The organism is Paenibacillus plantarum (assembly GCF_013141695.1).
GTDB classification, from domain to species: domain Bacteria; phylum Bacillota; class Bacilli; order Paenibacillales; family NBRC-103111; genus Paenibacillus_E; species Paenibacillus_E plantarum.
This window is the reverse complement of record NZ_WHNY01000066.1, coordinates 57,672-115,342: the sequence shown is the minus strand read 5'-3', so window position 1 is coordinate 115,342 and position 57,671 is coordinate 57,672. Positions and strand designations below refer to the sequence as shown.

42 protein-coding genes (1 of these 42 only partly in view) are annotated in these 57,671 nt (G+C 46.9%); 9 read left to right on the top strand and 33 right to left on the bottom strand.

Annotation, left to right across the window (positions count from 1 at the left end):
• From GC096_RS23270 to GC096_RS23170, 21 genes are all read right to left on the bottom strand, one after another.
• Window positions 1-884, bottom strand: the 5' portion of a protein-coding gene (locus tag GC096_RS23270; protein ID WP_171633583.1) for a carbohydrate ABC transporter permease. The gene continues 7 nt to the left of window position 1, outside the view; the window shows 884 of its 891 coding nt (coding positions 1-884); the start codon lies at window positions 882-884; its stop codon lies off the left edge, out of view.
• A 109-nt stretch (window positions 885-993) separates the two neighbouring features.
• On the bottom strand, window positions 994-2,346 hold the full coding sequence (locus GC096_RS23265) for an extracellular solute-binding protein (RefSeq protein ID WP_216626238.1): 1,353 nt from the start codon (window positions 2,344-2,346) through the stop codon (window positions 994-996).
• 259 nt (window positions 2,347-2,605) lie between these two features.
• Window positions 2,606-4,906: a DUF4962 domain-containing protein gene (locus GC096_RS23260; protein WP_171633579.1), complete on the bottom strand. Its 2,301-nt coding sequence runs from the start codon at window positions 4,904-4,906 to the stop codon at window positions 2,606-2,608.
• A 136-nt stretch (window positions 4,907-5,042) separates the two neighbouring features.
• A complete protein-coding gene (locus tag GC096_RS23255) occupies window positions 5,043-7,109 on the bottom strand; it encodes a heparinase II/III domain-containing protein (RefSeq protein WP_171633578.1) in 2,067 nt (688 codons plus the stop codon).
• Window positions 7,106-7,873: an SDR family NAD(P)-dependent oxidoreductase gene (locus GC096_RS23250; RefSeq protein ID WP_171633576.1), complete on the bottom strand. Its 768-nt coding sequence runs from the start codon at window positions 7,871-7,873 to the stop codon at window positions 7,106-7,108. Before GC096_RS23250 ends, GC096_RS23255 begins: the two co-directional genes overlap by 4 nt.
• A 348-nt stretch (window positions 7,874-8,221) precedes the next feature.
• On the bottom strand, window positions 8,222-10,075 hold the full coding sequence (locus tag GC096_RS23245; RefSeq protein ID WP_171633574.1) for a cache domain-containing sensor histidine kinase: 1,854 nt from the start codon (window positions 10,073-10,075) through the stop codon (window positions 8,222-8,224).
• Window positions 10,075-11,112 carry a response regulator gene (locus tag GC096_RS23240; RefSeq protein ID WP_171633572.1) on the bottom strand — a complete coding sequence of 346 codons (1,038 nt, stop codon included), beginning with the start codon at window positions 11,110-11,112 and terminating at the stop codon, window positions 10,075-10,077. The genes GC096_RS23245 and GC096_RS23240 overlap by 1 nt, the downstream gene beginning before the upstream one ends.
• 88 nt (window positions 11,113-11,200) lie before the next feature.
• The gene (locus GC096_RS23235; RefSeq protein WP_171633571.1) at window positions 11,201-12,790 is read right to left on the bottom strand and encodes an extracellular solute-binding protein; all 1,590 of its coding nucleotides are present in this window, start codon (window positions 12,788-12,790) and stop codon (window positions 11,201-11,203) included.
• A gap of 169 nt (window positions 12,791-12,959) precedes the next feature.
• The gene (locus GC096_RS23230; protein ID WP_171633569.1) at window positions 12,960-13,841 is read right to left on the bottom strand and encodes a carbohydrate ABC transporter permease; all 882 of its coding nucleotides are present in this window, start codon (window positions 13,839-13,841) and stop codon (window positions 12,960-12,962) included.
• Window positions 13,842-13,859: 18 nt separating this feature from the next.
• On the bottom strand, window positions 13,860-14,792 hold the full coding sequence (locus tag GC096_RS23225; RefSeq protein WP_246302916.1) for an ABC transporter permease: 933 nt from the start codon (window positions 14,790-14,792) through the stop codon (window positions 13,860-13,862).
• Between the two features lie 207 nt (window positions 14,793-14,999).
• A complete protein-coding gene (locus tag GC096_RS23220; RefSeq protein WP_171633566.1) occupies window positions 15,000-16,232 on the bottom strand; it encodes a Ger(x)C family spore germination protein in 1,233 nt (410 codons plus the stop codon).
• On the bottom strand, window positions 16,216-17,316 hold the full coding sequence (locus GC096_RS23215) for a GerAB/ArcD/ProY family transporter (protein ID WP_171633564.1): 1,101 nt from the start codon (window positions 17,314-17,316) through the stop codon (window positions 16,216-16,218). Before GC096_RS23215 ends, GC096_RS23220 begins: the two co-directional genes overlap by 17 nt.
• Window positions 17,317-17,330: 14 nt before the next feature.
• Complete coding sequence (locus GC096_RS23210; protein ID WP_171633563.1) at window positions 17,331-18,884, bottom strand: spore germination protein; 1,554 nt, start codon at window positions 18,882-18,884, stop codon at window positions 17,331-17,333.
• A gap of 1 nt (window position 18,885) precedes the next feature.
• Window positions 18,886-19,098 carry a hypothetical protein gene (locus GC096_RS23205; RefSeq protein WP_171633561.1) on the bottom strand — a complete coding sequence of 71 codons (213 nt, stop codon included), beginning with the start codon at window positions 19,096-19,098 and terminating at the stop codon, window positions 18,886-18,888.
• 134 nt (window positions 19,099-19,232) lie between these two features.
• Window positions 19,233-22,343, bottom strand: a complete 3,111-nt coding sequence (locus tag GC096_RS23200; RefSeq protein WP_171633560.1) for an MMPL family transporter — start codon at window positions 22,341-22,343, stop codon at window positions 19,233-19,235.
• Between the two features lie 57 nt (window positions 22,344-22,400).
• Complete coding sequence (locus GC096_RS23195; protein WP_171633558.1) at window positions 22,401-23,024, bottom strand: TetR/AcrR family transcriptional regulator; 624 nt, start codon at window positions 23,022-23,024, stop codon at window positions 22,401-22,403.
• Window positions 23,025-23,151: 127 nt separating this feature from the next.
• Window positions 23,152-24,189, bottom strand: a complete 1,038-nt coding sequence (gene desA, locus GC096_RS23190; protein ID WP_171633557.1) for a Delta(5) desaturase DesA — start codon at window positions 24,187-24,189, stop codon at window positions 23,152-23,154.
• Between the two features lie 547 nt (window positions 24,190-24,736).
• On the bottom strand, window positions 24,737-25,348 hold the full coding sequence (locus GC096_RS23185) for a flavin reductase family protein (RefSeq protein WP_171633614.1): 612 nt from the start codon (window positions 25,346-25,348) through the stop codon (window positions 24,737-24,739).
• A 31-nt stretch (window positions 25,349-25,379) separates the two neighbouring features.
• Window positions 25,380-25,988, bottom strand: a complete 609-nt coding sequence (locus GC096_RS23180; protein ID WP_171633555.1) for an alpha/beta hydrolase — start codon at window positions 25,986-25,988, stop codon at window positions 25,380-25,382.
• Entirely contained in the window at window positions 25,985-26,944 is a 960-nt protein-coding gene (locus GC096_RS23175; RefSeq protein WP_171633554.1) for a ring-cleaving dioxygenase, read from the bottom strand. The genes GC096_RS23180 and GC096_RS23175 overlap by 4 nt, the downstream gene beginning before the upstream one ends.
• A gap of 109 nt (window positions 26,945-27,053) precedes the next feature.
• On the bottom strand, window positions 27,054-27,497 hold the full coding sequence (locus GC096_RS23170; RefSeq protein ID WP_171633552.1) for a MarR family winged helix-turn-helix transcriptional regulator: 444 nt from the start codon (window positions 27,495-27,497) through the stop codon (window positions 27,054-27,056).
• Between the two features lie 192 nt (window positions 27,498-27,689).
• On the opposite strand from GC096_RS23170, the gene GC096_RS23165 reads away from it, so the two are divergent.
• Entirely contained in the window at window positions 27,690-28,880 is a 1,191-nt protein-coding gene (locus GC096_RS23165; RefSeq protein WP_171633550.1) for an MFS transporter, read from the top strand.
• Between the two features lie 71 nt (window positions 28,881-28,951).
• On the opposite strand, the gene GC096_RS23160 is transcribed toward GC096_RS23165, so the two are convergent.
• From GC096_RS23160 to GC096_RS23150, 3 genes are read right to left on the bottom strand one after another with little or no spacing between them, the layout of a single operon-like run.
• Window positions 28,952-29,389 carry a cupin domain-containing protein gene (locus GC096_RS23160; protein WP_171633549.1) on the bottom strand — a complete coding sequence of 146 codons (438 nt, stop codon included), beginning with the start codon at window positions 29,387-29,389 and terminating at the stop codon, window positions 28,952-28,954.
• 11 nt (window positions 29,390-29,400) lie between these two features.
• Window positions 29,401-29,844: an SRPBCC family protein gene (locus tag GC096_RS23155; protein WP_171633547.1), complete on the bottom strand. Its 444-nt coding sequence runs from the start codon at window positions 29,842-29,844 to the stop codon at window positions 29,401-29,403.
• On the bottom strand, window positions 29,837-30,157 hold the full coding sequence (locus GC096_RS23150; RefSeq protein WP_171633545.1) for an ArsR/SmtB family transcription factor: 321 nt from the start codon (window positions 30,155-30,157) through the stop codon (window positions 29,837-29,839). The genes GC096_RS23155 and GC096_RS23150 overlap by 8 nt, the downstream gene beginning before the upstream one ends.
• Before the next feature lie 882 nt (window positions 30,158-31,039).
• Between GC096_RS23150 and GC096_RS23145 the strand changes: the two genes are divergently transcribed.
• From GC096_RS23145 to GC096_RS23135, 3 genes are all read left to right on the top strand, one after another.
• Window positions 31,040-36,055 (top strand): S-layer homology domain-containing protein, encoded by a 5,016-nt coding sequence (locus tag GC096_RS23145; RefSeq protein WP_171633544.1) that lies wholly within the window; start codon window positions 31,040-31,042, stop codon window positions 36,053-36,055.
• A gap of 177 nt (window positions 36,056-36,232) precedes the next feature.
• Window positions 36,233-37,381 carry a response regulator gene (locus tag GC096_RS23140; RefSeq protein WP_171633542.1) on the top strand — a complete coding sequence of 383 codons (1,149 nt, stop codon included), beginning with the start codon at window positions 36,233-36,235 and terminating at the stop codon, window positions 37,379-37,381.
• Window positions 37,382-37,438: 57 nt separating this feature from the next.
• The gene (locus GC096_RS23135; RefSeq protein WP_171633540.1) at window positions 37,439-40,585 is read left to right on the top strand and encodes a hybrid sensor histidine kinase/response regulator; all 3,147 of its coding nucleotides are present in this window, start codon (window positions 37,439-37,441) and stop codon (window positions 40,583-40,585) included.
• A gap of 63 nt (window positions 40,586-40,648) precedes the next feature.
• Here the strand turns inward: GC096_RS23135 and GC096_RS23130 are convergent, their stop codons facing one another.
• Both GC096_RS23130 and GC096_RS23125 read right to left on the bottom strand, forming a co-directional pair.
• The gene (locus tag GC096_RS23130; protein WP_171633612.1) at window positions 40,649-42,367 is read right to left on the bottom strand and encodes an ABC transporter ATP-binding protein; all 1,719 of its coding nucleotides are present in this window, start codon (window positions 42,365-42,367) and stop codon (window positions 40,649-40,651) included.
• Between the two features lie 45 nt (window positions 42,368-42,412).
• Entirely contained in the window at window positions 42,413-44,158 is a 1,746-nt protein-coding gene (locus tag GC096_RS23125; protein ID WP_171633539.1) for an ABC transporter ATP-binding protein, read from the bottom strand.
• Window positions 44,159-44,341: 183 nt separating this feature from the next.
• Between GC096_RS23125 and GC096_RS23120 the strand changes: the two genes are divergently transcribed.
• The 3 genes from GC096_RS23120 to GC096_RS23110 all read left to right on the top strand — a co-directional run bounded on the left by GC096_RS23120 (window position 44,342) and on the right by GC096_RS23110 (window position 48,346).
• Window positions 44,342-45,370, top strand: a complete 1,029-nt coding sequence (locus GC096_RS23120) for a copper amine oxidase N-terminal domain-containing protein (protein WP_171633537.1) — start codon at window positions 44,342-44,344, stop codon at window positions 45,368-45,370.
• A 457-nt stretch (window positions 45,371-45,827) separates the two neighbouring features.
• The gene (gene thrC, locus GC096_RS23115) at window positions 45,828-47,216 is read left to right on the top strand and encodes a threonine synthase (protein WP_171633535.1); all 1,389 of its coding nucleotides are present in this window, start codon (window positions 45,828-45,830) and stop codon (window positions 47,214-47,216) included.
• A 623-nt stretch (window positions 47,217-47,839) separates the two neighbouring features.
• The gene (locus GC096_RS23110) at window positions 47,840-48,346 is read left to right on the top strand and encodes a hypothetical protein (protein ID WP_171633610.1); all 507 of its coding nucleotides are present in this window, start codon (window positions 47,840-47,842) and stop codon (window positions 48,344-48,346) included.
• Between the two features lie 52 nt (window positions 48,347-48,398).
• Here the strand turns inward: GC096_RS23110 and GC096_RS23105 are convergent, their stop codons facing one another.
• From GC096_RS23105 to GC096_RS23075, 7 genes are all read right to left on the bottom strand, one after another.
• Window positions 48,399-49,058: a stalk domain-containing protein gene (locus GC096_RS23105; RefSeq protein WP_171633533.1), complete on the bottom strand. Its 660-nt coding sequence runs from the start codon at window positions 49,056-49,058 to the stop codon at window positions 48,399-48,401.
• A gap of 186 nt (window positions 49,059-49,244) precedes the next feature.
• Window positions 49,245-50,036, bottom strand: coding sequence for an ABC transporter permease (locus tag GC096_RS23100; protein WP_171633532.1), 792 nt, complete (start codon window positions 50,034-50,036; stop codon window positions 49,245-49,247).
• Between the two features lie 4 nt (window positions 50,037-50,040).
• A complete protein-coding gene (locus GC096_RS23095) occupies window positions 50,041-50,832 on the bottom strand; it encodes an ABC transporter permease (RefSeq protein ID WP_171633530.1) in 792 nt (263 codons plus the stop codon).
• The gene (locus tag GC096_RS23090) at window positions 50,829-51,860 is read right to left on the bottom strand and encodes an ABC transporter ATP-binding protein (RefSeq protein ID WP_171633529.1); all 1,032 of its coding nucleotides are present in this window, start codon (window positions 51,858-51,860) and stop codon (window positions 50,829-50,831) included. The genes GC096_RS23095 and GC096_RS23090 overlap by 4 nt, the downstream gene beginning before the upstream one ends.
• Window positions 51,861-52,047: 187 nt before the next feature.
• Window positions 52,048-53,130, bottom strand: coding sequence for a dual-specificity RNA methyltransferase RlmN (rlmN, locus tag GC096_RS23085; protein WP_171633527.1), 1,083 nt, complete (start codon window positions 53,128-53,130; stop codon window positions 52,048-52,050).
• A 181-nt stretch (window positions 53,131-53,311) separates the two neighbouring features.
• On the bottom strand, window positions 53,312-54,157 hold the full coding sequence (locus GC096_RS23080) for an ABC transporter ATP-binding protein (protein ID WP_171633526.1): 846 nt from the start codon (window positions 54,155-54,157) through the stop codon (window positions 53,312-53,314).
• Window positions 54,158-54,317: 160 nt separating this feature from the next.
• Complete coding sequence (locus GC096_RS23075) at window positions 54,318-56,102, bottom strand: methyl-accepting chemotaxis protein (protein ID WP_171633524.1); 1,785 nt, start codon at window positions 56,100-56,102, stop codon at window positions 54,318-54,320.
• A gap of 158 nt (window positions 56,103-56,260) precedes the next feature.
• Here GC096_RS23075 and GC096_RS23070 point away from each other — a divergent pair, with 158 nt between their 5' ends.
• Together GC096_RS23070 and GC096_RS23065 are read left to right on the top strand one after the other, a co-directional pair.
• Window positions 56,261-56,929 carry an HAD family hydrolase gene (locus GC096_RS23070; protein ID WP_216626237.1) on the top strand — a complete coding sequence of 223 codons (669 nt, stop codon included), beginning with the start codon at window positions 56,261-56,263 and terminating at the stop codon, window positions 56,927-56,929.
• A 98-nt stretch (window positions 56,930-57,027) separates the two neighbouring features.
• On the top strand, window positions 57,028-57,354 hold the full coding sequence (locus GC096_RS23065) for an antibiotic biosynthesis monooxygenase (protein ID WP_171633522.1): 327 nt from the start codon (window positions 57,028-57,030) through the stop codon (window positions 57,352-57,354).
• The last annotated feature ends 317 nt before the right edge of the window (window positions 57,355-57,671 follow it).

Below are 57,671 nucleotides of genomic sequence, written 5' to 3'. Positions count from 1 at the left end.
TATTTTTTCTCTAGTTTGTTGAATATCGAGTTAATAATGACGGTTGCCACGAGACATACCACTACCAAGAAGGCTGCAATCGCGCTTCCGTAACCATACTTCAGGGATAGGAAGGAATTGTTGTACATCAAGGTGGAGATGACATCTGTCGCATGTGCAGGTCCCCCGCCTGTCATGACCATAATCATGTCAAACGCTTGTAAGGAACCGATGAAAGCAAGGACGATCGATATTTTGAAAATCGGAATATTCATAGGGAAAGTGATATACCAGTCGGCTTTCAGGCCTTCTGCTCCATCCAGACGCGCAGCTTCATAGATATCAGCTGGAATGTTCTGAATACCAGTAAACTGGATTAATGTGTGATAACCCAAGTACTGCCATAGGGCTACAAAATATAGGGAGTACATAGCAATTTTCGGATCTGTTAACCATGATCTCGTCCAGCTATGTAAGTTTAGTAAATCTAGGACTTGATTGAGCATACCGCCCATTGATGCTGGATTGTAAATGGTTTTCCACAATTGTCCAATGATAACGACTGATAAAATTACCGGTAAAAAGTAAGCAGAAACAAGGAAATTCGGTTTTTTGATAAAACGATTTAGTAAAATGGCTACACCCAATGCAATCGGGATTTCACACATGGAAAACACAGCAAACATTAATGTGCGTTTGACAGATGGCCAGAATACAGGATCATGGAAAAGCATCGTACGGAAGTTCTCTAAACCAATGAACTTCGATGTGCCAATCCCATTCCATTCCAGCAATCCACTGTACATGGACACGAGAATAGGTACAAACACAAGACCAACATAAATGATCAAACAGGGCAGTACAAACATGGCAATCGTCCACTTGGAGACTCTTAACACATTCACTTGGCTCGCCTCCTTCATGGGGTTAGATATACCCATGGGGAACTTACCTTAGCACCTCAGAGGCGCTCCAGGTAAATTCCCTATTGGGCTACTACATCACTTTATTTATTTATTTCTTTTTGTTTGTGTCGTAAGCTGTTTGGTGCTCTTTCGCTACAGTTGCAGGATCAACTTTTTGTACGAAAAGGTTTTGAATACTTGTTAAGTGACCTTGTGCAGTTCCTGGGTTCATCGTGTTATCAAACGCTAGGTCGCCGCCTTTAACTTTCTTGAACAAGCCAAGAACGTCCATTGCCATATCGGAGTATCCAGCAGCTTTGAAGTCGCCGTCAACTTTTTGACCTACACCAACAGCGCCTTTAACTTTGAACGCTTCTTTCGGGTAGTTCAACATGAAGAAGTTCAAGAAATCTTTGGTTTCTTTCAAATGCTTGCTGTTTGCAGAGATAGCGAATGCGGATCCTGGAGCCAACATGAACTCATCAGGGTTACCTTTCCCTTTAACTGTAGGGAATTGGAACACGCCAACTTTACCGTTAACGGAAGAAGTTTCGATACCGCCAGTTGCCCAGCTACCCATGTAGTACATAGCCGCTTTACCTGTTTTGAACAAGTTCTCGCCTGCGTTGTAATCAAATGAAGTTGCGCCTTCTTGGAACGCGCCAGCTTGGATCAAGTCTTCGAAAGAGCTAACTGCATCCGTGAATGCTGGATCAGCGAATGTTTTCTTACCATCAACAACAGCTTGCAAGAATCCAGGGCCGCCGTTGGTGCGAAGCAATACGTTCATGAACAAGAAGGAACCCGTCCAGGAATCTTTTTCACCGATCGCCATTGGCTGAATGCCTTTGGATTTCAAGATTTTTACGTCCTCAACCATTTCTTCGAAGGTTTTTGGAACATCAGCAATACCAGCTTGTTTGAACAAGTCTTTGTTGTAGTAAATAACACCGATGTTGTTACCATCCGGCAACGCGTAAATGTTCTTGTTGAAGCTGTAGAAGTCAAGAATTCCACTTTGGAACGTATCTTTAAGTCCGTTTTGCTCAACCATGTCATTCAATGGTGCGAATAGGCCCGCATCTACGAAAGGTTGCATTTGTGCAGCTGGGTTAACGATTGTGATATCAGGCACTTCTTTGGAAGCTGCTTGAGTTTTCAATTTAAGTTTTTGTTGATCCGTGTTCAGGGAATCCAGCTCGATTTTGATGTTAGGGTTTTTCGCTTGGTAGTCAGCAACGATTTTTTTCAACATGCCGTTTTTCGGATCTGTCGGATCTGGATATATATTTTGGAAAGTGATCGTAATGTTTTCAGCTTTCGCTGTAGCAGCCGGAGCTGTTGATGCGCCTGCAGCCGGCGAAGCCGTGCTTTTGCTATCTCCGTTTGAACCACATGCTGTTAAACTGATGGCTAGCACGCTTGCCCCAATCACTTGTAGTGCTTTATACTTTTTCACCAATGTAAATCCCCCTCGTTCGTTTTGAGTGAATGTCTTTATGTCCTTATTATGCCGTGAAATTGGTACCCCTTACAATGTGTGAACTTTAGGTATGATGTTTGATTTCTATAGATTTATCTCTGCGCCTTAACTTTCCCCCTAGGGTATTTTTTTATGAGAAAGATTGCATTTTAGCGCTGAAAATCAGGGGATAAAGACAAAGAAAAAACGACCTCCTATAGCTTGCGCTGATAGACAGGTCGCTGATTCGCGAGATATTTTAGTAAGCCTTTGGAACTTCTACTCGGTGCGTGATGCCATCTTCCGTGAAGTAAATATGAACGTCGAAACCTTGGTCATCCATGAAATAAGAGACGTATTTCGGCTCGCCATGTTTGATCGGTACAAGCAATGTTGCGATACGGTGGCTACGGGAGGATGTCGTCGTTGCCTTCAAATGATAGTGCGGCGGCAAACCTTCGATCTCCGATTGATCGATGTCGCTGAAGCTCTGATGCTGGGACAATTGGAGTTCCCCAGAGGAACAGTAGACGAAACGGCCATCCATATCGGCCTTGCGTCCTTGGACTTTGAACGTTTGTCCGTTCAACTTCATCTCATACAGCGTCTGGAACAGCCAGTCTACAGATCCCGGTTGCCCAAGATCGATATGATCGACGACGACAACGTAAGTGCCGAAGAAATACAGTTCACGTACATACCGCTCTAGGTAGGGTACATATTCTTGGTAGGCCGCGGTTGCGTTAGCACGAGAATAACCGTAGCCTTTACGCTGCTCGGCAATTTCGACGAAACCATTAGCCGCCATATTCAGCACTTTGTTTTTTTCGGCGTATTGACCAAGACCGTCGATCAAAATATTGTTCGTTGAGCGCGTTTGTCTGCGCCAATTCATATGCATCGTGGAGCTGAACGCCACGTAGTAGCCGCTCTCAATGGCCAGCGGCTCGCCGTAGGCATGCAGCAAGAAGCCATTTTGATCGCCATGACTATGACTCACAGATCCATATTTACTGCTCTTCGTGAGAAGCATGATGTGACGCTCCGGATCAGCCATATTCGAATGGAAGGCGACCCAATCAATGTCACGGAACCATTTGACCGACTGAATATTCGCATCGGTAGGTGCGATCGCTTCAACCTGCGGATAGTCGTGACGATAAACCATTTCATCAAATCGGAAGTCCCACCAACCATAGTTGTAAAACTTCATCTCTGAATCTGTATCCGTCTCACGAACACGTTCGTAATACCATTGATACAAACCGTTTCCTGTCACACCTGCAAATTGGCGAATGTTGAAGCCCGTTTTCAAGCTGACGGGATCCCCCAATGTCGATTGATCGCCGAAACTAGCACGCAAGGTGTCTGGACTGAACGCATACAGCGGGAAATCACCTGTTTTTGCGAAAAATGGTCGCTTGTAAAAGTTAATGCCTGTATATTTCTTCAGCAGATTCATCGCTTCCGTAACAAAAGCCATTCCCGTCGTCCAATACATGGCGCCTTCGGCCCAGCCCCCATCGGGTCCGCCCCACGGCGAGTAGAGACATGCATAATATTCCAGGGTATAGTCTAACCATTCTTGAACCTCCGGCTCTTCCTGCAAAAGCACAATGCAGCAAGGCACAAGCACACTGGATAAAGAACGTACGGCGTGACTGTCGAACGGGACATGATGAATTTTGGAATGCTCGATAACATGTTGCGCGATTTGGCGTGTACGTTCGAGCAGAACGTGACGAATATGCTTTCGTTCATCCTCGGATAGCTGATCATAGAGCCAGTCATAGCCCCAGGCGATAGCGCCTGCCATTCGAAAGGAAGCCTCATCGTTATAGTCACGACTCGTCGTCCCTTTAACGTCCCAAGTACTGATGTGAAGCAGCCAGGTTTTGGCACGATCTAATAGCGTAGCATCGTTGAGCAACTGGCCTGCTACTGCCAAATGACGCACCGCATACAAGGCTTCTTGTGTATCCATATACATTTGCCGCCACAATTTGGCTACTCGCTTATTTCCTGGGTAATGAAGCGGCTCCGCAATCAGATCTCGTTCGATCCATGGTTTGACAGACTTCTCATAGAAAACATCCCATTCGCAATAGCTTGGATCCGTCGCTAAAGCGGTGCGGAAGGCTTCTACTTCGGAAGCTTGCAGCCATAATCGTGGATGCTGGGTCGAGACCTCTGCATACCGCTTAGCTCTACTTGGCAGCGGAGTTTCAGGCAAATCTGCTGGTACTTCGAAGCGGCGAATGCAGCTCCATGCCGTTTGTTCGCCATTTTCTTCGAGCAATGCATAGCGCCAGTAGTATGTGCCTGCGTTGAGTGCAGCATCAGGTGTGTATAAATTATATGGAATCGGTTGAACAGTCTGCGTTTCGGCAGGTTCGAAAGCCTCTGATTGTGCGATCTGCAGCACATAACGATCGTGCTCCAACTGTGCGGGAATCCACGTGAAGCGAGGTGGATTTTCCAGCAATACCGTCTTCTCATTCGGCTCGTATTGTACGGTTAACACACCGCTCTTCGGTTCGTAAAGTGGCGATAGTGACATGGATAGTTCCCCTCCAGGCTTGGTTCTGTAAGGCTTATGATATTACGGTGTGAGGTTGTAAAACGTTTTTGCGTTTCTGAATTTTTACCTTTCAGCGCGCCGAGCATATCTTTCGAACAAAAGCCCGAATGACAAATCACAAAATTTGTAATCCTTTATCTGTCATTTTAACACGGACAGCATCATTCGGAATATTAAGAGTTATGCTGATTTCATCATCCGCTATTTGTGAAAGCTGAACTGCACTACCTGCGCGATAGACATGAATGAAATCTGCTCTACGGTCATTACGGCGGTGCAACATTGCTGTTAATGAGCGACTAGGATCCACGGCATCGCCAGGTGTCTGAACAGCCACAATCTCATCACCAGGTTGAACGAGTGCGGAGTGATAGATGACAGCGTCTGAGTTCGTGAGGTTGTAAGAAGCTTGCAGTTCAGCCACGCCATTACCGGCAACCCCTTCAGAGGGTACAAATCCACTAGTAATCGGCAGTTGCTGCTCCTTGAGCGTCGTAACGTCCCCTACTTTCTCAGCGACAAGCAATGGATAACTAGCCTCTGGGTTAAGTGGTTGCTGCAAAGCTTCTACCGCTACAACAGGGTGCATCCACCACTCAATCGCTTGCGTTTGATCACCAGAAAGCTCAACTTGGAACCAGTCCAACATCCAATCCTCCGTAAGCAAAAGATGTCGATTCATCGTACAGCCTTCGTAGCCTTCCGTCGATTGCAGCCAAGCGCAAACCGAATTCGCTGTCGATTCATAGTGCTTCAGGCGCCCTTCATGCGGCGCTTGCGATTGACCTGCCAGCGAAACCGTGTTGTGGCTGGCTGTCTCTGCGAACCATGATCTGCGCATGGACGAGCCGTAAGGCACCATCCCCAGATCAGGTGTTAGGGTTTGATCTTGGTGCATCAACGTCAAATGCAGCTTGTCGTAGTGGCCATGGGAACCGCCGTGCTCGCCGAAATCGGCGAGGAACGACAGCGGATTCCCCGCGATGCGGCCGATGACGAAGCCAGCGTCCAGCCAGAGCCGCGAGCCGCGCGGCTCTGAAGCTGCGGCGCGGTCAGCGCCTCCGCCGTAGAGCAGCGCCTCCAGCTGCTCGTTCCCGGCAGCGCCTAGCTGCCGGTACGCTTCGCGCAGCACAGGCGCGAGGCCGGCGATGCCGTAGATCGCGAGCCCCTGCTCCGCGATCTCGGCGATTTCGCGGGCATAAGGGCCCCGCTCAAGCGGTCCGTCATGCAGGGCCGGCAAAGCGCCCTGGTCGTCGGCCAAGTCGGCCAACGCTTCGAGCATGCCGCGCATGGACTGCCCCTCTGCGCCAGTCGTGGCGTAGAGATCAATACCGAAGCGCTGCGCCATTTCGGCAGCGATAAGATAGGCACGAAGCACGAATACGTGGTAATACGTGCTTCCTTCGAATTCGAATTGATCGGCTTTCACGCCGATGGATAAATGATGAATGAAGCCGCCTTGGCCTTCAATAAGTGCTTCAAGCAACGCTTGCTCGCCTCGAGCCGCGTACACACAAGATAAGGACGCATTCAACCAAGCGGTGTAGTTGTTCTCCGCATTGTTCCGCTCATGGATCAGAATATGTCGATACTCTTCCATACTCTCCGCCAACAAACCTAAGAACACGTCGATCGCTACCTGTTCCTTCGCATCAAAGGTAATACCCTCATCGCGAAGAAGCAGATAAGCACGTATCAGTGTTGTAGACCAGATCGCCTCCGTCAATGCTTGGTGGAATGCACGTCCCTTTAGCATCCAGCTCTGTGCTTCCGGATGCACCGGGTAGTGGGGGAATTGCTCCGCGTACTCGACAAGCAAACGTTTGCTAATCTGTGCATAGGAAACGTCACCCAGCGCTGCATAAACAGCGGCCGATTGCAACGCCACTCGTGCCAAGGACTGGTGCTTAAACACGAGCCAAGCACCACGGTAGGCATCGCCTGTAATCACACACCCGTGTGGGCACAGAAATTCGGAAGCATCTACAAACCTTTCATCGAACATCAGTTCGGTGTGATGATGTGGACAAACATACTGGTGCCACCAACCACCAGGTTCTTTAGGAACGACCAGGCTGCCTGCTTGCTGCAGCCTGTCGATTTCTTCTTGGAGTTTGCGGGCGGTTTGACCCGCCCACGTCAATGTTTCTACTTTAGCGGCCAAAGGGATCGCGGTACTCATCGCATCATCATCCCGCCGTTGATTTCAATCGTTTCACCTGTTACATAAGCAGCTAAATTGGAAGCCAGGTAAAGAACTGCGCCAGCTACATCATCTGGCGTTCCTTCACGTTGCAGCGGAATGCCATTAATCGTTGCTTGGCGCGCAGCATCCGTTGTGAATGTCGCGTGGAACATCGTATTGCCGATGAAACCCGGTGAAACGTTGTTCACGGTGATGCCACTTGCGGCAACTTCTTTCGCCAAACCTTTAGAGAAAGTAAGCACTGCTGCTTTACTTGCCGCATACACACTTCCACCTGGTCCGCCACCATTATGTGCAGCTACAGAAGTCATATTGATGATTCGGCCGTAGCCTTTTTCTTTCATACCTGCAAGGACGCGTTTGGATACGAAAACCGTGCTTTTTAAGTTTACATCCATGATGCGATCGTACATCTCTTCGGACATATCGACATTCGGCACGCGCTGTACAAGGTGGCCTGCGTTATTGACAAGAATATCGATCGTTCCACCCAAGGATTGCTCAACTTCACTCACAAGTCTATCGATTTGTTCCACGTTTGTTACATCCGCTTGTACAAGAACGGCTTCCCCACCTAAAGCTTGAATTTCAGCCACAACTTCTTGTCCTTGTGCCACATTGTTCAAGCAATTCACGCCTACTTTCGCACCGTTGCTAGCCAATGCTAACGCAATCGCGCGTCCAATCCCTGCATTTGATCCTGTTACAAGTGCTATTTTCCCCGTTAAGTTGATGTTCATTGTGGTATCCTCCCATGGATGTAAATCTATATTTTTATTTGAATCGCTGCTTGTGCAGCGTAACTACCTGTAATTTTAATGGACATGAGCGACGCTATTTCTAATAAAACAGACAATTTCCTCGTGTAACGGACTCCAGCGACGCTATTAACTGTGTTGGAAGCAAAATTGTGCCTCAAACAAGGGAATAACGGCCACGTTGTCCGTTAGAACATGTGAATCCCGCTAAAAGGCCGATTAACGTCATCTATGTCCGTTAGCCGAGATTAGGCGGCGGGATACGGGCGCGAAGGGGCAGTCCGTGTGGCACAGACGGAGGGTTCGTTTTGCTCCCTGGCGCCGCTTCACTCACGCACGCAGCCGAGGCCGCGCCGTCTCCGGCATCGTCATCGTGATGCAGGTGCCGCGTCCCCACTCGCTGTCAACGGACAGCCCGTAGGCTTCCCCGAACACCATTTGAATCCGTCGATGGACGTTCATCAGACCGATGCCGCCACCCCGTTTCATCCCGGTGCTTGCTTCTTCCGGCTCCGCCAGACGATTCTCCTCTAGTTTCCTACGTAACTCAGCAAGTCTTTCCGGCATCATGCCCGTGCCATTGTCCTCGATGAAAACTTGGAACAAGCCGCCCTCTTTGCGAGCATCAATACGAATGGTATGCCGCTCTTCCACACCTTCTGGAAAAGCATGTTGGAAAATATTTTCAATCAACGGCTGCAACGTCAAGCGGACCATCTTTTCTAGCAGCAGGCTTGGCGGGATCGCTACATCAATCTCGAATTCCCGCTCCGTCCGATGCTGCAAAATAATCATATAGTTCCGCACATGATTCAACTCATTCGCAACCGTGATTTCCTCTAGATTGGTCTGAACGGAGTAGCGAAGCATGAAAGCCATAGCCTCAACCATTTCCGTAATTTCTCCTGAATCCTGAACAATGGCGTAACAGTTGATCGTTTCCAGTGTGTTGTATAAGAAGTGCGGATTAATTTGCAGCTGCAGGGACTGAAATTCGGCCCTCTGACGTTCCAGCTTGGTCTCGCCAAGCTCGAGTGCGTTTTTCTGCTGCTCCAGCTCGGCCTCATACACACGCTCGATCATATCCGATAGACGCGTTACCATCAGATTGTAGCTGTGAATGAGTCCACCCATCTCATCCGTTCTCCCCGCGTCCTCGATATACTGCCAGTTCCCTTTCTCCGTCTCCCGCATGCTGTCTTTGAGATCCCGAATCGGCCTAATAATGGAGCGACCAAAGCGAGAAGCAAGCACAAGTGCAGCAGCCAATGTAACCAGACCTACAATGATCGTCGTGGTTCGAATCGTGTTGGCAGGTCGGCGCAGCTCCTGCACTGGCATAGAGGCAACAAGGTTCCAATCGGAATATCCTGATTTCCTCGACACAAACATACGTTCTTCGCCATTATATTTGGACAAAAATGTTTGATTTCCACTTGTCAGCACTTGCGAAGCTAACTCATCCTGCGATTTGCGTTCACTCATCGTACGTGGATAAATGTAGTTGCCCGTGTCATCCACAATGAAGAAAAAACCTTCTTTCCCCAAGCTAACACGGTCCCACGTCTTCGCAAGTTCATCTAGCTTGATTTCAATGGCGACAACTCCGCGGTTGGCATCCCCATAGGATGGACCCCTCACTTTGCGAGCCATCGTTACAACGGACCCTTCATCAACAGGACGGATACTCATATTGAGCAGCGCAATTTTGCCATCACCAGGCGTTGATTTCATCAAGTAGTCGAACTTTTCACGTACAAGCACGGGATCGAAATTCAGCAGGTTCTGATTCTCGTAAATAACGGATCGACCGTGCTGACCCACGACGTAGCTCATGTTTAGCTGTTTATACAGGGTAATGACGGAAGTGACCGAAATTCGGGCGAATTCCTTGATTTTCTCCGAATACACATAGTATTCATAACCATCATCTGGCTTGATTTCCATGAATGCTCGCACATCCGAATTCGACGAAAAGGCATTGCTGAGTAGCTCATACGCCTGTAAATAGCTATCCGTTTGATAGTTCGCACTATCGATCATCTGCTCCATATATTGCTTAACTTGATCATCCAGCGCCCGTGAAGATTGCACATAGGACACAGCCCCAACGGACACCAACGATAGGACGATAACGATGAGAAAATACGCATAAATTTGACGCGAAAGCGACTTTCTCTTCATTATCGGATCCCCATACGCTGACGGTATTCCGAGGGTAGACAGCCTTCATACTTTTTGAATGTTTTGGTAAAATGCGGATGATCCGCATACCCGACCTCACCGGAAATATCGGTAATGCGCCAATGCGGCTGTTGCAGCAGCTTCTTCGCCTTCTCCATACGGCGGCGTGTCCGATACTGAACGAAGGTTTCTTGCGTATTTTGCTTAAACAATTGGCTAAAGTAGGAGGGATTCAATCCAATGAATTCAGCTACCTCTTCTAAGGAAACTTCCTCCGCCAAATGCTTCTCCATATACTGTTTCGCCTCTTCGACTGGGTCCTTCTGCTTGCCTTTGCGCTTATTCTTGAGCTCTTGCAACAACCCTCTCACAGAGGCCGTAAACCACAGCCACACATCTTCCTCGCTGAGCGAAGCAGAAATCTGGGGCTCTTCCTGAATCATATACACATCCCGAACGATAAGCCGCCCATGTACAAGCGTGTAAATCTCCTGCACAATATCACTCATGCGATTGAGCTTTAATTTATAAGTACCTAGCTCCGCCTTGATCTCCTCGAGATCTCGGTCAAGTTCCTCTTGCTGCAGCATCCATACCGCTTGCTCCAAACGGGTAGCCCAACTCTCCAGCTTCGTGACGGCGACGAAAGACTCAGAGCTCACCTTGCTTTTGTTCAGAATGAGCTTCTCTAGCACCTGCTGAAATCCCTTAATGTTGACTGGCTTCAACAAATATTCTTTGACCCCGTAAGACACACATTTCTGCGCGTACTCGAAATCCCCATAACCGGAGATCACGACCACTTGAATGTCAGCATCCATCTCGGCAATTTGTGCACATAGCTCCAGACCATCCATCTTCGGCATGCGTATATCTGTAAATAGAAAATCAGGACGTTCCTCTTGAATCCGCTGCATTGCGACAACACCATTCTCAGCCGTTCGCAAGCTTTCAATGGGCAGCCCCGATTGTTCCACAAGCTTCTGTAATCCTCTGCGTATCATCGGTTCGTCATCGACAATGAGTATGCGGTACATGAGAAACTCTCCTTTCAAAATGGGATGAAATGCACGCTCCCCACGTACCGTTGGGCACGTGAGGAGGCGGCATGCTCAGGAACTGAGCTTATTTACGCGGCATCGACACAGTCGTACCGGAATCTTTACTATTAAATTTCTCTGTTGCTTCCTTGATAACTTCGTTTCCACCTTTGGACTTCCACTCTTCCAAAACTTTCGGCCAGTCGGAAATTGGTTCTTTACCATAAACCATTTTCACCATGTGGGAAAGAATAACTGGAGGCGCTTGGTCGGAAAGCGGTGAAATATCAGGGTTTTTCATCAAAGATTCTAGACGAGGCTCGAAGTTGATACCATCGCGTCCTTCATTCTTCAACGTCGTGTCATACACGTTCATCAATTTCTTGCCATCTTCTGTCAAGCTAAGTGTACCCTTATTATAAGTTGTATCTTGGACAAGCCACAAGAAAGATTGACGGTAACGCTCTTCATCGACTGCAGCTGGATCAGTTGGTGCTTTGTAGTCGATTTTACCATTAGCTTCTGTATACGTGTCGCCTTGGATACCGAATGTAAAGAATTTCTCAGCTTCATCGGACATCATCCAGTCGAAGAACTTGATGATTTGCTCGGCATTTTTCACGTTCTTGTTGATGAAGTAAGCACGCGGCGCTGGTCCATACAAGTAGTGACCACCTTTACCGTCGGGTCCAGTTGGAGAACTGATAATTTCGATATCGCCCGTTGGCACTGTTGCTTTCAGTTGTGTTTCCCATTGCAGCATTTCATTGGCGTTCATGGACCACATACCTGCTTTACCTGCAAGAATCGTGTTTTTGAACACAGTCGCATTGATAGTTGCGAATTCTTTGTTGATCAAGCCTTCGTCAAACATCGTTTTGTACGTTTGCAGGGCTTTCATCATGTTCTCTGTATCAAAGAATTTCGGCAGGATTTGATCGCCAGACTTCTCGAACATCGACAGGTACGGATACACATCGTAAGCACCGAAGAAGGAATCGGCATATTTGAAGTTTTCACGGCCCATGTATGGGTTCTCGACACCCATTTCTTTGAACTTACGCAGAACAGCCATGTACTCATCAACCGTTTTCGGCACGCCTAAACCTGTTTTGTCTAACAAATCTTTACGGATAAAGATCGAACGACGGGATGGGTTGGACAAGTACTCCGGAATCGCATAGATTTTACCGTTGTACGTTACGTTATCCCAAGCGTCTTTCGGAACTTTTTTCAGCAAATTCTGACCATACTTCTTCAGCAGCTCATCTAGCGGTTGGAATACACCGGCTTTTACAGATCCCGCCATTTCCTTCCCGTTCACACCACCGCTGCCTTGAACGACGTCCGGGATATCATTAGTTGCAAACATTTGGATCATTTTTTGTTCATATTCTTTGTGTGGAACGAGCACGATATTCATATCGGAGTTTGTTAGTTCTTCGAGCTTTTTCACCCATTTGTCTTGATTAATATCAGGCGATTTCTCAACATGTCCGAAAGCAAGTGTACGCAAGGAGATCGAGAACTTCGTTTTCTCTGCTGGCTTTGTACTAGCAGTTGTAGTCGCACCTGCACTTGATGCCGGTTTATCCTCAGTCTTGGAAGAAGAACAAGCAGCCATCACACTGGCCATTAATACGACAGCCATCGTCGTGGGAATCCATTTTTTCATTTCTACCCCTCTTTTCATATCGACTAGGTAACTAACACTTTCATAACCCCATTGTAAAAGCGTTTACAATTTGCGACTATGGACTGTCTTTAGTTCGAATTGTCTTTTTTTTAGAATTGTGTAAAAAGAGTTAAATAGTAGGTTTTTTGTATAAATCTGTCGATACCAATTAGGATTTCACCGATCCAACCATCATACCTTTAACGAAATGACGTTGTAAGAACGGGTAAATAATAATGATCGGAAGCGTTGCGATAATGATCGTCGCCATTTTGATACCCTCTGGGTCCATGTGAGCAAGCCCGCTGAACTGGGAGGCGTTCGGATCAATCGTAATATCGTCGGACACGATTAACTGACGCAGTTTAACTTGCAGCGGCCAGAGCGTCGGTTTATTGAGGTAATAAATCGCACTTTGATACGTGTTCCAGTGGCTTACCGCGTAGAAGATACCTAGTGATGCCATAACTGGCTTCGATAGCGGCAACACGATTCGCCAAATCATACCCATTTCCGAGGTGCCGTCAATTCGACCTGAATCAATGATTTCACTCGGGATTTGTAGGAAGAATGAACGCATAATAAAGAAGTTAAAGGCACTGATTGCACCTGGAATCAATAAAGCCCAAAGCGAGTTCGTCAAATGTAAATTCTTCATCAAAATAAAGTTAGGAATCAGTGGTGCTGTAAACACCATTGTGATCAAAACCATGACCACAATCGCTTTGCGACCCATATACTCAGGACGTGAAACGGGATAAGCCAAGGAGGCCGTGGCAATCAAATTAATTAGTGTACCTACGATCGTAATATACACGGTTACCCCAAAGGAACGCCAGATGGCATGATCACTGAACACATACTGATAGTTAATTGTCGTAAAATGAACCGGCAGGAAGAGAACATCCCCCTTCACGATCGCTTCTGATGAACTGAAGGATTGAGCCAGTACGTTTAAGAACGGCAGAAGCATCACGAGAGAAATTGCCGTTAGAAATATCACATTAAAGCCGTTAAACACTTGCCAGCCGGCTGTCGGCTTGCGATTCATAAAGCGTTCACCTCCGTCTTAGTACAAGCTTTCACCCGTTGTTTTTTTACTTAATACATTACCCGTCACAATGAAGATTACTCCGACTAATGCTTTGAAAAGCCCGATTGCTGTCGTATAACTGTATTGCTGACCGAGTAAGCCTGCGGTGTAAATATACGTATCTAATATTTCTCCATTTTCCTTATTAAGCGGATTCAAGAATACATAAACGCGCTCGAAGCCGAAGTCTAAGAATTTACCAATGTGTAAAAGGAACAAGATCATAATTGTCGGCAGCAAGGATGGAAGTGTAATGGAAATCGTCTGTCTCCAGCGATTAGCACCATCTACCTCAGAGGCCTCATATAAATCAGGGTTAATTCCTGCTAATGCAGCCAAATAAATAATCGTGCCATAACCGGAATCACGCCAAATCCCCGAACCAATCAATACGGTGCGAATCCAGGATTCTTCACCTAAGAAATAAATCGGTTCAAAACCTAGCCATGTAACAAAGTGATTCACAGCCCCTGTAGATGGTGAAAGAATACCAATCGCGATCCCGCTCACGATAACCCAGGACAAGAAGTGAGGCATATACACGACCGTTTGAAGCACACGCTTGTACAAGACAACGCGAAGCTCGTTCAGGAGCAAGGCGAGAATAATCGGTGCTGGAAAACCAAGGAGGAGATCATATACTCCAATGAGTACGGTGTTTTTTAAAATATTAAGAAAGTCATAGTGCGCGAACATTCGGGTAAAGTTATCTAAACCAACCCACTTACTGCCTGTGAAACCGTCAAAAATATTGTACTCCTGAAACGCAATGACAGAGCCCAACAAAGGTACATACTTGAAAATAATAAAATAAATAATGCCCGGCAGTGATATCAGATATAACGCCTTATACTTCCAAAACGCGCGCAGCAAGGACTTGCCTTTGCTCATCTGCTTACGTCCACTCATCTGCTTTACCGCTTGTGCGTTGACCGCCATCCTCTGGCCCCCCTCACTTATCTTCGTCGATGTTATAGGTCTATCGTAACCTGATACAGCGCTTTCAACTATGGAATGGCTTTTCACTCACTTGTGTTTTTTTTAGGTTTTGGGGCATGGGAAAAGAGGGATGAACATGCTAATCCGTGCATCATACATCCCTCTTTGTATGTCTATCTAAGAATGCTCAGCTTTCACCCAAGGCGAATAGAGCGTTCTTGACGTTCTGCGAAGCTTGGAGATGACCTGTACGTCCAGTTCGGCCTCTGGTAATATCTCCTTCTCCCATTGATCTTTAATTTGCTTCCATAGTTTAGGATTTCGATCTTCTAATCTGTTGCCGAAAGCAAAAATGTCTGATTTATAGTCAATGGCAACTTTGCGAAAAGCCATATGCACTTCGTTACGAATTGTATTGGACAATTGTTCTTCCAAATAAGAAATCGTTTTGGAATCTACCTTGAACTTACTGCTAGCTTTATCTCCAATATTAAATTCCACACTAATATGGAGTTGAATCACCGCTTTACCATCCGTGTAATAAACCTTGCTCTTACCTTTCTTTTCACCTGCAATTTCCAAGGATATTTGGCAATTCGACTCATTCGGGCAAGGGACGGTAACAATCGCTGTTTTCAGCTTTCCCGTGACCCACATAAAACCTCTCGACTCTGTTCCGTTCAAAGTCCCTACCAGCCTCCCATTGGAAAACACGCCTGTACCCGACGTATAAAATAAACTCGATTGTTTGGCCCCCCCTCCTTGATAGGGCTTCACACCGACCGTGTTTTTGACATAATCCGCTTGTTCAAGTAACTGAAGCATAGAGGTGTAAGGTTGTCCGCCTGTTGGTTCTGCCAGCTTGCGAGCAAATTCAGTAAAATGCACCTTGACGGATTTGCCATCTAAGTCCGTATTTTTAATACTATCTTTCAAGTAATTAGAGGATATGGCTGTAATGTCTGGCGTTGACTCTAACATATCGAGCGCACGTCCTTTTACCAGGGCTATGTAAGCCGTGCCCCGCAGCTCGGGGTCCGATGAGAAAAAGTCCAAGTAATGTCGAACATTTGTTCTTGCCGCTTTTTCTCCAATTAATAACACCTGCAGATGGGACCAATACAGCTTTCTTCCCACGATTTGCAGATAACTTCGCGCTGCTTCGAATGTTGTATCTCCGACTACACTCAATGTTTTCTTTTGCTCTCCCTTTAAGCCGCTCGTTGGTTTCATAGCTTCCAATACAGGCGTTAGAACAGTAAGAACGATTTGTCCCTTATCGTTAAGATCGATGCCCGCGGCAAGGACATATTCGATTTTATCGGCTTCCTGTCTGTTCCAACACCCTGTGGTTAAGATGAGAATCCCGCTCAGCAACAGTAATTTGACGCTTCTACGCAGGTTTCTCATTCGCGGTTCTCCTTGCTTTCCTCTTACCTGCTAACCATAGAATCGTGAGAAGAACGAACGCATACAGCCAGAACGTAACCCCTTTGGCTATTTCGAAGCTAACGATGCTAGCGTTAATGTTGTCAGGGATCATAGATAAGTAAAAGATAATTATAGAAATTGGAATCATTAGATTACCAATGTCAATCGTACCGAACCAGTCCCGAGAACCAACGCAGCAAGCGTAAAACAACAACGAACCTTTGGTAATATTTACAAATATCCACACGGCCAAGAAGGGACTCTCCAAATGCTCAATAAATTCAAATAGGGCAATATCTTTTACTAATTCAATGACAGGAAAAATAAGTCTTTGTGTAAATGCACTGCCATAGGTTCCCATCGTAATCAGGAAAGTTACCTCAAACAAGCACAAGACGATGAACATAGACCACAGTAACGCAGGCAATACTTGGGTTTTTTCCTTGATTTGTGGATAGATATATAGGAGCACGATCATTTCAGAGAACGTACTGCAAATGCCCAATGAACCTTTCCATACCTCCATCAATGAAGCACTAAACAGAGGCTCTATGCGTTCAAGATCCACATTTTCCATCGAAAGGGCAAACATCGTAACGAACAATACAACGATCACGGGAGCAATGATCTCGCCCCAGCGAGCAATTGACAGCATCCCGCCTTGCGCCAAATAATAACGTAGAACGAGCAGCATAATGATAACCAGCTCCAAGGGAGTTTCAGGGAGAACCAGTGAAACGATAATTTCCGCAAGGATCCGTATAATAATTGCAGCAAAAAACAATAACGGCAGCAGGAAGAGAAGTGCGTAAACACGTCCGAAGACAGGTCCAAATAGGCTTAAGCAATACGCAATAATGCTCATCTCTTGCATAGCTGAACCAATTTGTGTAATTAACCAGAAAGTTGGAATGACCATAAGACTGCCTAGGAGGATCGACAGCCATCCACTATGTCCCGAAGCATGCGCTAACGTGCGCGGAAGTGTAAAAAAAATCGTACCAAAAGATATAAAGCATACTAGAATCATCATTTGCTTGGTCGTTAGATGTGCAGATTTCAACGATATGCCTCCACTCACTTACGGTTTTTGCCTCTTAAGCCAAGAAAAGATGGGCGGTATTTTAAAGAAAACGCTGGCTTTTTGAGCACGATGGAATCATCCACATCTTGTAAGGATTGGGGGGTCAGAGCAGCCAGATAGTTGACGCCGAAGGAGCGTAGATGAATCATGTGGATGAGAATCATGCTGGTTCCAAACACGATACCAAAAATGCCCAAAACGGCAGCGAGCATCATAATAGGAAAGCGCAGCAGCCGAATGGTTAAAGAGGCATTGTAATTCGGTATGGCGAAAGCACCAATGGCCGTAAAAGAAACGATTATCGTCAGTACAGGGCCGACGATATTCGCCTGAACCGCCGCTTGTCCAATGACAAGTGCGCCAACGATACCGACCGTTTGGCCCATTGTGCCAGGGAGGCGAAGACTCGCTTCCCGCAGCAGCTCCAAGCTGATTTCCATAATCAACGCTTCTGAAAAAGCTGGAAATGGAATCCCGCTGCGATTGCTTGCAATAGCAAGCATGAGCTCCGTCGGGAGCATTTCCTGATGAAACGTCGTAATTGCAATATAGATGGAGGGCAGCGTAAGCGCCATAAGCATCGCCAAGAATCGCACCCAGCGCAGCATCGTTGCTGCCCAAAAATTCGTGTAATAATCCTCGGTAGCCAGTAGAAATTCAGTAAAAGTGATCGGCATCGTTAGTGCAAATGGCGTGCCATCAACGAGCACGACAACTTTACCCTCCAAGATCGCTGCAGATGCCTTATCCACTCTTTCCGTCGAGTTGAGCTGCGGAAATGGCGAGTACGGAGAATCTTTTAGATAATCCTCAAGCTGGCCGCTATCCAGAATACCCTCGGTTTCAATTTTGGCGAGCCTTCGTTTGACCTCATTCACGATGTTTGGATTCGCTACGTCCTGTAAATATGCGATAGCACCATCGGTCAATGTTCGCGTACCAATTTGAATAGGAAAGAGCACTAATTGCGGATCTTTAATCTTTCTTCTTATTAAAGCTGTATTGGTTCGAAGCACCTCATTAAAGGCATCCTGAGGGCCTCGAATAATCGGCTCGCTAGTCGGATTGGAAACGAACCGATGCTCCCAGCCCTCGGAGGTAATGAGTAAGGTTTCAGCAACCCCGTCAAGCAAAACAAGCGTGCTTGAGTATAACAGTCCTTTGATACTTTCTTTTAGCGTGCTTACTCGCTTTATACCGCTTGCTGTTATGACAAATTTTTCGATATGTGTTAATGTGACCTGCACGTTATGATCCATTTGCATCAGAGGGAGAATGACGCATTGGTGTACAATATCTTTTTCTGCAAGTCCATCAATATATAGAACAGCGGCTCGAATTTTCAAGCCATCCTCGTTCTGCAATAGAAGTTCACGAACAATGAGATCGGAAGGATTCTGCGTAGCGTCTTTAATCAAGCTCAAGTTGCTCTCTAAACTGCCGCTCAATTGTTCTGACGATTGCTCTTGTAATTCGACGGCTGCTGTTAACAGATCGGGCGATGCGCTCGATGCTGATTTCTTAAGAAGCTTTCCCAATAGAGACACACTATCCGCCCACCTTTTCAACAATACTGTTCATCGTGTTTTGTAACATGTTCGTTAGGACATAGGTTGTTTCCGTTGCATGAAGAACAGCCAGAGTTAGGCCGATCATCGCCAGGGAAACATAGGCAACAACGATTCTGCTATCGTTTTGGCGAGTACCTCTTCGGGGATAACCAATGATAAACAGAAAAAGAGAAACAAGTAACGATAGCATAAGTATCACCTAATCTTATTTTGACATTAGGTTCTGCATTTACTTGAATTTTTATCCATTCTTATCTACACAGCAAAGAGGCTCCCCTCCAGGTGCAATCACCCTGGAAGGAAGCCCTATACAAATCTCTGTACCTACGCCGTGCGACTCTCCGTCGACACTTTGTGCGCGCTGACGCCGCGCTTTGCCCGTAGTGCTTCTGGCATAGCCAGCAGCGCAGGCAGCAGCATCGGCAGCAAGACGAAGCAGAGCACGATGAGGCCGACGATCACGGCCACCGCTAGCTCGATCAACAGAACGAGGCCGGATGGTACGAGCGTGGCGAAGGTTCCGCCAAGGATGACCATCGCCGAAATGACTACGCCGCCGATGTGCTTAGCGGCTTGCACGATCGCTTTCGAAGGCGATAGATCGCCAAGCTCTTTGTAACGCATCATCAGGAAGATGCTGTAGTCGACGCCGACAGCAATAATAATGATGAAGGAGAAGAACGGTACGAAAGAGGAAACCCCATCGGCACCAATGATTTTATCCGTGACGACATTCGTCGCCGTCATCGCCACATAGTAAGATATCACTAAGCTCAATATGATATAAACGGCTGGCCAGAAGGCCCGAATAACGAACAGCAAGACAATGAACACACCGATAATGACGATAATCGCGGTGCTATTGAACGACTTCAGCTGCGCCTTGTTCGTGTCATACGTCGTCGAGCTCGGTCCTGCCGCGCCGACCTTCGCATTCTCCAGCACGGTGCCTTTCACGCTCGCAGCGAGCTCCGCATTAATGCCTTCAATCGTATCCATTGCCGCCGATGAATACGGATCATCCTTCAGGATGACGATCATCTTCGTCATCTTCCGATCCTTGGACATGAAGCTGTCCAAGGACTTCCCGAAATCTGCGCTCGACAGCGCTTCTTTCGGCATGAAGAACGTTTTGGAGCCGTTCAGCTGCGTCAGGAACTGGCTCGTCTTGCCAAGCCCCTCGGACACGTCACCGAGTCCGTTGCCGCTCTGCCCAAGGCCGTCCTTCAACTGGCCCATGCCGCTGCCAAGACCTGACAAGCCTTCGCTCAGCTTCTGCTGACCGTCTTTGACGCTGCCTAGCGCAGCGTTCAGCTTCGTCATGTTCGCAGCGATCTCGCGGCTGCCCGCGCTGCCTTGCTTCAGCCCGTTGGCGAGCTCAGCCGCTCCGCTCTCCAGCTGCGTAAGTCCCGCCGCTAGCTGCGCCTGCGCGCCGTTCACTTGCGCCAAGCCTTGCGTCGCCTCGGCGAAAGCACTGTTCAGCTTGGCTGCGTTCTTGCCAAGCTCGCTTAGTCCGCCGCTCAACTGCGTTAGACCGGAGGCAAGACCTTCGCCCGTTTGTTTCAGCTTGATGTAATCTTCATCGGTGTTCAATTGGTTGTACTTGCTGCCAAGTCCGCCAATCAGACCATTCATCCCGACAAGTCCTTGCTGAATCCCCGTAAGCTGCCCCTCAATTTGGCCGTAGCCTTCCGTTATAGCGTTATATCCTTGCCCCAGCTGTGTTAGCCCGTCAGTGATCTTAACGCTATTGACACTCACTTGGTTCATGCCATCTTTCAATGCAGCAATTCCCGTACTTAACTCTCCTGCACCGCCAGCACCTTGCGCGATACCGCTAGCTACTTGATCCAGAGCAGTTGTCAGTTTGCTATAGCCATCCTGCACCTGACCTGTGCCATCTACAAGCTGGCTAACGCTTGATGTATCAGGCACTTCCAGCTTACTTTGCATTATAGTAAGTCCATCTCGAATTTGATTTACACCTTTTTGCGAAGCTGTAATCCCATCGGCAACCGTCTTCGTTTGAGTAGAAATATAGAAGTCATCTATCGGCTTCGATTGCGGCTGTGTCACGCTGGATACCATATCGACACCTGGAATGGTTTTCAGCTTCTCCGTCACTTTATCAATTGCGGCTAAACCATCATTCGTGTTTAACGGTTTGTCATTCTCAATAACGACCATAGTTGGGAGTGCCTGACCTCGGCTGAAATGATCCGCAACAAGGCTGAAACCTTTGGTGGATTGGTGATCATTCCCAAGCTCCTTCAATTGGTCAAAAGACAATTTCTGATGATTCGCAAGAGCAAGCGGAATTGTAATAATTAGAATGATTACTGTCGTAATAATCGGTCTTTTCACCGCAATTTTCGTCAAGCCTGCCCAGAATTTACTCTCCTTATGCCCTCCCATGCCTTTGGAAGGCCAGAAGAGCTTATTCCCTAGCATTTTCATGAAAAACGGTGTCACCGTTACGATTTGGAGTAGGAGAATCGCCGTACCAATCGCAACTACGTTACCTGATTGATAAATACCGAAATCCGATAACGTTAAGGCAGCAAACGCAATAAACACGGTCAAAATACTGTAAAAAATCGTTTTACCCGCCGTGCGGTAGGTCACAATAATTGCTTCATCCACGGATAACCCATGGGATAATTCCTCTTTGAATCGATTAAATAAGAGAATGTTATAATCGGTCCCGATCCCGAAGAGAATCAAGATTAATAGCATTTGCGTAACACTCGTCACCGGGAAATTAAACTTATCGATGAGCTGTGCGGCAATCCCCATCGACACTAGGTACGAAATACCGACCGCCAGCAAGGATACTACCGGAATAATAACGGAACGGAACATAATCACTAGTACAGCTAGGATGAAAATGACCGTTAGCGCGGCACTTTTTTCAACACCGGACTCGGAAGCTTTAATATAATCATCCTGAATGAAATCCTCCCCAGAGAGGTAATACTCCACCTTCATGTCTTTCAGAACATCTTCAAACTCCAGCTTAATGTCCTCGACGTGACGCCCTCTTTTATCCAAAGAAAAGCTCGCCATCAAGGTCGTGCCATCCTCAGAAATCAGCGATGACTTCGCCTCCGGCGTGGTAAACGGATCAATCAACTGACTGAAACCGAGCTGGTCTTGATGGCTTTTCAAATTCGTAATGCCAGCCTCGATCGCCTTCATGTCTGCATCTGACAGTTTGTTCGGGTTATGAAAGACCACAATGTCACTCGTGCCTTCAACCCCATTGATTTTGTTCAGAATCGCTGAAGCAACCTTGGATGGAGCGTCACTACGCAGCGGATCCTGCCCTCTTAATCCAAGAATCGCATTCACATTGGGTTGGAATACCGTCAGCAACACCGTCGCCACCAACCACGCGGCTAGAATCGCCCAACGCCATTTAATAATTGATTTCATCTCTCTCTTCTCCTCCACTCACTAGTAAACAAGCGTTCATTATTGAGATAAAAAATTTTATGCCTGTGCTAGCTTTATTTTTTCTGAAATACCTGTGCAATACAGGTACAACAGTTCATCAACGAGCATTTTAATCGTATCGCCATCCTCATGGTCGCGCAAAATCAAACAAATACCTTCAATCATTGTCGTCGCAATCATGTGCGCAGAGAGCTGATCCTTCTGAGGTAGCGATCCTGATGTTGCCATTTCCGCCGTGAATACCTCTGAAATAATCTGATGTACTAGTAGTATCATCTCTTGTTTCGCCGAAGCAAATCGAGAGCCTTCACTTAGATTCAGCAGAATCGTCAGCTCCGTGCTGGACTCTTTGAAAAGCAACATTAGGGAAGCATCAATTCGGCGTAAGATTAACAAATGATCAGACAATGCCGTACAAAGGGTGTCATCCACTTCTTGCTTACAAACGCGCAAAACCTCAGCTAATTGCTCTTGTATGGGCTGAATCAGTTCATCGAACAGATCATCCTTGCTCTTGAAGTACCGATAGATGTTGCCAGGTGTTATGCCTGCGGCTTCTGCAATTTGCCGAATGGAGGCTTTCAAATATCCATGCTTCTTGAACTCGGCCAAAGCCGCTTGGCGGATACTTTTTTTGACTTCATCTTTTAAAATTTGCATTAATAAACACCCGTTCACTTTTTGACGTCATAGTTGGATTATACAGTGCCCAATTGGGCATTTCAACGCTATTTTACTAAAAAAAAGCGCCCAACCCGCAGATGATCACAGGTCAGACACAAGTTTCTTATTCCACATCTACGGCTTTTATTATTCGCGGCTTTACTTTTACACGGAACTGCTTCAAATCCTTGAACTGAATAAACTTCTTGGATTCTTCATTCCAAATACGGAATTTCAAAGACTCCAGACTCGTCTTCAGTGTGATCGTTTGCACATTGCGAAGTGCTGCGTTCTTATTGTGTACCTTTTGCAAATGATAGTTCGGCACGCGCGGGCTTAAATGATGAATGTGGTGATAGCCAATATTGCCTGTAATCCAGTGTAGAACTCGAGGCAAATTGTAAAACGAACTGCCATGCATCGCTGCTTTCACATAATCCCATTCTGCATCATTCTCGTAGTAGGTTTCTTCATAGTTGTGCTGAACGTAGAACAGCCAAATGCCGGCCATACCTGAGAAGAAGAACATCGGTCCTTGAATCAGCAGGAACGACTCCCAGCCGATACCCCAACAAAGCAAAGCAATACTGCCAACAATACCTATATTCGTGATATACGTATTGATTCTTTCTTTCATGCCTGCCTTCCGGCGGTTAAACCGGTAATCAATCAAGAAGATGAAGATCGGTCCAATGATAAACATCACAAACGGACTGCGATATAGGCGATAGGTCATTCGTTTAAGCCATGTTGCTTCCATATATTCATCCACGGTTAGCGTCCAGATGTCACCAACGCCTCTTTTATCCAAGTTTCCACTAGATGCATGGTGAACAGAGTGTGTATGACGCCACTGATGGTACGGTACGAAGGTTAATATTCCTGTTAGTGTGCCAACAATTTCATTGGCAAGTTTGTTTTTGAAAAAGGATTTGTGACAGCAATCATGAAAAATGATAAATATGCGGATCAAAAAACCTGCAGCAATTAGATCAATCACGAAAGTTAGCCAAATTGAAACGGAAAGACTTAGAAAAGCAAAATACCAAAGCACGAAAAAGGGTCCCACTGTATTGATGATTTGCCACACACTATGCTTCATATGTGGTCTTTCGAAAGGCGCGATATCTTTCCGCCACCCACCCTTATCCTCATGCTTCATCCTGTTAGAACTCCCTCTCTCCGCGTCGTGTCGGATCTCGTAAGTTTATGTGCCTTGAAGTAGTACGTTACGAATCGAAATAAGTTCCCGTTATAGGATAAGAAATATTACATAGCTAACTCATCATACGTGGGTAAACCCTTTTTGTAAAATGCAATATAAGTAAGTCGTCCAAGAAAACCGCCTCCGCCGTCCCTCATGGACGGCGCGTTTATGGAAGAAGTACGTCCCTTTTGGCATACGGTAGCCACGTTGGCGATCCTCTCTCGTGCAGGGATGCGGGCTGCCGTGGACCCAAACACTAGAGTAACTGCATTTTGTACAGCTAATTTCACGTCTAATTCGTGTTTCCGTGATTTAACTGGAAATTATCCATGTAATTTCAAGATTTCAAGAGAATAGGAATGAATTTCGATGATATAACGACATAAATTCCATCTAATCGTGGAATTTGGAGGAATTCGTGAGAATTAACTGTATGTTTTCCATTTATAAAAAGAGACGAATCGCCTCTCGTTCTGCGTTAGAACGAAGCGATTCGCCTCTATTACACCGGTCGATCGATCTCAAAAAGCTCGCCAAGCTTCGCATAAGAATTGCCTGCTAACCGACTTACAGGCTTCAGCTTCTTCGGATCAATACGTCCGTTGTCAACTAAGCTCTCATCGATGTGAAAATAGACGACACGTCCGATTAATAAATCTGCCGCTGGTGCGTCCGATATTCCGCCTAGCGGAATCACCTGCTCGAGGACGCATTCCATGCGGATGCTGGCTTCGGCGATGCCCGGAACGTCGATGTGGCTGCTCGGAACGGGCGTTAGTCCCGCCAGCGTCACTTCGCTCTCCTCAGGCGGCAGCGCAGCGGCGCTCTGGTTGATCTGGTCGATATAGGATTCGTCTGAGATATGTACAACGAAGGCTCCTGTATCGACCGCATTGCGGGAGGTGTCCTTCCGGACACCCTGCTTCCGCTGTACGGAAACGGCAACCATCGGCGGGTCCGCCGTCACGATGGTGAAATAGCTGAATGGCGCGGCGTTCAGCACGCCTTCAGTCGATAACGTCGAGACGAAAGCGATCGGCCTCGGGATAATGCTGCCGATGAGCAGCTTGTAGTTCTCTCGCTCGCTTTGTGCGGATGGATCAATGCCTAGCATGGTCATGGTGACAAGCTCCTCTCTTCCTCTATTAGAGTGAGATCCCTTTGAGCCACTCTGCTGCGGCAAAAACCTCAGAGCGCGTCAATTGGTGGCCTGAATTCTCCCAATGCACATGAACATCCGATCCAGCATCGCTCAGCAGACGTTCTAGCTCCTCCGACTCCTCGGGTGAGCAGATCGGGTCGTTCTTGCCAGCCCCGATGAATACAGGGGTGTCTGAGAGATCAGGCAGCTGGATGCCGCGCCGCGGCACCATCGGATGATGCAGAATGGCTGCGCGAAGCGCATTCGGATAGTGGAACAGCAAGCTGCCCGCGATGTTCGCGCCGTTGGAATAGCCGATCGCAACGACGTTGCTGCGATCGAAGCCGTGCTCGACTGCTGCCGTGTCGAGGAAATCGTACACTTCCTTCGTACGGAAGATCAGATCTTCCTCGTCGAAGATGCCCTCAGCCAGCCGGCGGAAGAAACGCGGCATGCCGTTCTCTAGGACGTTCCCCCGTACGCTAAGTACGGAGGAGGTTGGTGAAATCGCCTGCGCCAATGGCAGCAGGTCTTGCTCGGTCCCGCCCGTTCCGTGAAACAGAACGAGCACGGGCGCTGTCAGATCAGATCCTTGCTGATAGATATGTTTCATTGCTCATCACCTTCCAATACCCGCACTTCGATTGGCGGCAGATTTCGCACGATTTGATCGCGGCTTGCTTCAAACCATTCTGGCAGCATTAATTTCTCGCCAAGTGCTTCTGGCGCTTCATCTCTTGCAAACCCTGGCGGATCTGTCGCAATCTCAAACAGGATGCCGCCTTCCTCACGGAAGTAAATTGCGTTGAAGTATTGACGATCCACGATTGGTGTAGGGTGGTAGCCATTGCTCGCTACGTGACTTCTCCATAGCGCATGCTCGGCGTCATCTTTCGCACGCCATGCGATATGATGAACAGTTCCCGCACCGCCAGCACCGTAGTCCATCGGCGTTACGTTGATATCGACGATATTACCCAAGTCGCCGAAGGAAGCGAAGCGTGCATAGGCGCCTTCTTGCCCTACTTTTTTCAAACCCATGACATTTACAAGGAGATCTGACGTTTTGTCAGGTGCCGTGCTGTAGAGGACAGCGCCGCCGAAGCCTTTGATCGCTTTGTCCACGGGAACGCCACCAAATGCCCACTGACTTGGCGCACCTTGTTCGCGCTCAACAATCTCTAGTCTCAGACCGTCTGGGTCTTTGAATTGTACATAGGTTTCGCCGAATCGCGCATTTTTCTCATAGGCAACATCGAATTGTGTGAGGCGCGCTTCCCAGAAAGATAGGCTGCCTGTTGGCACGGCATAAGTCGTGATGCCGACTTGACCACCGCCGACCCGTCCTTTGCGAGATCCCGCGTAAGGGAAGAACGTAATGATCGTTCCCGGGCTGCCCGCTTCATTACCGAAATAGAGATGGTAGACTTCCGGTGCATCGAAATTGATCGTTTTTTTGATCATGCGAAGCCCCAGAATACCTGCATAGAAATCAACAGTTGCCTGTGCATGTTGAACGAAAGCGGTGATATGGTGGATACCTGCGGTTTGTTGTTGTGTTGTTGTCATAATAGCCAACTCCTTCATATTTAAGAATCTTTATTTTAAGATAGTTTACATAAGATATTGTCATTTATGTTAGGGATCCGTTTGTGCGAGCTGATTATCAACTCGATCACTATTTGAATCCTTCTTGCGCATACCTGCCAAGTTTCTTCAACAGTTGACTTGCCAGCTTCTTCTCTTCATCCGTCAAACCTGCTACTGCGCTCTCGATCACTTCCGCATGCTTTGGAAAAACATCCTCAATAAATTGTTTCCCTTTTTCCGTAATTTCAGCAAAAATCAATCTGCGATCTTCCGTCGATGTATTGCGGATAACGAATTCCTTTTTGACCAGCTTATCAACGACATAGGTAATATTCCCGCTACTCATCAATACTTTACTGCCAATTTGTTGAATCGCCTGCGATCCCTTGTGGTAAAGCAGTTCTAGTACACCAAACTCTGTGCGGTTCAGTCCATGCTTGCGAATATCTCGATCACCGTGGGCGTTCACCCACTCACTCGCTCTGGAAAGGGCGATGTAAAGATCTAAAGATTGGTTTCTCGCTTCGCTCATGTTGCTTCACCTCGTTTCATTTGTTTGCTTCATTTATCTTAATTTAAAGATACTTTATTTAAAGATAAATGTCAACAGGCATATTTGAAAATATTACTTATAGCAAAAAAAATGCAAAGAATGTCATACCTTGTCGCTTGTCCTCGTGGTATGATTAGACCTTTAAGATAGAAAGGTGGGTTCAATGCAATCATGAACACTTCACATGCTTTACAAGGGACAGCGAGCGAGAAAGAACGGTTTCCTATCTCCCTTTTCTCCCTAACGGTTGGCGCCTTCGCGATTGGTATGACCGAATTCGTTATTATGGGGATTCTGCCCAATGTGGCGGATGACTTGAACGTTAGCATTTCGCAAGCGGGACAATTGATTACGGGCTACGCACTTGGCGTGGCATTCGGTGCTCCGATTCTCGCTATGTTGACTCATAAGCTGCCGCAAAAACGCCTTCTTCTCGTGCTGATGCTCATCTTCATTTTAGGCAATGGCCTAGCTGCGCTAGCTCCGTCCTATGGGGTCGTGATGGTAGCGCGACTGATCACTGCTTTGGCTCACGGGACCTTCTTCGGTGTCGGCTCTGTGATCGCGGCGAATTTGGTCCGGCCCGAAAAAAGGGCCAGTGCCATATCCGTGATGATGGCGGGTCTAACCATCGCAAATATTCTTGGCGTGCCGCTTGGCACCTACATCGGTCAGCATCTCGGCTGGCGGGCATCCTTCGGCTCCGTTGTCATTATGGGCATCATCTCGTTCATCGGTATCCTGATCTTCATTCCAAAGATTACACAGAAAACGAATAGCAGCCTTGTTAAGCAGGTCCGCGCTCTTTTGCAGCCGCGATTACTGCTCGTCTTTCTGATAGGAGCCTTAGGTTGCAGCAGCTTATTCGCAGTATTCACTTACATCGCGCCTATTCTGATCAACATCACAGGGTTTAAAGAGAGCAGTGTGACGTGGATTCTCATCTTGTTCGGCTTTGGTGTAACGCTAGGCAACATTCTAGGTGGCAAAATGGCTGACTGGAAGCTCATGCCGTCTTTGATCGGCAACTTTGCCGCGTTAGCGCTCATTCTCGCTGTATTCGCATATACGGATCAATTCCCGGTTGCTGCGATTATCACCATATTCATATGGGGAGTTGCCGCTTTCGGGATTTTGCCTGGGCTGCAGATTCGCATCATGAATCTGGCCAAAGAAGCGCCAGAGCTGGCTGCCACCTCAACGCATTCTGCGTTGAATCTCGGCAACGCTGGCGGCGCCTTTCTAGGTGGCTGGGCGATTACGCACATCGGCCTGTCGTCGTTGCCTTGGATCGGCGCGGGATTGACCGCGGCGGGGTTTGTTTTGATGCTGTGGAGCTATCTGCGGGATCGTAAGGTTTAATAATGAACAAGCGGCAAGCTAGGACTAGATCATATAGTCTTAGCTTGCCGCTTGTTTTATATTTTAAACAACTAACGCTTGTTATCCCATTCGACGGGTTGGTCCAGAATAATGCCATCTGACTCCACCCATTGGGTAAGACTGTTCTCCTTGGCTTGAATGACAATAAAATGCAGGCCTTGTGTCGCCGATGTATTCCGCAACGCTCTCACACCATCAGGTGCAATGCGAACGGACGTGCCTTCGTGCACATCTATTTCATTTCCGTCCACTTGAACTTGGCCTTGCCCTTGAAGAAAGATGTAGAGCTCTTCATTCTGTTGGTGCTTGTGATAAAAGGGGACTTCCCCCTTCGGGGGTAAGTGATTAAGTGAAACTTCCATACTCGTCAGTTGTAGGGCGTCTTTTAGAAAGATTTTACCCTTCAACATGCCTTCCGTTACACTTGCAAATTCAGAAAATGCACCTGCGTTGCTAACCGAGTAATTCAGTTGATTTGTACTCATCATCTTGCCCTCCTTTAGAACGCTGGCAGCGTTTTGCCTGTTTCGAGCAGACTCTTCAAATTGCTAAGAATAACAGGCCAGCCGTTGTTAAATCCTTCGATTTTGCCCTCATCCTTACGAATATCCTGTTCTAACAGCTCCTCATGGCGAAGTGTTAGCTTGATCGTACCGTTCAATGGTGTTAATTCATACGTCACATTGGACATCCGATCGCCTTCCGCATCCTTGACACTCCACGTAATCGCGAGCAAGCTATAAGGCTCATAGACAAGAACTTCACCGTAATGTTCCGTCTTGTCTTTATTCATTAAGTGAAAGCTCGAACCGACTTGCCAATCTGAAATGATTTCACGACCAAAAAAATACTGCTTCGTAAACTCACTGCTCGTTAAGGCTGCCCATAGCTTCTCTGGCGTTGTTGCGATGTATGTCACATAAACAAAAGACTTCTTATTCATGATTCGAATCCTCCTCTAAGGCTAGCTTCAAATTGGTTAATGCCTCAATGCGACGTTGATCAAACTTACCGATCCAGCGATGGTAGATCTCCCCGATCGGTACCGGGTTCAGATAATGAAGTTTCTCGCGGCCATGCCACGTGACTGTAACCAGATTTGCCTCCTCCAGCAGCAAAAGGTGTTTCGTAACAGCTTGCCGGCTCATTGTCATTTGCTGACAGAGTTCTGATAAGGATAGTCCGTTATTCACGAACAAGATGTCGAGTAATTCTCTGCGTGTTCCGTCTGCAAGTGCTTTAAAAAGTTTGTCCATGCGCCCATTATATGCAACAATTTAGTTGCATGTCAATCAAAATATGTAAAATTTTTCTTCCCTTTCCACGCAATCGGCAGTTAGGCGTGAGCTTGAACAGCGGTTTTGGAGCAAGTTGCGCCGTGAGGTGAGTAGTTTGTGGAAGTAATAAACGCAGGCTTGTTGGGAATGGATTGTGATGTAGGGGGGATATGTGGTACTGGCAGTCGTGGTGTTTGGAGAGTTGTCTTGTTGGTGGGTTGGCATTCAATTGGTGGGTTATAGCTCTGTTGAGGGACACGTGTTTTAAACAAATTAGCATTAAGCTGTTTCACGCCTTCAGCACATCAGCTACTACTACTACTACTACACTTCTTCTTCTACTTTCAATTTCACTTCTACTTCCAGTCTCAATCTCAATCCAAGTCTACTACTACTACTACTACTACTACTACTATTACTTCACCTCCACCCCTCTCCCCCCTCTCCCACACGTTAACTGTAAAAAGTACATCTAATTTCGCCATTCTCCTCACTTCAGAGAACTTAACTGTATTTCCTGTAGTTAATTTGGCCAAATTGGGCCGTAGAGCCTGAAATCGGGGATTTTAACTGGAGGTTTTCCATCTAATTGTCCAAAATTAGAAAAAGCCGCGAAAATAGTTGGAGGTTTTCCAGTTAATCCGGACGGCCGCTCCTGTAACAAGGGTTAGTGGTTGGGTGGCAAGTGCTACCCACTAATACACAAGAAAGGCGCTCCCTCTCTTTCATTTTTGATGGACAGTAACTATTGATCCGTTTATGTATAGTATTTGTTCAATATCATCTGCTAATCTTTCAAAAGCTGTGTAACAACATAGAATGGCGCAATGAAACCAGCAAATTGAAGGAGGAGAATTTGTTTTGGAGAAACGACTTTTAAGAATGTGGATGGGTAAGAGATTGTTCCCTCTTGCATTGGCGCTACTCGTTGCATTAAGCACGGTACCCCCCGCATTTGCAAGCAGCACAACTACAGCCGGTGGGACTTATTTCACTGACTCCGATAACTGGAACGGGAATCCGGCCGGGAACGGGCCAGCCGATGATGATTTGGATATTTTCACTCAAAATTTACGTATCGCGAATGGAGATGCCAAATATCCATTTGATTTTAAAATCACAGGTGTTGACAAGACACCGCAACAAAGCGCGTATTTACTGATACGTGGATATGATGTGGATGAATATGACAGCAACGATCCGACTAAAACAGGAGAATGGGACAGAGTGTATATGTCAGCCAATCCTGACGATGTCCAGTTTACATCCACTCCTTACACCAATTGGCCAACAAGCGGTGGGGGAGCGCAAGGTTGGTCGACTGCAAGCGCGAATTACAAGAAGGAATTTAAGCAGTCAGGCTATATCGGAGCGCTTTCGGGCAACGACAACAAGTGGAATACAACCGTATTGAAGCTTGATCCGGCCAAAATAGCGTCCGGGAACGATTACTATGTCGGGATTTCAATCCACAACAATTATAAGAACCTGACCTACTTTAATGCTGGTTGGGTCGCTACAATTGACTGGGGTCAAATTGTAGTCGACGGTGGCGTCCAGCAGAACGGTGAGATTACCAAGCTCAACATGAATGTTGAGAATGGGAAAGTTACGGTTGACACCGCATTTATGCCGAAAAATACAGGCAACTTCTCAATCGAAGCCAATGTAGTTCAGAAAAATGCCGATGGTTCGGAGAACAATCTGGCTACGGACAAAAAGTTGTTTGCCGGCGCCTCGGCAGGTACGGAGCAGGCATGGTCGAATTTGGTGTTGAGCGACAGCAGCATCGATCCCAGCAAGGAATACGAAGTCAATATTATTTTATTCGATGATCGAGGCAATGGGACAAGCTCGGAGAATTATACCAATCCCGGCAAGGTCGAACACATCTATTCCGTATCCTCATTCGATCCGAAGGTGAGTGACATTGCGAAGAAAGGGCTTCAATACGAGCCAACGGGATTTACCTCCGCGGATTTCAAGAATAAATTTAGTAAACTCAACGGCACTGCCATCGGAAATAACTTGCAACACATACAAATCAAGTCACTACCAGATGCAAGCAAAGGGAAGTTGGTGCTAACTGATAGCACTGGAACTATAACGAGTAATGTTTACGCGAATGACGTCGTTCTTACAAGTGATATCCCGAAATTAACGTTCATCCCAGCAAACGGCGGCTTTACAGGCGCTGCCTCCTTCTCATGGAATGGGTATGACATCGTAAAAGGGAAATATGCGTTGCTAGACGCTAATGTACTTTTGACGGCGAACGCAGCTCCGGTTGCTGCCGATTTCGAGAAGCTGATCAATGAAGGTGAGACGGTTCATTTTACAGCCACGGACTTTGCAAACCCGAAATATACCGATGCTAATCTTGACCCGTTAAACAACGTAAAAATCGTCACCCTTCCAACTCGCGGCACCTTAAAGTTAAACGGAGCTACGGTTGTTGCCGGACAGGTAATCCCTGCAGCTCAGCTCAGTCTGATAACATTTGTCCCAGAGCCCGATCAGACAGGTACAGTTACGCTTACATGGAATGGCTCTGATGGTCTTGAGTATGCGCAAACAGATAAAACGATTACCATTAAGATCAACTCTCCTCCAGTAGTCAGCGACATTATCAAACCAAGTCTTACCGGAGCAGTTGTTTCATTCACAGCTGAAGATTTTATAAATAAATATACTGATGTCAATTCAGATCCGATGCAGAAGATTAAAATTACGCTGCCCTCCGGTTTCGACCAAAAAGGCAAATTGTGGTTTATAGATTCCGTCACTGGCATCGTTTATTTGAACCAATCAGCTCCAGTAAAAGAGCTTGACATCTCCGAGCTGCCGAGCCTGAAATTTGCACCAGATATTAATCTGCCTAGCGGCAGCACAGTTGCATTCAAGTGGGATGGTTATGACGGCATTATGTATTCCGCCAGTCCAGCTAATGTCACTATCACTTATAACGGGAAACCAGTTGCCGATCCTCTATCGGTAAGCGCAGTAGAAGGCACGACTCCGATTACCATCGAATTATCAGGATCCGATGCAGAGACGGTCACAGGATTGGTATACAGCATTAAGACGCAACCGTCGAAAGGAACACTAACACCTGTTCCGGGCAGCGGAAACAAATGGACGTATACGCCTAATCCGGAATTCACCGGTGGAATGGATAGTTTCAACTACACCGTAACGGATGCAGACGGCCAAGAAAGCCTCTCAGCAACAGTTACGATCCAAATCAATAAAGTGTTGGATGGCTGGGTGGGCGTCAAAGACCAAGGAGATCCAACGATCGTTAAAGCATTGCTTGGCCAACCGTTGAAACTTTCCGCTGTAAGCTCACTTGACGCCGATCAAGTAACGGTGACAGTCAATGGAACAGCTGTTGCATTAACGCTCACAAACGCGGCAAGCGCTCACCTAGATGGGTACAAGCAATGGGCGAAAACGAACTACATTCTGCCGCTTGAAACGTCTCCAGGGACGTATCAAGTAACATTTGAGGCGGCCAAGGCAGATGTAAGATTGCCTAACGAACTCAAACTAGCTGACAACAGCTTTGAAGTCATTGGCGCCAACCTTAAGCTGACAGCAGAACCGGCCAAAATAATTGGTGACGGAAATTCCCTCTCCTATTTAACTGCTGTACTGAAGGACGACAACGGCAGTCCAATTGTTGGTGTAGAGGTTGTATTCTCTGTTCCAGCGGAACTGGGCAATGGATCATTCCCTGAATCCGACCGGGCTGTTACGAACGCACAAGGTAAGGCTGTTGTAAAATACCAATCTTCGAAAATTACAGGGGTCGATGAGAAACTCATCCCGGTAGTTGCCACAGTCCAAGACGCTGCCAAAGGATTGTATGCACAAGATCAACTCGTCGTTTCCTTCTTGCCTGCATCCATTTCTGGCATTATCACAAAGGGAGACGACAATACGCCTGTTCCTAACGCACAAGTGCGTATCACGCTGGACTTGAACAACGATGGCATTATCGATCCAGCCGTCGATTTCGTACAAACCGTCTTCACAGATGCTAACGGAAATTATTCAATTATTGTTCCAAAAGGCGACGTAGAATACGATTTGGAATTTACGCAGGATGTCTTGGTCGGCGGTGTTCCAACACCCGTATCCTATAAGCAAAAGGCGCACGTCGGGTCCGTTACTGGTGCCGGAGACGAAAACTTCACTTCCGAAAAGACAGTGACAGGCGTCGTTTTATTCAAGCAACCAGATGGCAAAACAACGTTGTTCAACAATGATATGATTGGTAAAACAAAGGTGTATGTAAAGGATTCCAACGGCAATTATATAATGGATGGCGGCATCAAGAAAGGATTTACATTACAGGATCAAGGCGTATTCCGTGCAGAAGGTTTAGCCGTTGGCGACTATACGCTGGAAATCAGCTATGAACTCGAACCTGGCCAAGAGATCATCATTAGCCGTGGCGATGTGAAAGTGAAAGCAAATGGCGAACTCAATATCACCGAAGAACTGGTTGATCCCTACGGAACCATTACGGACGCCATTTCAAATCAGGTAATTAGCGGTGCTCAGGTAACACTATATTATGCCGATACGACAAGAAATAAAAATCATCCAAGCAGAACACCTAACACGGGTGTCGTGTTGCCGGTAATTAACGGCTTTGATCCTAATAATAATGCAAGCCCGGGTCAAATTTCCGATTCTAGCGGATTTTACGCTTACATGGTATACCCGCAAGCTGATTATTATTTGGTGGTATCGAAGAACGGTTACGAAACTTATCGGAGTTCGACGATTCCAGTCGAGTTCGACATTGTTAAACACGATATCAAATTATATCCTGAACAAAGTTCAGGAGGAGGCTCAGCTCCATCTCCTTCGAACGTACTTCTGAACCTATCTGTTAACAAGAACTTGGTTGAGGAAGGTACTCAATCGAACATTACGGTGAATTTTAAAAATGATTCTTTGAATTGGCTGGATGCCGGCCACGTGAAAATCACACTTCCTGAAGGTGTCGTGCTTGTCGCTGCGGATGGCGGGGGCGTGGAAGGCCGAACGATCGTTTGGCCAGTGGAGAATCTATCTGCTGGACAAACGAAAAGCTTCGAAATTAGTGTGAAATGGCCACAAATAAACAAAGAGATTCAGAACTTTGAGATACCGTCCGTATTTTATTTCAATGCAAGTCCGAAGGATGAAAAAGCGCATTCAAACGTGAACGTGCAAGTATTCTCCAAACGATTTGGAGATTTGGATCATCAGCGATATATTCTCGGATATCCTGATGGCCAATTCAAGCCGGATCGTTCGCTCACTCGCGCCGAGCTGGCAGCTATTGTGGCTCGATTGACGGAAAACAATAACCTCACAGACGCATTAAGATATTCCGATGTAAAGCCGGATCATTGGGCTTCCAATTACATCAGAATCGTTACGAAACACAGCTATTTCAACGGCTTCGAAGACGGCACTTTCCGCCCCGAAGCTCCGGTCACTAGAGCGGAACTGGCAGCTGTCATGACTCGTTTCCTTAAGATCAGTCTCACTGCTCCGACAGACTTTCACTTCAACGATGTGAAGGGAAATTGGGCAGCGTCTGCAGTTGAACAATTATACCGCAGCAACTACATTTCCGGTTACCCTGACGGTTCGTATAAGCCGCAGAATAGCATAATCCGCTCCGAAGCGGTAACATTGATTAACCGTATGCTCTATCGCGGTCCGCTGAAAGGACTGAATCCGATATTCCCAGATATGCCAGAGAGTCACTGGGCATTCGGGGATGTGCAGGAGGCTACACAATCGCACTCGTCCGTACGTAATACAGATGGCAGCGAATCATGGATGAAAAATCTGAATGATGATGTAAAATAGTATTTTCCGATAATACCCGGATGCGGCGAAGTAATGCCCTGTTCGGGTATTTTTCGTGCTTGTCGATGGGTTGATATGCGCTGTATATGTTTTGTATAGATCGAGTTGTTACAATTTGGTCTTGACAATGCTACACTAAAATACGACATATTCTTCTGGTTATTTATGGAGGGAAACATGAGAGTTGTACTAGCTGATGATGAACGGTTGTCTTTAATCCATCTTAAGAGTCTTCTGGAAAAAGAGATTGGCGGAGTTGAAGTGATTGGTATGTATTCGGATCCCACACTGATCATCGACATGATAGGTCCGTTACATCCGGATGCCATATTCCTGGACATTAATATGCCTGAAATAAGCGGCTTCGAGATAGCAGAACAGCTTCAGGTATTGTTTCCCTCTATTGAGATCGTGTTTGTAACCGCCTATGATGATTACGCTGTTAACGCTTTTGAACTAAGTGTAATCGATTACATCTTGAAGCCCGTTCAACTGGCTCGACTAGAGAAGACGGTCAAACGTTTGCAAGTAAGAGTCGATCAAAAGGATAAACGGATTAAAACAACCGAACCGCTAATCGGTTGTTTTAATCATATATACCTTCAACTACCCAATAATGAACCTCAACCTTTGAAATGGCGCACTTCCAAGGCTCAAGAATTATTTGCTTATTTATTGCATCATCGGAACCGGATGATTGACCGTACCACCTTGATTGAGCTGCTCTGGGGCCATCTCGATCATGCGGCAAGAACCGCACAATTATATACGACGATTTATCAAATTCGACATACCTTGAAACAAAGCGGGATAACGGAAGTTATCATTAGCTCAGGTATTCTCGAAGCCGGTTACAGGCTTTCTATCGGCCCTAATCTTTTGGATATAGAAGAATGGGAAATTCAGTTGAAGCGGTTACCCCTGCTGACCGTGCAGACCATTCCTGAACATGTACTCGTGCTTGATTCGTATAAAGGCGACTATTTAAGCGATTATGGCTACTTATGGGCAGAAAGCGAACGAGAACGGTTGCGCTGTTTATGGTTGCATCATGCAGAAAACCTGGAAGCATTTTATACCGATTCAGGATTACTGCATGATGCCATCCACCTAAACCAACTTATCCATAAGATGATGCCCACGCACGATGGTAGCTACTTCAACTTAATGAAACATTATGATGCGCTCGGCAATCGCCCCGCAGTCGAAGAACAATATTGGCTTTTGAAAACAATGCTTGAGAACGAATTCGGTGTATCTACTGTTAATCCGTCTGTAGCAGATTGGTATAATCGTTGGAAAAACCCTACGCAACATGAACTTTAATGTAGAGGTGCTTAGATTAACTCAGAATCCACTCTCTTATCGAAGATTGAGGCCCTTATGAAATTCTGGAAAAACAAGTATAAACTTAGCCATATTATGTACCTGATGTTGTTCATCTGTCTTCTTAGTGCGATGCGCTTGTATTGGTATGAGCAGTTATCATCACCTTCACAGCCAACTGTGAAGCAAGGCGTTCTGAATTTGCGCGGCGTAGAGACCATTGAATCCAAAACTTTCCTCCTAGATGGGGAGTGGGAATTTTATCCGAATCAGTGGATTGGTGCGTCAAATACGACAGTTGTATCCAAGCCACAAATACTGCAATTGCCTGGTGACTGGATTCCCACACCTGAGGCTGATCGAAATGCGACCTACGAATACGGAACCTATCATGTACGAATCGTATTGGATCAGCCAATATCTGAGCCGGTTAATGTCTTGTTTCGGTCCATTCATTCCTTCGATGAAGTAGAAATCAATGGGGAGTTGCTTGCTAAGTCAGGTGTAATGGCCATGGTGAACGGGGCTCATGTGAATCAATCCGGTTCCTTCATCGTAACCTACGTGCAAGCAGGCGCCACAACATTGGATATATTCGTTCGGACTGCTAATTACGAGCCTTCTATGAAAGGCGGCATAGTTAAGCTTAAGCCCGTACAGTTTGGAAAACAGGATATCGTTGACCGAATCTACTCCTATTCAACTAGTTTTCAACTTCTTGTATTCGTTATTTTTCTGCTTCATGCCATGTATGCACTAATCCTTTATCTAATGAATGTACGAAAAATGGGATTCATTATATTTGCCTTAGTGATGATCACAGCAGCTCTTACGGTTGGGGTGAAACATGACGGCCTCTTGTTTGTATGGCTGCATGTGGATTTCGAATGGACTCTGAAACTTACAATCCTTGCCTACACATGGTTTTCCTTTTTTACACTATTGATGGGCAGAGAGCTCTTCGGCATTCAACGTAGAGGTATTGTGTTTATTAGTTACACATTCTTGCTTATTGCCTATACGCTGTTGGTCATTTTTGGCTCCCCCAAGATTACACTCTATTCCGTTCAGAGAGAGTATTACATGTTGCTTTACTACGTGCCATTGTTGTGGGCGACGTATTATTTCTTACGCATGGTTCTCCTTAATGGCGTAGGCGCTTTATTTCTACTATTTTCCGCCGTAAGTGTTTTGAACAATATCTTATGGGGAAATGTGTATTATACGGGAACGTCTCAATTCATGTTTTATCCGTTGGATTTGCTTGCCGCGATTACAAGTTTCTCTGCTTACTGGTTTAAGAGGTACTTCTATCATTCGAAGCAAAATGAGTTGCTAAACAGCCAATTGTCTGAGGCTACGAAGTTGAAAGATCGCTTTCTAGCTAATACTTCACATGAGCTCCGCACGCCGTTGCACGGCATTATGAATATCGCCGAAAGTGTGCTTAACCGAAAGAAGCCTATGCTAGATGAACAGAGCCAATACGATATGGAACTGCTTATCAGAATTAGTCGCCGTATGTCATTTCTAGTTAATGATTTGCTTGATGTCGTGAGATTGCAGGAAAAGCAGATTACGCTGTGCAAGACGAGTGTGCAATTACAGTCCCTGGCTCCTGGCGTAATGGATATGCTGCGGTTTCTGAACGATGGGGGCACGCAGACAGAAATGCACTTAAACATAAAGGCCGATTTACCCCACGTCTACGCAGATGAGGCACGATTGTTGCAGATCATAGTCAATTTACTGCATAATGCGCTTAAGAATACGCCAAAGGGCAGTATTGAACTGGCAGCCGTACAAGAGGGCAAGTATGTGCGGGTTTATGTAAAGGATACAGGCATAGGTATGGATGCGGCTACGTTAGAGCGAGTATTTACACGGTATGAGCAGGGAGCCTATGGAAGCGGCGGCATCGGGCTGGGTCTTAGCATTTGCAAGGAGCTTGTCGAATTGCACAACAGTGAATTGACTGTACAATCGAAACCTGACGAAGGAAGCGTGTTCAGCTTCAAGCTGCCGATTATTTCTGCAATAGATGAGAAGCTTCAATCGTTCACGCCGCTTATTTTCCCTGTGAATGATACAACATCTGTTATGTCCACCGAGGTACGAACAGCACAGGAAACAGCCGCCAGTTATGATGGCAAAGAAATGGAACATCTCTCAAGGATTCCGGGGAGCGGTGATCAGATCCGAATTCTGGCAGTTGATGATGATCCCATCAATTTAAAGGTACTTACTCGGATCTTGTATTCGGATGCCTATTTTATAGAAACGGCACATTCAGCACGGGATGCGCTAGATAAGCTGAATGATGAAGCGTGGGATCTGATCATTGCTGACGTCATGATGCCGGACATGTCAGGCTACGAATTGACACGGTTCATTCGCAAACGGTTTACACTGTACGAACTGCCTATTATTTTGTTGACAGCTCGGAGCGAACCGGAAGATATTTATGCAGGCTTCCTTGCCGGAGCAAATGATTACGTTACGAAACCTGTCGATGCATTGGAATTGAAATATCGTGCATGGTCGCTTTCAACTCTGAAGCAAGCGGTCAATGAACGATTAAGTATGGAAGCTGCTTATTTGCAAGCCCAAATCCATCCTCACTTTCTCTTTAATACACTGAATTCGATTGTAGCGCTAAGTGACATTGATTCGAAGAGAATGCGAACACTAGTAGAGGCATTCACTTCTTACCTGCGTATCAGTTTTGGCTTCTTAACCGCAGGTAAACTTGTACCGCTGTCACGGGAGCTTGAACTGGTAAAAAACTACTTATACATTGAGCAGCAGCGTTTTGAAGATCGCTTGCAGGTAATATGGGAAGTGAACGTAGATACTCAAATGCTGATTCCCCCGTTGACCATTCAACCGCTTGTTGAGAATGCCGTTCGACACGGCCTTTTAAAACGGGTGAATGGCGGTATTCTCCACATTCGAATCGAGAAGCAAACGGATGCTGCCGTTTTTTGTGTGATAGACAACGGGGTCGGCCTGACTGACAAGCAGCTTAGCGAGTTGCTCAATCCGGGAAATAAAACAAAAAACGGGATTGGATTGTTAAATACACATGCTCGATTGACACGCTATTATGGAAAAGGATTGCAAATTCAAAGCAAACTTGGTGAAGGGACCACGGTGTCTTTCGTGATTCCCGGGCGGAGCACTCATTCGACATCATATGATTAAATTCTACTAAATCTTTCTAAATTGAAAGGGGCTTCCTCATCAACCGAGGAAGCCCCTTTTCCTTTACCCTACAACTGCCGAAGAACCCTTCTGCAGTTGGTACATTTTCGCGTAGCGCCCGCCTAGCGCCATGAGCGTATCGTGATTGCCCCGCTCGGCGATCTCGCCGCGGTGCAGCACAAGAATTTGATCCGCATCGCGGATCGTGGACAACCGATGCGCGATGACGAGGGTCGTCCGCCCTTCACTCACAACCTTCAGCGCACGCTGGATGAGCCCTTCCGTCTCACTGTCGATGGAGGCTGTGGCCTCATCGAGGATCAGGATCGACGGATCGAACGCCAGCGCTCGCGCGAACGAGATCAACTGTCGCTGGCCGGAGGACAGCGTGCTGCCCCGCTCGACGACTTGCTCGTCGTAACCCTTCGGCAGCTGCTCAATAAAGCCAGCTGCGCCAACATCGTGCAGCGCAGCCTTCACTCTGTCGAGAGAGATATCCTCGTTGTACAAGCTGACGTTGAACTTGATGTCCCCCGCGAACAGGAACGGATCCTGCAGCACGATTCCCATATGCTTACGCAGGGCTTGCTTGGACATGTCCCTGATATCGCGGCCATCAATCGTGATCGCGCCCTCACCGGGCTCGTAGAAGCCGAGCAGCAGGTTGAGGATGGAGCTTTTGCCTGAGCCGGTGTGCCCGACCAGGGCGATCGTCTCCCCTTTTCGCGCCTCGAAAGAGATTCCCTTCAAGACGTTCTCCCCTTCTTTATAAGCGAAGGTGACATTATCGAACTTCACGATGCCCTCAGGGCGCTCTACGTGGTCTACCTTCTCAACGTCTTGACCTTCCATGTCAAGAATGGTGAACACCTTTTCCGCGGATACAAAAGCCCGCTGCGCATTCGTCAACTGATCGAAAATCCCGATAATCGGCTGAAAAACCCGACCTAAATAATCAATAAACGCATAGAACACCCCGAACGAAATGGCGGTCTCCAGCGATTTTCCGCCAAAATACCAAATGACCATCGCCGTCACCAAACTGCCGATCGTCCCGACCACGTTACGTGTGGAAAGACCGTAAATTTGAAATTGCTTCCGCTGGTTCACATAGCGATCCATGTTCAGCACTTCGAACTCTTCCAGCGTCACTTTCTCGCGACGAAAAGCCTGAATAATCGGCATCACGACGATCGATTCATTGATCATCGCGTTCATATCGCTAAGTCGAGCACGCATAATGGTGATGAAGATTTTCGAATATTTGAGATGCACATACATAATCACTACAAAAATCGGCGGCAGCACCAAGCAGAATAAGGCTAAATGCCAATCCAATAGGAACAGTGCAACGTAAATCCCGACCAATTGCAGCATGCTGACAACGAACGAGGCCATGAAGCTCATGAACAGATCCCGGACAGCTTCCGTATCATTGGCGATACGCGAAACAACCTGGCCTATCGGCGTGTTATCGAAATAACGCAGAGAAATACGCTGAATGTGGCCCATCAAATCCATCCGCATGTTTTTAATAATTTGCAAGGCGGTAGATTGAAGAATATAGGCTTGTGAATAATTACATAGACCTGCGGTTAACAGTAGAGCCATATACAGGCCTAACAGTTTGAGCACTGGCGCCATTTCTTGCGCACCTGTGGAGAGATAGGTATCAATAATCGTTTTCGTTATATAAGGCCCGCCCAGCTCGGCAGCTACTGAACAACTAAGAATGAGCAGCGCTCCGAGAATTCTGAACTTGTAGACGAGTGCGTAAGACATCAGTCGTCTGGCCGTAGTCGGTTTAGACAAAATAGTTGTCCTCCTTTACTCTTCTAGACTGGCTTCCATCTGTTGACGATCCCACTGTTCACGGTACCAGCCACCGAACTGCATAAGCTCCTCATGGGTGCCCTCTTCAATGACTCGGCCTTCATCCAGGACGAGAATCCAGTTCGCGTGGCTCACAGCAGAAAGTCGGTGTGTGGAAATGAGCGTCGTACGCCCCGCTCGTTCCTTGCGGATATGCTGGAGAATGCGACTTTCCGTACGAGCGTCAACCGCGGAGAGCGAGTCATCCAGCAGCAAAATCTCCGAATCAATCAACAGCGCTCGCGCAATCGCTAGACGCTGCTTCTGTCCGCCGGACAGCATCACGCCGTTCTCACCAACAATTGTTGATAAACCATCAGGCATTTGGGCAATATCTTGGGTAAAAGAAGCCATCTCTACGGCGTGCGCAATCTCCTCCGGTGATGCCGTATGCTTGCCTAACGCGACATTATCGCGTATGGATTTCGATAGCAGCAGATGCTCCTGAGGCACGTAGGCAACCCAACGTTTGATTTGATCGATGGCGATTTGCTCGATGGGTACACCCGAGATGCTTAGCTTGCCTGGATCAATGGGATATTGGCGCAGCAGTTGCTTGAGGAGCGTGCTTTTGCCGCTGCCGGTCCGGCCGACGATCCCAAGCGTCTGTCCCCGCTGCAACTCAAAGGAGACATGGACAAGGCTTGGATGATTCGCAGTCGGGTAGGTGAACGTCAGATCGTTCATCTCGATGCGTTCAGGCACAGCGACGTGGACAAGCTTCTCAGCATCGACAATATCAGCTTGCTGTGTCAGTGCTTTATCGAGACGATCTGCCGAGGCGCTCCCCCGCTGCAGAACGTTAATAAACTCGCCGAAGGAAATCATCGGCCAGATGAGCATACCGAGGTAAATATTGAAGGAAATCAGCTGTCCCAGCGTGATTTCGCCTTGGAATACGAGATATGACCCGTATCCGATACCGATCGAATAGCTGAGTCCAACGATCAACGAGGTCAGCGGTTGGAACAGCGCATTGAGCATCGAAACGCGGCGGTTTTTGTTCATCACATCCGATGTAACTTCATCGAAGGCTTTCAAATCGTGCGTTTCTTGCACATAAGAACGAATGACTCGGATACCAGAGATCGATTCCAGCGCATGATCATTCATCACACCGAAGGAGGCTTGTGCCGCCAGAAAGCGCGTGCGGACCTTTTTGCCTAACATATTAATCATTACAGCTAGAAAAGGCAGTGGAATTAACGCTGCAAGCATTAATTTGAACGAAATCAGCGACACCATCGTGATGATGACGACAGATGCTCCCACGATCGTAGAGACGAGCGTCATCACACCGTAACCGGACGTTTGACCAATGGCTAGAATGTCATTCGTCGCCAGCGCCATCAGCTGCCCCGTCGTGTTGCGTTGGAAAAACGGAGGAGACATTTTGGACAAATGCGTCAACAATCGCCCTCGAAGCAGCTTCTCCACCAAAGCGGAGTTACCGAATAAATTCGTGATCCACAAATAGGTCATGACATACAGAAGCAGCGAAAGCCCAATCAGCAAATAAACCGTATAATGAAGCCCGGAAGCTGTTAAACTTCCAGTACGAATATGGTCAATGATATTCCCGATCATTTTGGGCGGAATCGTCGCTAAGATATTCACACCGATTAAGAGCGAGACTGCGAGTACATAATACTTCCATCTCTCTTTGAAAAACCAGCGAAGCTTCATAACAAAAGACACCATTACCACCTCTTTACAATTTCTTGGCACACTCATTGATTCTATAGTTTCCACTCTATGAAGTCCACTCTGTATCTCGTCTAAAATGAAACTTTCAGCTCTTCTGCAACCTTATCACTTACACCCGCGTCAGAGAGAGCAGAACATTACCCATATTTTACATACAGGAAGGAAGTTACACACACGATGAAACCTATGATGAAAAAAACACTAGCCATTCTCTCCTTATCCAGCATGCTGACCACAGGAGCCGCTTATGCAGCTACCACGGATGCTGTTATTCCCGATATGCACGCGAAGCAAATTAAGCCTGTAAAGACGCAGCTTGATGTTTCTGTTCAAGTGAATGGAGAAGCAACCGAGAAGGGCTATGTGAAATCCGGCGCCGTAGAGCCTATGATTCCCTTACGTGCTGTGAGTGAAAGCCTTGGCTTTACATTAACGTGGAACCCCGAAACCTATTCCGTAGATCTCTCGAAGGGCAACCTGTTTACAACGGTTAAAACTGGCGAAGATCGCTATACGATTAATAAAATGTTGACAGAACTTGGCACCGCACCTGAATTGGTGGACAGCAAGTTGTATGTGCCTGCTTCGTTCATTACAAAAATTCTGCACGCCACTGCTGTGACAGAAGGCAATAACGTAGCCATCTCTACGAAAGCCGAGGCGAAAAAAGTGCAATCGACCGGCGTCATTACCTCCATTCGCACAACAGGCGATAACGCTCAGATTCAAATTCAAGACACGGGTACTGGCGGTATCGTTCTCAATGTGAACCCGGAAACGACCTACCAAATGCTTGACGGCACAAAGCTGACACTTGCTGATCTTCACGTTGGTTTAACGATCACTGCAGAGCATTCCATGGCGATGACACTTAGTTTGCCGCCGCAAACGTCCACTTCCAACATTACTGTGCTTGATACGGCAGCTCATAAGGGTGCCTTAGGTACGGCTGGCGTCATTGAAGCTGTACGCGAAGATGGCAGCCTTCTTGTTAAAGGCCAAGGGCTTACCGATGATGCGCCGAGTGAGGTTGTTCTTACCATTAGTGCTGACACAGCCATTGTAGACGGTAAGGGTGATCCCATTGACAAATCCGCGCTGGTTAAAGGCGCGAACGTTATCGGATTCTACGGCCCTATGATGACCAAAAGCTTGCCGCCGATCAGCAACGCTTGGAAAATCGTTGTAGAAGCAGCGCAAGAATAGCATCTTTGCTTGATATAACTTTCGGTATCGCAGGGGAACGACAGTGAGTGTGTTCGGCGCATGGTGACCGCCAATTCGTGTTTAGATGTATAAACTACAGCTAATTTGCTCGAATCTGACGTATTTTGAGAATTAAATGGAAAAATTACATTTAATTTTTATGAAATTTGAAAAATCGAGTAAATCGAAGGAATTTAACTACAGGAAATACAGTTAATCTTTCAAATTCGAGAATTCCACTTCAAATAGATGGAGAAAATCCAGTTACATGCGGGAAGCAGGTTTACTAATCATCGGTCATTAACGAAAAGAGGGGCTAGTTCAAAAAGTCAAAATTGACTTTTGAGACAGCCTCTCTTTGTTTTTGAAAGAATCGTACCTGTGACGGATGTACACTGTCCAAATGTTCTGTTTTTTGATACAATAACTGAAAATTCAATCGTATAAGGGGACTCATATGGAATACATTAGCACTCGCGGCAAAGTAGAACCTATCGGCTTCATCGATGCGATCCTGATGGGATTGGCCAATGACGGCGGTCTACTCGTACCGAAACACATCCCTCAGCTATCCGCTGACACACTTCAAAGCTGGTCGAAGCTCTCCTATTCAGAGCTAGCCCTAGAAATCTTCTCGCTCTATGTGAACAACGAAATTCCACGCGATGAGCTGAAGCAGCTCGTTGATGAAAGCTATGCAACGTTCCGTGACGAAGCCGTAACACCAGTTAAACGTCTGAGCGATGACACGTATGTACTTGAATTGTTCCACGGGCCTACATTTGCGTTCAAGGATATTGCCCTGCAATTCCTTGGCAATCTATATTCATACGTTTCACGCAAAACGAATTCGATCATCCACATCCTCGGAGCTACCTCCGGTGATACAGGAGCTTCCGCAATCGAGGGCGTTCGCGGTAAAGAGGGCATCCGTATCTGTATCCTGCATCCGCACCAGAAGGTAAGCAAGGTACAAGAACTTCAAATGACAACCGTCAATGACGCGAATGTGTTGAATCTTTCGGTTGAAGGTACTTTCGATGATTGCCAACGCATTATCAAGGAGCTTTTCGCAGACGTTGAGTTCAAGCACCGCTACCATTTGCGCGCGATTAACTCGATCAACATTGCCCGCATTTTGGCGCAAACGGTGTATTATTTCTACGCCTACTTCCAACTGCCACAAGAGGGGCAGGCTGCGAAGGTGAATTTCAGCGTGCCGACGGGGAACTTTGGCGATATTTTTGCTGGCTACTTGGCTCAGAAGATGGGACTTCCAATCAACAAGCTCATTCTGGCTACGAATGAGAACAATATTCTTGAGAAGTTCGTACAAGAAGGCGTGTATCAACCAGGCGAGTTCCGTGGTACGTATAGCCCGTCCATGGACATTCAAGTTGCTAGCAACTTCGAGCGCTACTTGTTCTATCTGTACGGCGAAGACGCTGCGGCTGTTAACGCGATCATGGAGCAGTTCAAGGCCGAAGGCCGCGTTGTTATCCCTGCCGACAAGTTGAAGACCGTACAGGCTGATTTCGCTGCGTACGGCGTGAAGAACGACGAGTGTCTCGACACGATCAGCGACTACCACGCGAAGTACGAGTACCTGCTCGATCCGCATACCGCGTGCGGTGTGGCTGCAGCCGATAAGCTCGCCGTCGCTGGCGAGGTAACGGTATCCTTGTCCACTGCGCATCCGGCGAAGTTCGATGAGTCGATCCGCTTGCGCGGTATTGCGCAGACGTATCCGGAGCAAATCCAAGCGCTGTTCGACAAACCACAGTTCCAGAAGGTGGTTGGCGGTTCGAACGACGAGATCAAGGATGAGCTCGTGAAGTTTTTCTAGTTAGGGTTTATAGGGGCTCCTGCCCCTTCTGTTAAAGCCTTCCTTCCACGTTGTGGGGGGAAGGCTTTTTGACGTGTGGGGGATCCTAAGCTACTTACACTCCTGCCTCTTCAGTTACTCACCTGCAATACTGCTCCCGCATTACTTCTCCTGCATTACCGCTCCTGCGTCACTGCTCCTCAAGCACCTGTCTCCCCAACCACGCATTTTACAGCCCCCTCCGACTACTTCATCTCCATTTACTCCTCCAAAATCCAAAATAGCCCCCTTTCCCATTAAGCACGCAGCCAACTTCCCTTCCAAGCACTTGAGTAGATTGGATTTGGATTAACTGGAAAAACTACATCTATTCAAGCGAGAATAGGCCAATTTGTTCAATTAGATGGATATTAGGTAGTTAAATTTCGGGTTTGAGGCGCTTTGGGACGGAATGTGCGAAATTAGCTGTAGGAAATCCAGTTAATCCTTTTTCAATGACGAATTGGGACAATTTAGATGTACGTTTTCCAGTTAAATCAGTCCTCAGACCGATCTTCGTCCTTCCCTATAGTCTGAAGACACTTGTACCCTGTCATGGTATTCTTAGAGTAATGAATCCAACAATAGGAGTGAACAAATTGAATATGAATATGAATCGCAGTGCCTTTCTCGGGCCGATCCTGATTCTGCTAGGTGTTTTTTTGTTTCTAAAAGGGGATGTATCGTTCAGCTCAGGCACTATTTTTGAATATTTCTGGCCGACACTCTTCGTTATTCCCGTCGGGGTCTTCTTCCATTGGTTGTACTTCTTCATCACGCAGCGACGAGGCGTAGGCGTGCTTGTTCCAGGTGGTATTCTACTAACGGCAGGTATCGTGTGCCAAATCTCCACACTTTTTGATATTTGGCACCTCATGTGGCCAGGTTTCATGCTCGCTGTGGCTGTCGGCTTGTTCGAACTGTATTGGTTCGGCGGCCGCAATAAATATTTACTTATTCCGATTAACATCCTATCGGTGATGTCGCTGCTGTTCTTCGCGATCTTCTCTATCGGTTCCATCTTCGGGACGCTATTCCATAACAATTCCATCATCGCTATTGGGCTCATCGTCGCTGGCGGCCTAATGATGATCGTACGTAGTCGCAACTAAACACCAATGAGAAAGCCGTCACGCAGGTTGACTGCAAGGACGGCTTTTGGTGTTATTGGGGCTTATATTTGCCAATCGAGACGTTGTCACGCTCATGAACACTCAGAATATGCGAAAGCGATTGACTTCCTCCCTCGTTCGTTAGCAAGCCAAACCGGGCATTCAACCCCGACCATCCTTCCAGCCCATCCACGCGATAGTCCCCAGAGACATACGCCTGAGCAAGCTCTTTATTGGACCAGAATTCGATACGCTTATTCGATAGTGGTAGATCCCCCATTTGATCAGCGAGGAGGAGGAGGAAAAGCTTCTGAAAATCCGTGTTGTCAGGCACATCCACATAACCATCCGAGAACACGACTGTCGTATCGGCATGCACGCCTAGATTCTCTCCCATGATCTCCATGTTCAAACTATATGTACCGTGAAGGAGAGAGGACACATACTTGGCATATGACATCCTATTATCCTCTGTACTGCGAATTTCAACCGTGTTCAACGCTTCGTTCCAGTTCACTTCTGCACCAAGCGCCTCCGCAATCGCTCGAGTCGAGGTCATTGTCGTCCCATCACTTGTTACTTCCACCTGTGTGTCGAGCACTTTGCCATTCACTTTAACTTGCCTGCCAATCTGAAACGGGTCAGAAGCGTAGACAGCTGTCGCTGTGAATAAAGCAATGCTGCAGATTAGAGCAAGCAACCATTTGTTCAAGTTCACCACTCCCTTCGATTCATTTTCGAGTAGTTATAACAGAGCAGGATGATAGCATTGATCGTTTGTATTCATTGTATGCCACGATTGTCCACATCAGCATCAGATCGATACTTTTTACATAAACCGATATAAACAAAAGCACCCCCGATATCACCGGAAGTGCTTGTACCAGTTATGTACACGTTAACTCCCCGTGCCCTCATAACGTGTCAGACCTTTTCTAAATATCCAGATAGATGCTGCCGCAAACAGCACCGTTACGATTGGTGTCAGCACCCCCATCGTCCCTCCCATTGGTTTATTAAACAAGTAGGATGCCGGATAAAAATTAATAAATGCATAGGGAATAATGATCGAGAAAAACAGTTGTACACCCGTAGCGTAGATCGTCAAAGGAAACTTCACGAACTCCGATAAACTACTAACCATCATGGGAAATGCATTGCCTGGCGCGCCCGTCCAGAAGGATAGGCTATTCGATGCCAAATTAATCGCCACACGAATCACGAGTGCACATAGAAAGAGCAGAATGAAGATCGCTACACGAAGAATGGACCAGTCGATGGCAACATGTGAAAGCGCCTGGAACAGCATGATACCACCTAATAGGGCGTTCCCGAGCCCATTCATCCCAACAGCACCGCTCAAGATTTGTAATGTAGGCGAAATGGGGCGAAGAAGAATAAGATCAAAGCCACCCGTGTTAATCAATCCGCTAATGCGCCACGTTCCCTCAAAGAAAAACTGTGAGATCCCTGTCGAAAAGTTCACCATCGCAAATACAAATATCACTTCCCAGTAGCTCCATCCGTGCACGACAGGAATGCGCTGATACACGAGCCAAATAAACACGAATCCGAGCACCTGTGTGAGCATAGCGGCAACAACTAGAATTAAGAAATCCGCCTGATATTCCAGAATCGCCTTCAGCTGCTGGCTAAACAGACGCGCATACAAATACATAGTCCGACGCATGCGATTACCCTCCATAGATCGTTACTTGACGAACGGCTCTGCTGTACAATAGGCTTCCAAGTATCCATAAACCGGCAGCCCATAGAAACTGCTCGCCGATGGCTTGCCACAGCACACTGCCATTCCATTGCTCTAAATAAATCATGGAAGGGATATACACAATCCCCTTGAATGGGAGCACCTCACATAAGGTATTGAGCCAACCTGGCAAAAACGCAAACGGCACTAACGCGCCTGAAAACAAATTCGTCACCGCAGCTCGCGCTAGCGATATGCCGTATACACTATCCGTATAGAAGCAGCATAGCGCAAACAAATAAACGACACCGAATTTGATCACAACCGCACCCAACATACTGATGATAAAATACACCCATGTCAGCGCATGTGTCGGCAGCTGAATACCTTCAAATACGATGGCCAGTCCGACCATCAAGACAACAGTCAAGCCTCCTTCAATCACACTCGTTCCGATCGTCTCCGCAAAACGTGCTTTCTGAAAATCCAGCGGTTTAAGTAAGTCAATCGCCACCTCACCGCTACGAATACGGCCGCCGATTTTCCCCTCTGAATAAAAAGAAAGCAGCGAATTCGATAAATACGCGACAAATAAATACGTTTTCATTTGTTCCCAAGTAAAATTAACTATTACTGGTTTTCCTTGATAAATCGCTTCCCATAAATAAAACATGGCAATGATGAAAAACATCCCGCCTAACATATTGATCAAAAAAGACATGCGATACGCGATAGCAGCTTGCATAGCTAACTTGGCGAGTGTAATGTATTTTCTCATCGGTTGTAGGCCCCCATGAGTTGTTGATTCAACTCCAGTTCCCCGTCATATAGCTTGCGAATCACCTGTTCAATTCTCGGTTCATCGATGCGAAAATCAATAATCTCGCCATACTGCATGACGAGTGCGAGAATCTCGCCCGCTGTAAAGCGCAGCCGGTCGAAACGAATGGACAATTGTCGGCCTTGCTGCTCCTCGAGAATCATTTCCGGGTGCTGCCGAATGATATGGGCAAGCTGAGGGGCCTCCTCTTTCAATTGCACGTGAAACGTCCGCTCGCGCGCAAAGGAATCTTTCACCGCCTGAAGTGACCCGTCGTAGAGAATCCTTCCATGATCAATAATAATCAACCTGCGACAAATATCCTCGATATCTTCAAGATCATGCGTCGTTAAAACGATGGTTGTCCCTTGCTCCTTGTTTAACTCTTTGATGAATTGACGGATTTTCACTTTCACCGAAATATCCAATCCAATCGTAGGCTCATCGAGATATATAATTTTCGGATTATGCAGCAGGGCTGCCGCTAAATCAGCCCGCATACGTTGTCCCAACGATAGTTTGCGTGTGGGAAGATTCAGAAATTCAGCTAAACCAAGCATTTCTGTAAACCGATCCATATTTCGTTTGTACACGTCGGACGGAACTTCATAAATATCTTTGATTAAGGAGAACGATTCAATGATTGGGATGTCGTACCAAAGCTGGGAGCGTTGACCGAATACAGCGCCTATCGTTTTGGCGTTGCGCGTGCGCTGCTGATAGGGGACTAGGCCATCGACAACAATGCTTCCCGTTGTGGGTGTAAGTATGCCTGTCAGCATTTTAATCGTGGTCGACTTCCCTGCCCCATTCGGCCCAACATAGGCCACGGCCTCCCCTTCCTCGATCGAGAAACTGATACGGTCAACAGCCAGTTTCTCACGATAGGACTGGGTGAATAGATGCTTAACAGCACCGGCTAAACCTGGACTTTTGACAGCTTGGCGAAAGTTCTTGGTTAATTCCTCTACTTGAATAAGTTTCATTACGCTCCCCCAGAACTCTTTTAAAATTGTATGGCCAAGCTTACATTTATTCGTAAGCGCATTCACAAAAGTTAATGAAGCTTAATTATCTTCACTTTACTCATTCTACTTCAGTCATTTAATTCCTCTATTTGGAAAACAGACAAGGAAAAAGCCTGTGAATGAAGATCACCCACAGGCCTATCTATTATCCAGCCACAACGTTATCCCCTGTGGATTGTTTGATTTGCTTGCTTCGCAGTTGCCCACAAGCGGCATCAATGTCCGACCCGTGCTCCAGACGCACGCTGCATGAGATGCCTTGCTTCTTGAGTGTATCGTAGAAGGCACGCACCGATTCGCGCTCACTCCGCTGATACTGGCTGTGCTCATCCACCGGATTGTACGGAATCAAGTTCACATTAGCCAGCTGGCGGATATGCTGAATCAGCTCAGCCAGTTGAAGCGCATGCTCTCTGCCATCGTTCACGTCTTTGAGCAGAATATACTCAAGCGTAATACGACGATTCGTTTTCTCTAAATAGTACTCAATCGCTTCCATCAACGTCTCGATCGGAATCGCTTTGTTGATTTTCATGATGCGTGTACGAAGCTCGTTTGTTGGCGCATGCAAGGAAATCGCGAGATTCACTTTCAAATCCGAGTCCGCGAACTCTCTAATTTTGGGTGCCAGACCGCTGGTGGATACTGTGATGTGTCTTGCTGCAATATCCAGACCTTTCTGATCCTTCACGACGCGGATAAAATCGACCATATTCACGAAGTTGTCGAAGGGTTCGCCAATTCCCATCACAACAATATGGCTGACGCGCTCCGCTTTGCCCATAGCGTCCAAATGAAATTGGACTTTCATAATTTGTTCCACGATTTCCGCGGCGGACAAATCACGGCTCTTGGCCAATAAGCCACTGGCACAGAAGCTGCAGCCAATATTACAACCCACTTGCGTCGTCACACAGACGGATAAGCCGAATTTATGACGCATCAGGACCGTTTCGATCAAATTGCCGTCCGATAGCTTGAACAGGAATTTCATCGTGCCGTCCGCCGATTCCTGCCGCGTGTGCTCATTCAAGGTATGAATAGCAAAATGCTCGCTTAATGTGGCCAAGCAATCCGCTTTCACATCCGTCATTTCTGCGAACGAAGCGACCCGCTTGCGATACAGCCAGTCCCATACTTGCAGGGCGCGCGATTTTTTGTAGCCTTTTTCGGCCAGCCAAGCGACCAGTTGATCAAAAGTTAATCCATATATGGATGAAAGTTTCATTCCGTTATCCTCTTTTCAAGACTATCACATGCAGTCCAGTTCTTCTAAGCAGCCGAAGCGTACCATCTAGTTAGTATTGTGCCAAAAATCCTCCCTGAACACAAGGGAAGCCTTTCATTTCCACAAAGAAAAGGCACCTCCCGGTCTGGGGGCACCTCTTTCACAGGCTCATTTAAGCTAATCAAGCACTCGTTACTGCTACTTTACGTTCCGGTTCCGCCACAACTTCATCATCCGATACCAAGCCATAAGGGATACAGAGCGGCACGCCTGCCCTTGGATCCACGATGACATCAGCATGAATAGCGAACACGTCGAGCAGCATTTGCGGTGTTACAATATCCATCGGTGAACCTTCATAGACGACATTCCCTGTTTTAATTGCGATTAAATGGTCCGCATAACGCGTCGCATGATTCAAATCATGCACAACCATGACGATTGTCGTCTTGTGACGCTCGTTAATTTCCTTCAACAAACAGAGAACCTCAAGCTGATGCGCCATATCCAAATAAGTTGTTGGCTCATCCAAGAACAGCATATCGGTCTGCTGCGCTAATGCCATAGCGATCCATACCCGTTGACGTTGACCACCTGATAGATGATCGATCGGACGATCCTTGAACGCTGTCATCCCCGTCACTTCGAACGCCCAGTTGATGATTTCACGATCGGCGCTGGACATCTTCTGGAAGCCGCGCTGATGCGGGAAACGACCATATCCTACTAGTTCTTCGGCTGTAATGCCTTCCGGAGCGGATGGCGACTGCGGTAGAATTGCTAATTTCTTGGCGATTTCCTTCGTCGATTGATGATGAATGGAATGGCCATCTAGGAACACGGTCCCTTCCGTCGGCTTCAATAGTCGCGACATCGCCTTCAATATCGTCGATTTCCCCGATCCATTGGCACCGACCAAAGCGGTGATCTTGCCCGTTGGAATCTCGATACTCAGATCGTTGATGATTTTCAATTTATCATAAGAAACATGTAGTTGTTCGGTATATATTCGCGTTGCTATTGCCATGAGGAACATCCCCTTTTCCAATATGTATATAGGGCCCAATGATTCGATAATTTCTCTCCATTAACTAAAAATGATAATCATTATCAATGAAAATGTCAAGGCTTTTCGTACTAAAATAGGATGCCCGAAGGCATCCTATTTCTTTTAGCTGTTTTGAAGCTTACACTTTAAACCGAGCCACGGCCAATTGCAGCTCATTCGACATCCCATTCAATTCGTTAGCCGTCCTGGCAACTTCCGAAATGGTCGCTAGTTGGTGCTCCGTTGCAGACGCAACAGCCTGTGTAAGCTCCGTTGTCATGCGAGTTAGCTCTGCTATTTCCACGATTCCCGCCAGTACTTCCTCCGAACTTGCTGACATTTGCTCCGAAACGGCAGATACATCGGTCATCTGATCAACGACCTCCTGCACCGTGCCAGAAAGCTCCTTGAACGTACCGTCCGTTTGTTGGGCGACAGCCTGCATAGCCTCTACTTCCCCAAGGCCACGATCCATCGCGATAACAGCGGCTCCTGTCTCGTGTTGGACACGCTCAACGAGCTCAGCAATACGTTCTGTCGCCAGTCGAGATTGATCTGCAAGCTTGCGGATTTCCGTGGAAACAACTACGAAGCCTTTGCCGTGCTCACCTGCTCTAACTGCCTCAATAGAGGCATTCAGTGCAAGCAAGTTCGTTTGTCTCGTCACATGCGTGATGAGGACTGTGATTTCGCCGATTTCCTCGGACATCGACTTCAAACTCTGAATCGCTTGTACCGCCTGTTGTACGGAGCGCAGTGCTTCGTTTATTTGCAGCATGCTCTGCCCCATCCGTGCATTGCCTTCGCTCGTATGAGCGCGCGCATGGCCTGAAATGTCCGTGGCATGGCCTGCTGATTCCGCTACACGTTGAATGCCAACAGCCATCTCATTCATGGCATGACTGCTTTCCTCTGTGCCTTGACGCTGCTGCTCCGAATGTGAAGCAAGCTGGCCCATCATCTCCGAGACAGACGCTGTAGATTGGCTGGTCTGCTGAGCACCCGTTTGCAGCGATTCCGATGCCGCCGAAACCTGCTGTGCTGCTTGTGCAATCTGAACGATGAGACCGCGAAGGTTTCCGACCATGTCTTTCAAATGATTGCCCAGAACACCCAATTCATCACTGTTTTTGCTTTTGACCAGCGATGCATCCGACAAATCTCCTGCTGCCGCTGACTGTGCCAACTTCATTAATGGGGTAATCTGACGCAGATACAGTCGTACTATGAATACGATAAAGAGGGTTCCTATCACAATGGCGATTAAGCCTGTCCATAGCGATTGGACGGTATATTTATTCATTTGTGCCTGTAGGACGCCGTAATTGAAATCTAATCCCACAAAAGCAACAAGTTTGCCATTCTGATCTCGAATCGTACTCACCGCACTCACCCAAGTTCCTAATGAATCTTGGTAGACTCCCGTAATACCGAAACCTGTATTCTCTGCTTCCTTAAGCGCAGTTAACAACTCAGGAACGGGTGCATAAGGATCAGTTGGCTTCTCATCGACATATAGCTCCGCATTGGATAACAAATTCAAAAGAGCTGGCTCTCCCTGCAATGTTGTCCATTCTGGGTAAAATAAGTAGGCATTTTCGACCAACTCCCCTTGAGAGACACGGTCCATATCCTCCTGTACGTTCATAACAGCAGGTTCATACTTATAAGCTTCTTTATTTTTCTTTAATTCTTCCTTGGATTTCTCAATGTAATCTACTTTCTGCATAAGGGGGGCGTGGAAAATCTCTTCAAGTGCGACCAAGTTATCTGACATTTGCTGCCTATGCTGTTGATAGGAAACGAAGGTAAGCAACACGCAAAGTACAATATAGCAGGCGGCTGTCCAAGCTGAAATTTTGAAAGAAAGAGATCGAAAAAACCTTACAGATATTTGCTTGCCTTGAGATTTAGCTTGTGACATGATTAACAAAAACACCTCCAGAATTGTACAGCATTGCGGATTGGTACACATAGGTCATATAGGTCATACAGACTAGTCTTCTAGATTTCGACAAAGTTTTTAGAAACCCTTCCCCATTTTATTTAGAATTTGTTGTGGTTCATGAGGAGGAATGCAATTTGACTACGATAAAAGCATTGATCTTAGATTTTGACGGCACGATTCTGGATACGGAGACAGCTTGGTATGAGGCGTTCAGGGAAGCTTATCTCGAGCATGAGGTGGAGCTGACTTTGGACATGTACGGAAAGTGCATTGGAACGTCCTCGCATCTCTTCGATCCTTATGAATATTTGATCACGGAGCTGAACATTTCGTTGGATCGGGCATCTTTTCGGCAAGGTATACATGATCGACATACCGAGAAGATGGCGAATGAAGGTATTCGCCCGGGCATTCTTGATTACTTAGAGACGGCCAAAGCATTAGGCCTGCGCATTGGATTAGCTTCCAGCTCCAAGCGAGCTTGGGTCGATACGTATCTGGCGCAGCTGGGGATTGGTGATTATTTTGAGACGATTCGTACCTCAGAAGATGTCGCTTTGGTGAAGCCACATCCCGAGTTGTATGAGCTTGCGCTGAAGGATCTTGGCGTAATGCCGAATGAAGCGATTGCGATTGAGGATTCACCTAACGGCGCACGCGCTGCGGCGGCCGCAGGCATGCATTACATCGTGGTGCCTAACCCGGTTACGAAGTTCCTGTCTTTTGATGGGGAGCCGCGTACAGTGGGGACTTTGGCGGAACTGTCGCTGCAAGCTTTGCTGGAGGCGGTCCAGGGGAGGTAGAATATTTAGTAGGCATAACAAGCACGTGTTGACGGCTTCCTCTTTTTGATTGATAATGATTCTCATACTCATATATCATTTAAGAGGAGCTGAACTTCGTGCTTATTCAACAGAGGACCATTATTGTACAACCTGGTAATAGCGACAAAGTCGTGGAGCGATTTAGCAAGGAAGGGCCATTGGACGGCATGGAAGGACTTATCGATGTGACCGTTATGGTCAACAAACGGAGCAAAGAGGCGGAAGAAGTCGTCGTTTTCATTCGTTGGGAGTCCGAGCAAGCGTGGAAAAACTGGGAGAAAAGCCCCGAGCATCTGGCAGGTCACCGCAATAGTAAAGGGCAGGAACGTCCTGAATACGTCATTTCCTCGAATGTAAGCATGTTTGATGTGAAGAAAGTGCGGCCCGGCCAGTTCGGGAAATAAAAGGTGGCGCGGGGTATCCTGCGCTGCTTTTTTGTTGGTTGATTGGTTGGGGCATCACGGTAGCATGGTGCAGAAGCACATCGCACCGCCACTAACTAATCGCCCACACTTTTGCGCGCGCCGCAGCAGGGATTAGATGGAAAAAGTACAGCTAAATCAGCAGATTTAGCAATGAAAATACGATTAACTGGATTTCCTACAGCTAATTTCAGCATTTTGCTCTCGTCCAGCTTGAAGGCGCCAAAATAGCTACATATTTTCTAGTTAAATCGTGTTTCGGCGAAAAATTGGCGAAATTAGCTGTAGTTTTTCCAGTT

Bases quoted from the DNA above. Each gene is read 5' to 3' on its own strand.
- GC096_RS23235 (WP_171633571.1), bottom strand. From the start codon at position 12,790: ATGAAAAAATGGATTCCCACGACGATGGCTGTCGTATTAATGGCCAGT.
- GC096_RS23160 (WP_171633549.1), bottom strand. From the start codon at position 29,389: ATGATGAGTACAAATCAACTGAATTACTCGGTTAGCAACGCAGGTGCA.
- GC096_RS23140 (WP_171633542.1), top strand. From the start codon at position 36,233: ATGAGAGTTGTACTAGCTGATGATGAACGGTTGTCTTTAATCCATCTT.
- GC096_RS23135 (WP_171633540.1), top strand. From the start codon at position 37,439: ATGAAATTCTGGAAAAACAAGTATAAACTTAGCCATATTATGTACCTG.
- GC096_RS23170 (WP_171633552.1), bottom strand. From the start codon at position 27,497: ATGAGCGAAGCGAGAAACCAATCTTTAGATCTTTACATCGCCCTTTCC.
- GC096_RS23175 (WP_171633554.1), bottom strand. From the start codon at position 26,944: ATGACAACAACACAACAACAAACCGCAGGTATCCACCATATCACCGCT.
- GC096_RS23240 (WP_171633572.1), bottom strand. From the start codon at position 11,112: ATGTACCGCATACTCATTGTCGATGACGAACCGATGATACGCAGAGGA.
- GC096_RS23180 (WP_171633555.1), bottom strand. From the start codon at position 25,988: ATGAAACATATCTATCAGCAAGGATCTGATCTGACAGCGCCCGTGCTC.
- GC096_RS23075 (WP_171633524.1), bottom strand. From the start codon at position 56,102: ATGTCACAAGCTAAATCTCAAGGCAAGCAAATATCTGTAAGGTTTTTT.
- GC096_RS23125 (WP_171633539.1), bottom strand. From the start codon at position 44,158: ATGGTGTCTTTTGTTATGAAGCTTCGCTGGTTTTTCAAAGAGAGATGG.
- GC096_RS23080 (WP_171633526.1), bottom strand. From the start codon at position 54,157: ATGGCAATAGCAACGCGAATATATACCGAACAACTACATGTTTCTTAT.
- GC096_RS23185 (WP_171633614.1), bottom strand. From the start codon at position 25,348: ATGCTAGGCATTGATCCATCCGCACAAAGCGAGCGAGAGAACTACAAG.
- GC096_RS23165 (WP_171633550.1), top strand. From the start codon at position 27,690: ATGAACACTTCACATGCTTTACAAGGGACAGCGAGCGAGAAAGAACGG.
- GC096_RS23200 (WP_171633560.1), bottom strand. From the start codon at position 22,343: ATGAAATCAATTATTAAATGGCGTTGGGCGATTCTAGCCGCGTGGTTG.
- GC096_RS23205 (WP_171633561.1), bottom strand. From the start codon at position 19,098: ATGCTATCGTTACTTGTTTCTCTTTTTCTGTTTATCATTGGTTATCCC.
- GC096_RS23225 (WP_246302916.1), bottom strand. From the start codon at position 14,792: ATGAGTGGACGTAAGCAGATGAGCAAAGGCAAGTCCTTGCTGCGCGCG.
- GC096_RS23120 (WP_171633537.1), top strand. From the start codon at position 44,342: ATGAAACCTATGATGAAAAAAACACTAGCCATTCTCTCCTTATCCAGC.
- GC096_RS23155 (WP_171633547.1), bottom strand. From the start codon at position 29,844: ATGAATAAGAAGTCTTTTGTTTATGTGACATACATCGCAACAACGCCA.
- thrC (WP_171633535.1), top strand. From the start codon at position 45,828: ATGGAATACATTAGCACTCGCGGCAAAGTAGAACCTATCGGCTTCATC.
- GC096_RS23230 (WP_171633569.1), bottom strand. From the start codon at position 13,841: ATGAATCGCAAGCCGACAGCCGGCTGGCAAGTGTTTAACGGCTTTAAT.
- GC096_RS23195 (WP_171633558.1), bottom strand. From the start codon at position 23,024: ATGCAAATTTTAAAAGATGAAGTCAAAAAAAGTATCCGCCAAGCGGCT.
- GC096_RS23090 (WP_171633529.1), bottom strand. From the start codon at position 51,860: ATGAAACTTATTCAAGTAGAGGAATTAACCAAGAACTTTCGCCAAGCT.
- rlmN (WP_171633527.1), bottom strand. From the start codon at position 53,130: ATGAAACTTTCATCCATATATGGATTAACTTTTGATCAACTGGTCGCT.
- GC096_RS23250 (WP_171633576.1), bottom strand. From the start codon at position 7,873: ATGAACATCAACTTAACGGGGAAAATAGCACTTGTAACAGGATCAAAT.
- GC096_RS23150 (WP_171633545.1), bottom strand. From the start codon at position 30,157: ATGGACAAACTTTTTAAAGCACTTGCAGACGGAACACGCAGAGAATTA.
- GC096_RS23255 (WP_171633578.1), bottom strand. From the start codon at position 7,109: ATGAGTACCGCGATCCCTTTGGCCGCTAAAGTAGAAACATTGACGTGG.
- GC096_RS23095 (WP_171633530.1), bottom strand. From the start codon at position 50,832: ATGAGAAAATACATTACACTCGCCAAGTTAGCTATGCAAGCTGCTATC.
- desA (WP_171633557.1), bottom strand. From the start codon at position 24,189: ATGAAGCATGAGGATAAGGGTGGGTGGCGGAAAGATATCGCGCCTTTC.
- GC096_RS23220 (WP_171633566.1), bottom strand. From the start codon at position 16,232: ATGAGAAACCTGCGTAGAAGCGTCAAATTACTGTTGCTGAGCGGGATT.
- GC096_RS23130 (WP_171633612.1), bottom strand. From the start codon at position 42,367: ATGTCTTACGCACTCGTCTACAAGTTCAGAATTCTCGGAGCGCTGCTC.
- GC096_RS23110 (WP_171633610.1), top strand. From the start codon at position 47,840: ATGAATATGAATCGCAGTGCCTTTCTCGGGCCGATCCTGATTCTGCTA.
- GC096_RS23245 (WP_171633574.1), bottom strand. From the start codon at position 10,075: ATGAAGAGAAAGTCGCTTTCGCGTCAAATTTATGCGTATTTTCTCATC.
- GC096_RS23100 (WP_171633532.1), bottom strand. From the start codon at position 50,036: ATGCGTCGGACTATGTATTTGTATGCGCGTCTGTTTAGCCAGCAGCTG.
- GC096_RS23260 (WP_171633579.1), bottom strand. From the start codon at position 4,906: ATGTCACTATCGCCACTTTACGAACCGAAGAGCGGTGTGTTAACCGTA.